Genomic DNA, 57,671 nt, shown 5'->3' on the forward strand with positions numbered 1-57,671 from the left:
CTTGGGGTCGTAATCCAGCACACTGTCGATCAATGCGCATTGCCGGTTTTCACGGTCCATGACCAGGTAGCTGATGGTCGAGGTCGCCTCGTCGTAAAAGGCGTCCACGTGAAGGTTGTTGCCGATGATCATCACGTTCTCCAATTTATCCGCCCCCCTTGCAAGGCGTAGGCAGTGACAGGAGGTTTATCAAGATGCATGCCAGCCTTTTCAGCGCGCTTGGGCCAAGGAAACCGGCCGGTTGCAGACAACTGGCAGCAGCAGTGGCAGAGCAGGTGGCAGTCGACTGTCAGCCAATGGCAGTGTTTGGCAGTCCTTGTTACGCTGCTCAGTCATCCAAACGGTGCCGTCATGCCTGAAGCCCATCCCCTCATCCTAGCTCTGGTTTCCTACCTTGAGCACGATGCCCTGCCGGCCATCGTGCTGGACACCGACTACAACATCCTGGCCGCCAACGCCGCCTATCGCCGCCAGTTCGGCCACCATGACCAGGCCCCGCTGGGGGAGAAGTGCCACAAGGTCTCGCACCATTACGCCGTACCGTGCGACCAGGCCGGCGAGCATTGCCCCATGCGCAAGGCCTGGGACAGCAAGGTGCCCGAGCGAGTGCTGCATGTGCATCACACACCACGCGGCCCCGAGCATGTGGATGTCGAGCTGCGCCCGATTCTGGATGAGCAGGGCAGGGTGGTGGCTTTTGTCGAACGCCTGACCACCATCACCCTCGCATCAGCGCAACCTCAAGAGCAGGGCCTGGTCGGCCGTGCGCCAGCCTTCAAGGCCGCCTTGGCCAGCCTGCAACGTGCAGCGCCAGCGCAGATCCCGGTGCTGCTGCAGGGTGAGTCCGGTAGCGGTAAAGAACTGTTCGCCCGTGCGGTGCACATAGGCAGCCCCAGAGCAAACGGCCCGCTGGTGGTGGTGGACTGCACTGGCCTGACGGAGCCGTTGTTCGAAAGCGAGTTGTTCGGTTATGAGAAAGGCGCGTTCACCGGTGCCAACCAACGCAAGATCGGCTTGGCTGAGGCGGCCCATGGCGGCACCCTGTTCCTCGACGAAATTGGCGAAGTACCGCTGGCGATGCAGGTGAAGCTGCTGCGTCTGATCGAGTCCGGCAGCTTCCGCCCGGTGGGCAGCCTGCGCACGGTGCATTCGGATTTCCGCCTGGTATCGGCCACCCACAAGCCGCTCAAACAGATGGTGGCGCAGGGCGCCTTCCGTGAAGACCTTTACTACCGCATCAGCGGCTTTCCGATTCGCCTGCCGGCATTGCGCGAGCGGGTGGAAGACCTGCCGCTGCTCGCGCAGAGCCTGCTGCAGCGCATGGCCACGGCCGGCAAGCCAACGCCCAGGTTGAGTGAGGATGCCTTGCAGCAACTTGGGTTGCATCCGTTTCCGGGCAATATCCGCGAGCTGCGCAACATACTGGAAAGGGCGCGTCTGTTTGCCGATGACGGGCTGATCCGACCTGAGCACTTGCCGGAAGATATCGGGCCGGTGGGGGCGCTGAAAGGAAGCGGCCGTCGTAATGACTTGGGTGAGCTGGCGCAGGCGCTGGAACAGTTCAAGGGCTCGCGTAGCGAACTGGCCAGCCATCTTGGCATGAGTGAACGCACGCTCTATCGCCGCTTGAAGGCCCTGGGGCTGAACTAACGAATATCCACAAACGCGGACTCTGTGGGAGTCAGAGGGTTGATGCGATACAGCATCCACAGCGGTCTCCCTTCTACACCTTTACCCGACCTTTACCTCTGCCCTTACATTAAACGGCTAGAACCGTGGTCTGATTGGTTAACCGCACCCGGTACCCAGACAGTGACAACCGGGCGTTAATAGGCAGAGGACCGCAACACATGAAGAAAACCCTAACCGTGATCTGCGCCGCGCTCATGTTCAGCGCACCGTTGGCCAGCTTCGCGCAGCCGGGCCCACCCGACCGACATGATGGCGGCCCATCGCACCAAGGCAACTCGCCGCATGGTCAGCCGCAGCAACAGGGCCGACATGACAATGGCCGCGGTCCCGCTTACCGTGACCCGAACTTCCGTCCACAACAAGGCATGCCGGTACCTCATCAGCAATGGCAGCGTGGTCATGCCGTGGACCCGCATTACCGTGGTGACCGTTACTGGGTGACCGACTGGAAAGCGCGCCACCTGTATGCGCCACCGCGTGACCACCGTTGGCTGTATGTGAACGGCGACTATGTGTTGATGTCGATCGCCAGTGGCAGGATCGTGAACATTCTTACCGGCTACTGATTTTTTGCAGACACTAAAAAGCCCGCATCAGCGGGCTTTTTAGTGTCTGTCGATTTACACCTGATCAGAAGTCCAGGTTCGACACCGACAGCGCGTTGCTTTCGATGAACTCACGACGCGGCTCGACTGCATCACCCATCAGGGTGTTGAAGATCTGGTCAGCAGCGATTGCATCCTCGATGGTGACCTTGAGCATACGGCGAACGGTCGGGTCCATGGTGGTTTCCCACAGCTGGTCCGGGTTCATCTCACCCAACCCTTTGTATCGCTGGATGGTATGACGCTTGGTGGTCTCGTTCATCAGCCAGTCCAGGCCTTCCTTGAACTCGACGATTGCCTTGCGACGTTCACCACGTTGTACGTAAGCACCTTCACCCAACAGGCTGGAGAGCTTGGCACCGATGTTGACGACGGTCCGGTAGTCATTGCTGCCAAAGAAGTCACGGTTGAACGTGATGTAGCTGGCCAGGCCGTGGGAAGTGATTTCCACTTCCGGCAGCCACACGTTGCGCTCTTTGTCTTCACGCAGGCTGGCGTTGTAAGCCAGGCCAGACTTCTGGCTGGAGTTCAGACGCTCCTGCAGCTTGGCCAGCCAGGCTTGCATCACTGCGTGGTCACCCAACTGCTCCAGGGTCACCTCAGGCAGGTAGACGAAGTGCTCGGTCAGCTCTTCCGGGTACAAACGCGACAGGCGCTTGAGGGTCTTCATGACGCTACGGAATTCGTTCACCAGGCTTTCCAGCTGCACGCCAGAAACCGCTGGAGCCGACTCGTCCAGGTGCAGGCTTGCGTCCTCCAGGGCCGACTGGGTCATGTATTCTTCCATGGCCTCGTCATCCTTGATGTACTGCTCCTGCTTACCTTTTTTCACCTTGTACAGTGGAGGCTGGGCAATGTAGATATAGCCGCGCTCGACCAGCTCCGGCAACTGACGGAAGAAGAAGGTCAGCAGCAGGGTACGGATGTGCGAACCGTCAACGTCAGCATCGGTCATGATGATGATGTTGTGATAACGCAGCTTGTCGATGTTGTACTCTTCGCGGCCGATACCGCAGCCAAGCGCAGTGATCAGCGTGCCCACTTCCTGGGACGAGATCATCTTGTCGAAGCGTGCTTTCTCGACGTTGAGAATTTTACCCTTCAGCGGCAAGATCGCCTGGGTACGACGGTTACGACCTTGCTTGGCCGAGCCACCTGCGGAGTCACCCTCCACCAGGTACAATTCGGAAAGGGCAGGGTCCTTCTCCTGGCAGTCTGCCAACTTGCCTGGCAGGCCGGCGATATCCAGCGCACCTTTGCGGCGAGTCATCTCACGGGCTTTACGTGCCGCTTCACGCGCACGAGCTGCGTCGATCATCTTGCCAACGACGGCCTTGGCCTCGTTCGGGTTCTCCAGCAGGAAGTCGGAGAAGTACTTGTTCATCTCTTGTTCCACGGCGGTTTTCACCTCCGAGGAGACCAGCTTGTCTTTGGTCTGCGAACTGAACTTGGGGTCCGGAACCTTTACCGAAATGATCGCGGTCAGGCCTTCACGAGCGTCGTCACCCGTGGTCGCCACCTTGTTCTTCTTGGCCAGGCCTTCCTGTTCGATGTAGCTGTTCAGGCTGCGGGTCAGCGAAGAACGGAAGCCCACCAAGTGGGTACCACCGTCGCGCTGTGGAATGTTGTTGGTGAAGCACAGCAGGTTTTCGTTGAAGCTGTCGTTCCACTGCAGAGCGACTTCCACACCCACGCCATCTTCACGCTGAACGTTGAAGTGGAACACCTGGGAGTTGACCGGCGTCTTGTTGGTGTTCAGGTACTCGACGAATGCACGCAGGCCGCCTTCGTACTTGAAGAACTCTTCCTTACCGCTGCGCTCATCCTTCAGCAGAATGCCAACGCCCGAGTTGAGGAACGACAACTCGCGGATACGCTTGGCCAGGATGTCCCAGCTGAAGTGGATATTCTTGAAGGTTTCAGCCGACGGCTTGAAGTGGATGTGGGTACCGGTGGTTTCGCTTTCACCGACAACCGCCATCGGCGCTTGTGGTACCCCGTGAACGTAGGTCTGTTCCCAGATCTTGCCGCTACGGCGAACGGTCAGTACGAGTTTCTCGGACAAGGCGTTCACAACAGAAACACCCACGCCGTGCAGGCCGCCGGATACCTTGTAGGAGTTATCGTCGAACTTACCGCCGGCGTGCAGTACGGTCATGATGACCTCAGCTGCGGAAACGCCTTCTTCTTTATGCACGTCGACCGGAATGCCGCGACCGTTGTCGCGCACACTGATGGATTCGTCCGTGTGGATGATGACGGTGATGTCATCGCAGTGACCGGCGAGGGCTTCGTCGATCGAGTTGTCGACCACCTCGAAGACCATGTGGTGCAGGCCGCTACCATCATCGGTGTCGCCAATGTACATGCCGGGACGCTTGCGTACGGCATCCAAACCTTTCAGCACCTTGATGCTGGAGGAGTCGTACGTTTGATTTTCGCTCATGCCTTCACTCCCGATGGTCGTGGGTCTGGGTGATACGGCCTTGTTCCACGTGGAACAAAGCAACTGGCGTTTCCGTCTGCCAGCCTTCCCTCAGTAATTCGTGATCTACACAGGTGATGAACACCTGGCAGCGTAATTCTTCAAGCAAGCGGCACAGCGCGCGGCGATGCTTGTCGTCCAGTTCGGACGGCAAGTCATCCACGAGATAAATACAGTTGCCGCGACGAGCCTGGCTGACGAGGTGGCCTTGGGCAATGCGCAATGCGCACACCACCAGCTTTTGCTGACCACGCGACAGGATGTCGGCCGCGTTATTGGCAGCCAGACGAAGACGCAGATCAGCACGCTGCGGACCGGCCTGTGTATGGCCCATCTGCTGATCGCGAAGGAGAGAGGATGCGAGTACTTCTTGCAGTTCCCGGTCCTTGTCCCAGCCTCGGTAGTAGCTAAGGGTCAACCCGTCCAGCTCGACCAGTTCGCTCAGGGTTCGCTCGAAGACGGGCTTCAAGGCCTTGATGTAGTTGCGACGGTATTCATCTATTTCCGCGCTGGCCAGGCACAATTCCCGGTCCCAGGCGGCTTGCGAAGCTGCGTCAAGTGTACCATGACGCAACCATGAGTTCCGCTGCCGCAGCGCCTTCTGCAGCCTTTGCCAGGCTGGCAAAAAGCGAGGTTCCACGTGGAACACACCCCAATCCAGAAACTGGCGGCGTATCTTCGGGGCACCTTCCAACAGCCGGAAACTGTCTGGGTTGATGAGCTGCAGCGGTAACAACTCCGCCAGCTGGGCGGCGCTCCGTGCGTTCTGCCCATCGATGCGTATGGTGAATTCTCCCTGCCGCTCTCGGGAGACACCCAGGTTGCTGGTGCCACCTTCAGCCAACTGCACTTCGCCAAACACGGTACAGGCAGGCTGTTCGTACTGGATGACCGGGTTCAGGCGGGTGCTGCGAAATGAGCGTGCCAGCCCAAGCAAGTGCACGGCCTCGAGCACGCTGGTCTTGCCACTGCCGTTGGCGCCGTAAAGGATATTGATGCGGGGGGAGGGCGAGAGGGTCACCGGGTGCAAGTTGCGCACCGCGGTGACCATGATCCGTCGAAGGGACATTGCGCCTGCTACAGGTTACAGACGCATCGGCATGACAACGTAGGAAGAATCGTCGTTGCCAGCTTCCTGCAGCAGCGCACTGCTGTTGGAGTCGGACAGGATCAGACGAACTTGCTCGGTAGTCATCACGCCCAGCACGTCCAGCAGGTAGCTGACGTTAAAGCCGATTTCCAGCGAGCTACCTTCGTAGTCCACGCTGATCTCTTCTTCAGCTTCTTCCTGCTCGGGGTTGTTGGCCTGGATCTTCAGTTGGCCAGCCGCCAGTTGCAGGCGAATACCGCGGTACTTTTCGTTGGAAAGAATCGCCGTACGGCTGAAGGCTTCACGCAGCGCCTGACGGTCGCCGACCACCAGCTTGTCGCCGCCCTTGGGCAGTACACGCTCGTAGTCCGGGAACTTGCCGTCCACCAGCTTGGAGGTGAAGGTGAATTCACCGGTCGTGGCGCGAATGTGGTGTTGGCCCAGCACGATGCTGACCATGCCTTCGGGGTCGGTCAGGAGACGCGCCAGCTCCAGGATACCTTTGCGCGGCACGATGACCTGATGGCGGTCCTCCTGCTCGATTGGCGCTGTCATGGAGCACAGCGCCAGGCGGTGGCCGTCGGTGGAAACTGCGCGCAGGGTGTTACGGGAAACCTCCAGCAGCATGCCGTTGAGGTAGTAACGCACATCCTGCTGGGCCATGGCGAAGCTGGTGCGCTCGATCAGACGGCGCAGCTTGCTCTGTTCCAGGTTGCAGGTCAGCGAGCCCGGGCCTTCTTCCACAGTCGGGAAGTCATTGGCTGGCAGGGTCGACAGAGTGAAGCGGCTACGGCCGGCCTTCACCAACAGTTTCTGCTCGTCGACCTTGATATCGATCAGGGCGTCGTTCGGCAGACTTTTACAAATGTCCATCAACTTGCGCGCCGGCACAGTGATTTCGCCAGGCTCGGCCGGCTCTTCCAGTTGTACGCGGCCCACCAGTTCGACTTCCAGGTCGGTACCGGTCAACGACAGCTGCTGGCCTTGCACGACCAGCAATACATTGGACAGGACCGGCAAGGTCTGACGGCGCTCTACGACACCGGCGACCAGTTGCAGGGGTTTCAACAGGGCTTCGCGTTGAATGGTGAAATGCATGGTCTAGTCCCTTGCCTTCAATTAGCTGCGCAGACGGCCATCAGGTCGTCAGCGTCCGCAGCAGGTTCTTGTAGTCCTCGCGGATGTCCGCGTCGGATTCCTTCAATTCGTTGATCTTGCGGCAGGCGTGCAGCACGGTCGTATGGTCACGACCACCGAACATGTCGCCGATTTCCGGCAGGCTGTGGTTGGTCAGCTCCTTGGACAGGGCCATGGCCACCTGACGTGGACGCGCGACAGAACGCGAACGACGCTTGGACAACAGATCAGAGATCTTGATCTTGTAGTACTCGGCAACGGTGCGCTGAATGTTATCCACACTGACCAGTTTATCTTGCAGCGCCAGCAGGTCTTTCAGCGACTCACGGATCAGCTCGATGGTGATATCGCGGCCCATGAAGTGCGAGTGGGCAATCACCCGCTTCAGCGCACCTTCCAGCTCACGTACGTTGGAGCGAATGCGCTGGGCGATGAAGAAGGCCGCATCATGTGGCAGCTCGACCTTGGCCTGGTCGGCCTTCTTCATCAGGATTGCTACGCGGGTTTCCAGCTCTGGCGGCTCAACAGCCACCGTCAGCCCCCAACCAAAGCGCGACTTCAGGCGCTCCTCCAGGCCTTCGATTTCCTTGGGGTAACGGTCAGAGGTAAGAATTACCTGCTGGCCGCCCTCAAGCAGGGCATTGAAGGTGTGGAAAAACTCTTCCTGCGAGCGCTCTTTGCGTGCAAAGAACTGGATATCGTCGATCAGCAACGCATCCACCGAACGGTAGAAGCGCTTGAATTCGTTGATGGCGTTGAGCTGCAGCGCCTTGACCATGTCTGCTACGAAGCGCTCGGAGTGCAGGTACACGACTTTGGCGTTCGGGTTCTTCCTCAGCAGGTGGTTACCCACAGCATGCATAAGGTGGGTTTTACCCAGGCCAACGCCGCCGTACAGGAACAGCGGGTTATAGCCATGCTTGGGGTTATCAGCCACCTGCCAGGCAGCCGCGCGCGCCAGCTGGTTCGACTTACCTTCGACGAAGGTGTCGAAGGTGAAAGTGCGATTCAGGTAGCTGGTGTGCTTGAGCGCACCTTCCACCTGGACGGTGCGCTGTTCGGTCCGGGCATTGCTGGCTGGCGCCGACACAGGCTCGGCCATGGCATCAAAGCTGTCACGCGAGGACGGCTCTGCCAATTCATTGACCAGTACAGGCTCGGTGGCCGTGACAGCAACGGGTTCGACCGCTGCCGCTACCGGCACAGGCTTTTGTGCCTGGCTCTGCGACCGGGTCTGCGCCAGCGAAGCGGCTACCGCGGCGCTGACAGGCGCGTTGGGCGCTGCACGTGGGGCTGAGCTGCGGCGGCTGCCTATTAATAAGGAAAGGGCAGGCGCAATGCCGCTGCCGTTCTCACCCAACAGCTCGAGCAAGCGGCTCAGGTACTTTTCATTGACCCAATCGAGAACGAAACGGTTAGGCGCATAGACGCGCAACTCGTCGCCTTCGGCTTCGACCTGTAGCGGACGGATCCAGGTGTTGAATTGCTGGGCAGGCAGTTCATCGCGCAGAAGCTCCACGCACTGCTGCCAAAGTTCCACTGACACGGATATCCCCTGAGTTTGAAAGCCGGATGAGGCAAAAGCAAACCGCCATTGTACCGGTCGAGCGTTCAGTTATCCACATGTGGACACGTTAGGAACCATGACAAAACAGCCATTTATCGACCAAAAAGGCTTTGCCTCACTGTGAATAAGCCCTGTGGATAAACGACCATGAGGGCTATGCACAACCCTGGGTCCAGATCTGTTGATAACTCAGCTGTGGATAAGCGGCATTTTAATCCACAGGTTTCGACCACGATGGAAACAAGCGCAGCACCGGTTGAGAACAAGGTTTTAAAACTCTGTACAGCTCGTATTTATTGGCCTACAGAAGGTTATCCACAGAAGGTTATCCACCTAAGATTTATAAGTTATTCAGAAAAGCTTTTTATATGTCTCTTCTTTTTTTTCATGTTGTCCCCGATTCGTGTGTCCGATCAAGCACCCCCTTGAGGATGACCGAGCAGGCACCGTCCATCACACGGCCTATAGGGAATAGCTGGTTGGAAATTGACCTACGGGCTTGCTTTCTCTAGAATCGCCGGTCTCTTAAAAAGGGGGCCATCCCGGCCCGTCGTCGACAAACCAGGTAACACGCCATGAAACGTACTTTCCAACCAAGCACCATCAAGCGCGCCCGCACCCACGGTTTCCGTGCCCGTATGGCTACCAAGAACGGCCGTGCTGTTCTGTCGCGTCGTCGTGCCAAAGGCCGTAAGCGTCTGGCCATTTGATTTTTCGGCACAGGTGGTGAGTCAGGACTTCAGTCGGGAAAAGCGACTGCTTACACCCCGACACTTCAAAGCGGTCTTCGACTCCCCAACCGGCAAGGTTCCAGGGAAAAACCTGCTGATCCTTGCTCGCGAGAACGGTCTCGATCACCCACGTCTCGGCCTGGTGATTGGCAAGAAGAGCGTCAAGCTCGCCGTTCAACGCAACCGCCTCAAGCGCTTGATGCGCGATTCCTTTCGTCTGAACCAGCAATCGCTTGCCGGGTTGGACATCGTGATCGTCGCGCGCAAGGGATTGGGTGAGATAGAAAACCCGGAATTGCACCAACACTTTGGCAAGCTCTGGAAACGCCTGGCACGCAGCCGGCCAACACCAGCAGTCACCGCCAATTCCGCAGGGGTAGACAGCCAAGATGCGTAAACTGGCACTCGTTCCGATCCAGTTTTACCGTTACGCCATTAGTCCTCTGATGGCCAGTCACTGTCGTTTTTTCCCCAGTTGCTCCTGTTACGCTTATGAAGCCATCGAAAACCATGGCCTCTGGCGTGGTGGGTGGCTGGCCGTTCGTCGCCTGGGGCGTTGTCATCCGTGGAATGACGGCGGTTTCGACCCCGTTCCACCCGCTCCTTCCTCCCGAACTTCTTCGATAGCCGAGTAATCATGGATATTAAACGCACGATCCTGATCGCCGCGCTGGCAGTCGTGTCCTACGTCATGGTCCTGAAGTGGAACGATGACTACGGCCAAGCTGCCCTGCCGACTCAGAATACTGCTGCCAGCACTGTTGCTCCGGGTTTGCCTGATGGCGTGCCGGCCGGTAACAACGGCGCCAGCGCCGATGTACCAAGCGCCAACGCCGAATCGAGTGCTGCCGAACTGGCACCGGTCGCACTCAGCAAGGACCTGATCCGCGTCAAGACCGACGTCCTGGAACTGGCTATCGATCCGGTCGGTGGTGACATCGTCCAGTTGAACCTGCCGAAGTACCCACGCCGTCAAGACCACCCGAACATTCCATTCCAGTTGTTCGACAATGGTGGTGAGCGTGTCTACCTGGCACAAAGCGGCCTGACCGGTGCCAACGGCCCGGATGCCCGCGCCAGCGGCCGTCCGCTGTATGCCGCCGAACAGAAGAGCTACCAGCTGGCCGACGGCCAGGAACAACTGGTGGTCGACCTGAAGTTCAGCGACAACGGTGTCAACTACATCAAGCGCTTCAGCTTCAAGCGCGGTGAGTACGACCTGAATGTCAGCTACCTGATCGACAACCAGAGCGACCAGGCCTGGAGCGGCAACATGTTTGCCCAGCTCAAGCGTGACGCCAGCGGCGATCCGTCCTCGAGCACTGCCACTGGCACCGCCACCTACCTGGGCGCAGCCCTGTGGACAGCTTCCGAGCCTTACAAAAAGGTCTCGATGAAGGACATCGACAAGGGTAGTTTGAAAGAAAATGTGTCCGGCGGCTGGGTTGCGTGGCTGCAGCACTACTTCGTGACCGCCTGGATTCCGGCCAAGTCGGACAACAACGTTGTCCAGACCCGTAAGGACAGCCAGGGCAACTACATCATCGGCTACACCGGCCCAGCCCTCAGCGTTCCTGCGGGTGGCAAGGTCGAAACCAGCGCCATGCTGTACGCCGGCCCGAAGATCCAGTCCAAGCTCAAAGAGTTGTCCCCAGGCCTGGAACTGACCGTCGACTACGGCTTCCTGTGGTTCATCGCCCAGCCGATCTTCTGGCTGCTGCAACATATCCACAGCCTGCTGGGTAACTGGGGCTGGTCGATCATCGTGCTGACCATGCTGATCAAAGGCCTGTTCTTCCCGCTGTCGGCTGCCAGCTACCGCTCCATGGCGCGCATGCGAGCTGTTGCGCCCAAGCTTGCCGCGCTGAAGGAACGCTTCGGTGACGATCGCCAGAAGATGTCCCAGGCGATGATGGAGCTGTACAAGAAAGAGAAGATCAACCCGCTGGGCGGCTGCCTGCCGATCCTGGTGCAGATGCCGGTATTCCTGGCCCTGTACTGGGTACTGCTGGAAAGCGTGGAAATGCGCCAGGCCCCATGGATGCTGTGGATTACCGACCTGTCGATCAAGGATCCGTTCTTCATCCTGCCGATCATCATGGGCGCCACCATGTTCATCCAGCAGCGCCTGAACCCGACGCCGCCGGATCCGATGCAGGCCAAGGTGATGAAAATGATGCCGATCATCTTCACCTTCTTCTTCCTGTGGTTCCCGGCTGGTCTGGTGCTGTACTGGGTTGTGAACAACTGCCTGTCGATTTCGCAGCAGTGGTACATCACTCGCCGTATCGAAGCAGCCACCAAAAAAGCTGCTGCTTGACGGGCTAGTACGCTAGCCTGTGAATAAAAAACGCCCCCTAGTGGGGCGTTTTTGCTATCTGTCGTTTTTGTCGTAGAGGCTTTCGAGCATGAACACTGTGCGTGAAACCATCGCCGCCATCGCTACCGCCCAAGGCCGCGGTGGTGTGGGTATTGTCAGGTTGTCCGGCCCTTTGGCCAGCAAGGCCGGGCAGTTGATCACCGGTCGTACGCTGACCCCTCGCCATGCCCATTACGGACCGTTCCGCGACGATGAAGGGCGGGTGCTGGACGAGGGGATTGCGTTGTTCTTCCCTGGGCCGAACTCGTTCACCGGCGAAGATGTGCTCGAACTCCAGGGCCACGGTGGCCCGGTGGTGCTGGACATGCTGCTGCAGCGCTGTGTACAAGTTGGCTGTCGCCTGGCCCGCCCGGGTGAATTCAGCGAACGTGCGTTCCTCAACGACAAGCTCGACCTGGCCCAGGCCGAAGCCATTGCCGACCTGATCGAGGCCAGCTCCAGCCAGGCGGCACGTAACGCCCTGCGCTCGCTGCAAGGGGAATTCTCCAAGCGTGTGCACAGCCTGACCGAGGCGCTGATTGCCCTGCGCATCTACGTCGAGGCAGCAATCGACTTCCCTGAAGAGGAGATCGATTTCCTCGCCGATGGCCACGTCCTGTCGATGCTCGATGCAGTGCGCGGCGAGTTATCCACCGTGCAACGTGAGGCCGGGCAGGGTGCCTTGCTGCGTGACGGCATGACGGTGGTCATCGCCGGGCGGCCGAACGCCGGCAAGTCGAGCCTGCTGAATCAGCTGGCTGGTCGGGAAGCCGCCATTGTCACCGATATCGCCGGCACCACCCGGGACATCCTGCGCGAACATATCCACATCGACGGTATGCCGCTGCACGTGGTCGATACCGCCGGTTTGCGTGATACCGATGACCATGTGGAAAAGATCGGCGTAGAACGCGCCCTGAAGGCCATTGGCGAGGCCGACCGTGTGTTGCTGGTGGTCGACTCCACCGCGCCGGAGGCCAGCGACCCGTTTGCCCTATGGCCCGAGTTTCTCGCTCAGCGGCCGGACCCGGCCAAGGTCACGCTGATTCGCAACAAGGCCGACCTGAGTGGTGAGCGGGTAGCGCTGGAACAGTGCGATGACGGCCATGTGACCATCACCCTCAGTGCCAAGGGCGACGACACAGGGCTGCAACTGCTGCGCGACCATCTCAAGGCCTGCATGGGTTACGAACAGACGTCAGAGAGCGGCTTCAGTGCCCGCCGGCGCCACCTGGATGCCTTGCGCCAGGCCAGCGAGCACCTGGAGCACGGCCGTGCACAGTTGACCTTGGCGGGCGCAGGAGAGCTGCTGGCAGAGGACTTGCGCCAGGCACAGCATGCCCTGGGGGAAATTACCGGGGCGTTCAGCTCGGATGACCTGCTGGGGCGGATTTTCTCCAGCTTCTGCATCGGCAAGTAATCCACAGCCAGACAAGGCCAAGCGCCGCTCCTTAGGGAGCGGCTTTTTTTTGCCTGAAATTCGTTGCAGGAAGAGACCACAGTGAAGTCAACAGCGCACCTGTGGGAGCGGGCATGCCCGCGAAGACGCCCGTACAACCGCTAGATCTCTATGGCTGGGCCGACGCTTTTGCGGAAAACCGGCTGTCGCCTTGTCCGCATCTGTCGCGAACTTGAGTATTTTTTCATCCACAACCTGAAAACTGCGCTCAGGAGCCCTGTGGAAAACCCATCTTCAGCTCAGTTGATAAGCAGGCTTTTTTTCTGAGGAAAAATCCCCCTGTGGGTAAATAGCCATTTCATCCACAGGCTAAATGACGTTATCCATAGCCCTCATGGCACTCCAGACACAGGGTTTAATTTCTCTCTACACAGCGCAAATCATGGCCTACAAAGCTTTATCCACAGATATCGTTGTGCATAAGAATAAACATAAAAACAAAGCTTTTATAAATTTCTTCTTGTTGATTTCTGTTGTCTGCCACTCATCCACAGACTGGTCAAAATTTGCTCAGACGGTTTCTTTAAAGGGGGTGAAGTCCCTATACTTGTCGGCTTACCTTCTCTATTCGCAAAAACAGGCACGAGGTGCGTGGTGGATTTCCCTTCCCGTTTTGAAGTGATCGTCATCGGCGGCGGCCATGCCGGTACCGAGGCTGCGCTTGCGTCTGCACGCATGGGTGTGAAAACCCTGCTGTTGACCCATAACGTGGAAACCCTCGGTCACATGAGCTGCAACCCCGCCATCGGCGGTATTGGCAAAAGCCATCTGGTCAAAGAGATCGATGCCCTCGGCGGCGCCATGGCGCTGGCCACCGACAAGAGCGGCATCCAGTTCCGCGTTCTGAACAACCGCAAGGGCCCGGCGGTACGCGCCACCCGTGCACAGGCCGACCGCGCCATCTACAAGGCGGTGGTGCGTGAAATCCTGGAAAACCAGCCGAACCTGTGGATATTCCAGCAGTCCTGCGACGACCTGATCGTCGAGCAGGACCAGGTCAAGGGCGTAGTTACCCAGATGGGTTTGCGTTTCTTCGCAGAATCCGTAGTACTGACTACCGGTACCTTCCTGGGCGGGCTTATCCACATTGGCCTGCAAAACCATTCCGGTGGTCGCGCCGGTGATCCACCCTCGATCGCCCTGGCCCACCGCATGCGTGAACTGCCGCTGCGCGTCGGCCGCCTGAAAACCGGCACTCCGCCACGCATCGATGGGCGCTCTGTGGATTTCTCGGTGATGACCGAGCAGCCAGGTGATACGCCGATCCCGGTCATGTCCTTCATGGGCAATGCCGAAATGCACCCACGGCAGGTGAGCTGCTGGATTACCCATACCAATGCGCGTACCCACGAAATCATCGCCTCGAACCTCGATCGTTCGCCGATGTACTCGGGTGTGATCGAAGGTGTCGGCCCGCGCTACTGCCCATCGATCGAAGACAAGATCCACCGCTTCGCCGACAAGGAAAGCCACCAGGTGTTCATCGAGCCGGAAGGCCTGAACACCCACGAGCTGTACCCCAACGGTATCTCCACTTCGCTGCCGTTCGACGTGCAGCTGGAGCTGGTGCGTTCGATCCGCGGCATGGAAAACGCCCACATCGTCCGCCCGGGCTACGCCATCGAGTACGACTACTTCGACCCGCGTGACCTCAAGTACAGCCTCGAGACCAAAGTCATCGGTGGCCTGTTCTTCGCCGGGCAGATCAACGGCACCACCGGTTACGAAGAAGCCGGTGCCCAGGGCCTGCTGGCCGGGACCAACGCCGCATTGCGCGCACAGGGCCGCGACAGCTGGTGCCCGCGCCGCGACGAGGCGTACATCGGCGTGCTGGTCGACGACCTGATTACCCTGGGTACCCAGGAGCCGTACCGCATGTTCACCTCGCGTGCCGAGTACCGCCTGATCCTGCGCGAAGACAACGCCGACCTGCGTCTGACCGAGAAAGGCCGTGAACTGGGCCTGATCGACGACCAGCGCTGGGCCGCCTTCTGCGCCAAGCGTGACGGCATCGAGCGTGAGGAACAGCGCCTGAAGTCGACCTGGGTTCGGCCGAACACCGAGCAAGGCCAGGCGATTGTGGATAAGTTCGGCACGCCGCTCAGCCACGAGTACAGCCTGCTCAACCTGCTGGCGCGCCCGGAAATCGACTACGCCGGGCTGATCGAGGCGACTGGCGGTGAAGCGATCGATCCACAGGTCGCCGAGCAGGTCGAGATCCGCACCAAGTACGCGGGCTACATCGACCGCCAGCAGGATGAAATCGCTCGCTTGCGCGCCAGTGAAGACACCCGCCTGCCTGTGGATATCGATTACTCGACGATTTCTGGCTTGTCCAAGGAGATTCAGGGCAAGCTGGGTCAGACCCGGCCGGAAACCCTGGGCCAGGCTTCGCGCATTCCCGGCGTGACCCCGGCGGCGATTTCCCTGTTGCTGATTTACTTGAAAAAACGCGGCGCTGGCCGCGAATTGGAGCAAAGCGCTTGAGTTCCCTGGTCACCCCGCAACACGCTGAAGAGTTGTCCACAGGCGCGCGCCAGCTCGGTGTCGAGCTGAGCGCCGAGCATCACGAGAAACTGCTTGGCTACCTGGCCCTGTTGATCAAATGGAACAAAGCCTACAACCTTACGGCGGTGCGCGACCCGGACGAGATGGTGTCGCGCCATCTGCTCGACAGCCTGAGCGTCATGTCGTTTATCCACAGCGAGCGTGACAACTGGCTGGATGTGGGCAGCGGCGGTGGCATGCCGGGTATTCCTTTGGCTATCCTGCATCCGCACAAGCGCGTGACGGTGCTGGACGCCAACGGCAAGAAGACCCGCTTCCTGACCCAGGTGAAAATGGAGCTCAAACTGGACAACCTCACGGTTATCCACAGCAGGGTCGAAGCCTTCCAGCCGGCTCAGCCGTTCGACGGAATCATCTCCCGCGCCTTCAGCAGCATGGAGAACTTCACCAACTGGACCCGCCATCTGGGCGACACCGGGACGCAATGGCTTGCAATGAAGGGGCTGCATCCTGCCGATGAACTGGTAGCATTGCCCGCAGACTTCACAGTAGAAAGCGAACAGGCCCTGACCGTTCCGGGTTGCCAGGGCCAGCGCCATCTGCTGATACTGCGCCGCAAGGCATGACTGGGAACACGCGCATCAATGGCTAAGGTATTCGCAATCGCGAACCAGAAAGGTGGTGTAGGCAAGACCACCACCTGTATCAATCTCGCCGCCTCGCTGGCCGCGACCAAGCGTCGTGTGCTGCTGATCGACCTCGATCCGCAGGGCAACGCCACCATGGGCAGCGGTGTGGACAAGCACGAGCTCGAGCACTCGGTCTACGACCTGCTGATCGGGGAATGCGACCTGGCCCAGGCCATGCATTACTCCGAGCATGGTGGGTTCCAGTTGCTGCCGGCCAACCGCGACCTGACCGCCGCCGAGGTGGTGCTGCTGGAAATGCAGGTCAAGGAGAGCCGTCTGCGCAACGCCCTGGCGCCAATCCGCGAGAACTACGACTTCATCCTCATCGACTGCCCGCCGTCGCTGTCGATGCTCACGCTCAACGCCCTGGTCGCTTCCGATGGCGTGATCATCCCCATGCAGTGCGAGTACTACGCACTCGAAGGTCTCAGCGACCTTGTGGATAACATCAAGCGCATCGCCGCCCGGTTGAATCCGGAGCTGAAGATCGAGGGCCTGCTGCGGACCATGTACGATCCTCGCCTGAGCCTGAACAACGATGTTTCGGCGCAGCTGAAGGAGCACTTTGGCCCGCAGCTGTACGACACGGTCATTCCGCGCAATATTCGCCTGGCCGAGGCCCCTAGCTTCGGCATGCCGGCCCTGGCTTACGACAAGCAATCGCGCGGCGCGCTGGCCTATCTGGCCCTGGCTGGGGAACTGGTTCGCCGTCAACGCCGTCAATCACGCACTGCACAAACAACTTAAGGAATCCGTATGGCCGTCAAGAAACGGGGTCTCGGACGTGGGTTGGATGCACTGCTCAGTGGTCCTTCCGTCAGCGCGCTCGAAGAGCAGGCTGTGAAGATCGACCAGAAAGAACTGCAACACCTGCCGGTCGAGCTGATCCAGCGTGGCAAGTACCAGCCGCGCCGGGACATGGACCCGGAGGCGCTGGAAGAGCTCGCGCACTCGATTCGCAGCCATGGCGTGATGCAACCGATCGTGGTCCGCCCGATTGGCGAAAACCGCTACGAGATCATCGCCGGTGAGCGCCGCTGGCGCGCGACCCAGCAGGCCGGCCTGGACACGATCCCGGCCATGGTCCGCGAAGTGCCCGATGAAGCCGCCATTGCCATGGCGCTGATCGAGAACATCCAGCGCGAAGACCTCAACCCGCTGGAAGAGGCCATGGCCCTGCAGCGTCTGCAGCAGGAGTTCGAGCTCACCCAGCAACAGGTGGCTGATGCCGTGGGCAAGTCGCGGGTAACCGTGGCCAACCTGCTGCGCCTGATCACCTTGCCTGAGGCGATCAAGACCATGCTCGCCCACGGTGACCTGGAGATGGGTCACGCACGCGCATTGCTCGGTCTGGACGAGAACCGTCAGGAGGAGGGGGCGCGTCATGTTGTCGCACGTGGTCTCACCGTGCGCCAGACCGAGGCACTGGTTCGCCAGTGGCTCAGTGACAAGCCTGATCCGGTCGAACCGAGCAAACCTGATCCGGATATCGCACGCCTTGAACAGCGGCTCGCAGAGCGCCTGGGCTCGGCCGTTCAGATCCGTCATGGCAACAAGGGCAAAGGTCAGTTGGTTATTCGTTACAACTCGCTTGACGAGTTGCAAGGCGTGCTTGCTCACATCCGCTGAAACAATTCCTGTTGTAGCGCGCAGTCGGAAATCACTACGAAGAGTTGAATAGGGGTTAATCCACCCCTATACTCTGCGCGCATTTTGTCGGCACAAATTATGCCAAGTCATAGCTGACTTGTTGGTCGACTTCCGAGGAGCAGTTGTGATGGAAATCCGCACGCCAAACCGCCTGCCTTTCCATCGCTGGGCGGTTTTTCCGGTACTGCTGGCTCAATTCGTCGTACTGCTGCTGGCAACCCTGGTGTTGTGGCAGTGGAAAGGGGCGGTCAGTGGATATTCAGGCCTTTGCGGAGGTTTGATTGCGTGGCTGCCCAATGTGTATTTCGCCTGGAAGGCTTTTCGCTTCAGCGGAGCTCGGGCAGCACAAGCCATCGTCAAGTCGTTTTACGCTGGCGAGGCAGGCAAGATGATTTTGACGGCAGTGCTTTTTGCACTGACCTTCGCAGGAGTGAAGCCACTGGCGCCGTTAGCAGTATTCGGCGTCTTCGTGTTGACCCTTTTGGTCAGCTGGTTCGCGCCCCTGCTGATGAATAAAAGACTTTCGAGACCTTAGGGCGTTTGAGGCAACCATGGCAGCAGAAACCGCTTCGGGCTATATCCAGCACCACTTGCAGAACCTGACCTACGGTCAACTACCAGACGGCAGCTGGGGCTTTGCCCATTCGGCTGCAGAAGCCAAGGCAATGGGCTTCTGGGCGTTCCACCTGGACACCCTGGGTTGGTCCGTCGCGCTGGGTCTGATCTTCCTGTTCATTTTCCGCATGGCGGCAAAGAAGGCGACTTCCGGCCAGCCTGGCGGTCTGCAGAACTTCGTGGAAGTGATGGTCGATTTCGTCAACGGCAGCGTGAAGGACTCCTTCCACGGCCGTAGCCCGGTAATCGCACCGCTGGCGCTGACCATCTTCGTCTGGGTATTCCTGATGAACGCCGTCGACCTTGTACCGGTCGACTGGATTCCTCAGCTGGCCATCCTGATCTCCGGTGATCCGCACATTCCGTTCCGCGCCGTGTCGACCACCGACCCGAACGCGACCCTGGCCATGGCCTTCAGCGTGTTCGCCCTGATCATCTTCTACAGCATCAAGGTCAAGGGCCTGGGTGGCTTCATCGGTGAGCTGACCCTGCACCCGTTCGGCAGCAAGAACATCTTCGTGCAGATCCTGCTGATTCCGGTCAACTTCCTGCTGGAATTCGTCACCCTGATCGCCAAGCCGATCTCGCTGGCACTGCGTCTGTTCGGCAACATGTATGCCGGCGAACTGGTGTTCATCCTGATCGCTGTCATGTTCGGCTCCGGCCTGCTGTGGCTCAGCGGCCTGGGTGTGGTGCTGCAATGGGCGTGGGCTGTGTTCCACATCCTGATCATCACCCTGCAAGCTTTCATCTTCATGATGCTGACCATCGTCTACCTGTCGATGGCGCACGAAGATAACCATTAAGACCGCCTGGCGTGTCTGATAGCCTTCCCCGCCCGTTCGGGGGGAGGGCTTAAAAAGTCCGCAAGGGCATGCTGTACCAAACGATTTGTTTTACCGCTTCAAACTAAAAACCTAACCAATACGACGTAAAAGTCGGGAGGAAAGATGGAAACTGTAGTTGGTCTGACCGCTATCGCTGTTGCTCTGCTGATCGGCCTGGGTGCTCTGGGTACCGCCATTGGTTTCGGCCTGCTGGGCGGCAAATTCCTGGAAGGCGCTGCTCGTCAACCAGAAATGGTTCCGATGCTGCAGGTTAAAATGTTCATCGTTGCCGGTCTGCTCGACGCCGTAACCATGATCGGTGTTGGTATCGCTCTGTTCTTCACCTTCGCGAATCCGTTCGTTGGTCAGATCGCCGGCTAATCACTCGTCACCACGAGTTGATGGCTGTATGAATTAAGACCGAGCGAGGTGTTGGCGTGAACATTAATGCAACCCTGATTGGCCAATCCGTTGCTTTCCTGATTTTTGTACTCTTCTGCATGAAGTATGTATGGCCTCCGGTCATCACTGCCCTGCAAGAGCGCCAAAAGAAGATTGCCGACGGCTTGGACGCTGCCAACCGCGCAGCTCGCGACCTGGAGCTGGCCCAAGAGAAAGCGGGTCAGCAACTGCGTGAAGCTAAAGCACAGGCAGCCGAAATCATTGAGCAAAGCAAGAAACGCGCTGCTCAGCTTGTCGAGGAAGCCCGTGAACAGGCCCGCGTCGAAGCTGACCGTGTGAAGGCTCAGGCTCTGGCCGAGATCGAACAGGAACTGAACAGCGCTAAAGACGCCCTGCGTGCCCAAGTGGGTGCTCTGGCTGTTGGCGGTGCTGAAAAGATCCTTGGCGCCACAATCGATCAAAACGCGCATGCGGAGCTGGTTAACAAACTGGCCGCTGAAATTTAAGCGAGGGCGATCATGGCAGAACTGACCACGTTGGCCCGACCTTACGCTAAGGCTGCCTTTGAGCATGCCCAGGCCCATCAGCAACTGGCCAATTGGTCAGCCATGCTCGGCCTGGCTGCTGCGGTGTCGCAAGACGACACCATGCAGCGCCTGCTCAAGGCCCCGCGACTGACGAGCGCAGAAAAGGCCGCCACGTTCATTGACGTGTGCGGTGACAAGTTCAATGCACAGGCACAGAATTTCATTCATGTTGCCGCGGAAAACGACCGTCTCCTGCTTCTGCCGGAGATTGCCGCTCTGTTCGACCTGTACAAGGCCGAGCAAGAGAAATCCGTGGACGTGGAAGTCACCAGTGCCTTCGCGTTGAACCAAGAACAGCAAGACAAACTCGCCAAGGTTCTCAGTGCACGGTTAGGCCAGGAAGTGCGCCTGCACGCGTCGGAGGATGCCAGCCTGATTGGCGGCGTCGTCATCCGCGCTGGTGACCTGGTAATCGATGGCTCTGTTCGCGGCAAAATCGCGAAACTGGCCGAAGCATTGAAATCTTGAGTTTGAAGGGGCAGCAGAGCAATGCAGCAACTCAATCCTTCCGAAATTAGTGAAATCATCAAGGGCCGCATCGACAACCTCGATGTGAGCTCCCAAGCCCGTAACGAAGGTACCGTCGTTTCGGTTTCCGACGGTATCGTGCGGATCCACGGTCTGGCCGACGTCATGTACGGCGAAATGATCGAGTTCCCGGGCGGCGTCTACGGCATGGCACTGAACCTGGAGCAAGACTCCGTAGGTGCAGTGATCCTGGGTGCCTACGACACCCTCGCCGAAGGCATGAGCGCCAAGTGCACCGGCCGCATCCTGGAAGTTCCGGTTGGTAAGGAACTGCTGGGTCGCGTCGTCGACGCACTGGGCAACCCGATCGACGGCAAAGGTCCTCTGGGCAACACCCAGACCGACGCGGTCGAAAAAGTTGCTCCAGGCGTGATCTGGCGTAAGTCGGTAGACCAGCCTGTACAGACTGGCTACAAATCCGTCGACGCCATGATCCCTGTCGGCCGTGGCCAGCGTGAGCTGATCATTGGCGACCGTCAGATCGGCAAGACCGCCATGGCCATCGACGCCATCATCAACCAGAAAGACTCCGGTATTTTCTGTGTTTATGTAGCTGTCGGCCAGAAGCGTTCCACCGTTGCCAACATCGTTCGCAAGCTGGAAGAAAACGGCGCCCTGGCCAACACCATCGTGGTGGTTGCCAGTGCATCGGAATCCGCCGCACTGCAATTCCTGGCGCCATACGCCGGTTGCACCATGGGCGAGTTCTTCCGTGACCGCGGTGAAGACGCTCTGATCGTTTACGATGACCTGTCCAAGCAGGCCGTTGCCTACCGTCAGATCTCCCTGCTGCTGCGCCGTCCACCAGGACGTGAAGCGTACCCAGGCGACGTGTTCTATCTCCACTCCCGTCTGCTGGAGCGTGCATCGCGCGTTTCGGAAGAGTACGTCGAGAAGTTCACCAACGGTGCTGTCACTGGCAAAACCGGTTCCCTGACCGCTCTGCCGATCATCGAAACCCAGGCTGGCGACGTTTCCGCGTTCGTTCCGACCAACGTGATTTCCATCACCGACGGTCAGATCTTCCTGGAATCGGCCATGTTCAACTCGGGCATCCGCCCTGCAGTGAACGCCGGTGTTTCGGTATCCCGCGTAGGTGGTGCCGCTCAGACCAAGATCATCAAGAAGCTGTCCGGTGGTATTCGTACCGCGCTGGCTCAGTACCGTGAACTGGCTGCATTCGCGCAGTTCGCGTCCGATCTGGACGAAGCGACCCGCAAGCAGCTGGAGCATGGTCAGCGCGTTACCGAGCTGATGAAGCAGAAGCAGTACGCGCCGATGTCCATCGCGGACATGGCTCTGTCGCTGTACGCCGCTGAGCGTGGCTTCCTGACCGACGTAGAAGTCTCCAAGATCGGCAGCTTCGAGCAAGCACTGATCGCCTTCTTCAACCGTGATCACGCTGAACTGATGGCGAAGATCAACGTGAAGGGTGACTTCAACGACGAAATCGACGCAGGCCTGAAAGCCGGTATCGAGAAGTTCAAGGCCACCCAGACCTGGTAAGCCGCAGCGGGGGCCCTGGCCCCCGCTTGCTAACCTGATAGGTGATACATGGCAGGCGCAAAAGAGATTCGCAGTAAGATTGCGAGCATCAAAAGCACGCAAAAAATTACCAGCGCCATGGAGAAAGTGGCGGTCAGCAAGATGCGCAGGGCACAAATGCGCATGGCTGCTAGCCGTCCTTACGCGGAGCGTATCCGCCAGGTGATCGGTCATCTGGCCAACGCCAACCCGGAATACCGCCACCCGTTCATGATCGAGCGCCCTGTAAAGCGCGCCGGTTATATCGTGGTGAGCAGTGACCGTGGTCTGTGCGGTGGCTTGAATACCAACCTGTTCAAGGCCCTGGTCAAGGACATGAGCGCAAACCGCGAACAGGGCGTGGAAATCGACCTGTGCGTGATCGGCAGCAAGGGTGCGACTTTCTTCCGCATCTTTGGCGGCAACGTCGTAGCAGCGATCAGCCACTTGGGCGAAGAGCCATCGATCAACGATCTGATCGGCTCCGTCAAAGTGATGCTGGACGCCTACCTGGACGGCCGTATCGATCGCCTCTCCGTGGTTTCGAACAAGTTCATCAACACCATGACCCAGAAGCCAACGGTCGAGCAATTGGTACCGTTGGTGGCAACCCCGGATCAGGATCTCAAGCATCACTGGGATTACCTGTACGAACCCGACGCAAAAGAGCTGCTGGACGGCTTGATGGTGCGTTACGTGGAGTCGCAGGTATACCAGGCGGTGGTCGAGAACAACGCTGCTGAACAAGCGGCCCGGATGATCGCCATGAAGAACGCCACAGACAACGCCGGTGATTTGATCAAAGAGCTTCAGTTGATCTACAACAAGGCGCGTCAGGCTGCGATCACCCAGGAGATCTCGGAAATCGTCGGCGGCGCTGCCGCGGTTTAACGGTTCAAAAATTCAGAGGATCCAGCTATGAGTAGCGGACGTATCGTTCAAATCATCGGCGCCGTCATCGACGTGGAATTCCCACGTGATGTCGTGCCGAGTGTATACAACGCGCTGAAAGTACAAGGCGCGGAAACCACCCTGGAAGTTCAGCAGCAGCTGGGCGACGGCGTGGTTCGTACCATTGCGATGGGCTCCACCGAAGGCCTGAAGCGCGGTCTGGAAGTCGTTGACTCCGGCGCTGCCATTTCCGTTCCTGTTGGTAAGGCCACCCTGGGCCGTATCATGGACGTACTGGGCAACCCGATCGACGAAGCCGGCCCGATCGGTGAAGAAGAGCGTCGCGGTATCCACCAGCCAGCGCCTTCGTTCGCTGACCAGGCAGGCGGCAACGACCTGCTGGAAACCGGCATCAAGGTTATCGACCTGGTTTGCCCGTTCGCCAAGGGTGGTAAAGTTGGTCTGTTCGGTGGTGCCGGTGTCGGCAAGACCGTAAACATGATGGAACTGATCCGTAACATCGCCATGGAACACAGCGGTTACTCCGTGTTCGCTGGTGTGGGTGAGCGTACTCGTGAGGGTAACGACTTCTACCACGAGATGAAGGACTCCAACGTTCTCGACAAAGTAGCGCTGGTCTACGGTCAGATGAACGAGCCACCAGGAAACCGTCTGCGCGTAGCGCTGACCGGCCTGACCATGGCTGAGAAATTCCGTGACGAAGGTAACGACGTTCTGCTGTTCGTCGACAACATCTATCGTTACACCCTGGCCGGTACCGAAGTATCCGCACTGCTGGGCCGTATGCCTTCGGCAGTAGGTTACCAGCCGACCCTGGCTGAAGAGATGGGCGTTCTGCAAGAGCGCATCACCTCCACCAAGGAAGGTTCGATCACCTCCGTCCAGGCCGTATACGTACCTGCGGACGACTTGACCGACCCGTCGCCAGCGACCACCTTCGCCCACTTGGACGCCACCGTCGTTCTGTCCCGTGACATCGCCTCCCTGGGTATCTACCCAGCGGTCGATCCACTGGACTCGACTTCGCGCCAGCTGGACCCGAACGTGATCGGCAACGAGCACTACGACACCGCTCGTGGCGTTCAGTATGTTCTGCAGCGCTACAAAGAGCTGAAGGACATCATTGCGATCCTGGGTATGGACGAACTGTCCGAGACCGACAAGCAACTGGTAGCCCGCGCTCGTAAGATCCAGCGCTTCCTGTCGCAGCCGTTCTTCGTGGCCGAAGTCTTCACCGGTTCGCCAGGCAAGTACGTTTCCCTGAAAGACACCATCGCTGGCTTCAGCGGCATCCTCAAAGGTGACTACGACCACCTGCCAGAACAAGCGTTCTACATGGTCGGCAGCATCGACGAAGCGATCGAGAAAGCCAAGAAACTGTAATTCCTGCGCCCCGCAAGGGGCGCTATCAGGTTGAGGCAAGCAGATGGCTATGACAGTCCATTGCGATATCGTCAGCGCGGAAGGAGAAATTTTCTCCGGTCTGGTCGAGATGGTGGTTGCGCACGGTAACCTGGGTGATCTTGGTATCGCTCCAGGCCACGCGCCGCTGATCACCAATCTGAAGCCAGGTCCGATTACGCTGACCAAGCAGGGTGGCGCCCAAGAGGTGTTCTACATCTCTGGTGGTTTCCTCGAGGTTCAGCCGAACATGGTCAAGGTGCTTGCCGATACCGTGCAACGTGCTGCAGACCTGGATGAAGCTCAGGCTCAGGAAGCCCTCAAGGCTGCCGAGAACGCCCTGAATCTGAAAGGCGCGGACTTCGACTACGGTGCCGCCGCCGCACGTCTGGCAGAGGCCGCAGCCCAGCTGCGTACCGTCCAGCAAATGCGCAAAGGCAAGTAATCGGCCCCGGCTGATGACTTCTGTTGCGATTGAGTAAAAGGGTAGCCTCGGCTACCCTTTTTCTTTTTCTGATTTCTCCCCCGGTCATTTCACTGACCGCCCAGGATTGGTAGCCAGTAATGTCACTCGATATCGTTATCCTCGCCGCCGGCCAAGGCACCCGCATGCGCTCGGCGCTGCCCAAGGTGCTGCACCCGGTAGCCGGCAACTCCATGCTCGGCCATGTTATCCACAGCGCGCGGCAACTACAGCCACAAGGTATTCACGTGGTCATTGGCCATGGTGCCGAGCTGGTACGCGAGCGCCTGGCCGCTGACGACCTGAATTTCGTCATGCAGGAAAAACAGTTGGGTACCGGCCATGCGGTTGCCCAGGCACTGCCAGCCGTCACCGCCGACACCGTGCTGGTGCTGTACGGCGATGTACCGTTGATCGAAGTGGAGACCCTGCAACGTCTGTTGGCCAAGGCCAATGACCAGCAGCTGGGCCTGCTTACGGTTACGCTCGACGACCCGACCGGCTATGGCCGCATCGTGCGTGACGAGCAAGGCCAGGTGACTGCCATCGTTGAGCACAAGGACGCCAACGACGCGCAGAAAGCGATCAAGGAAGGCAACACCGGTATTCTGGCCCTGCCAGCTGCGCGCCTGGCTGACTGGATGGGCCGCCTGTCGAACAACAACGCCCAGGGCGAGTACTACCTGACCGACGTCATCGCCATGGCGGTGGCTGACGGCCTGGTGGTGGCCACTGAACAGCCACACGACCCGATGGAAGTTCAGGGCGCCAACGATCGTCGTCAGCTGTCCGAGCTTGAGCGTCACTACCAGCTGCGTGAAGGCCGCCGCCTGATGGCCCAGGGTGTGACGCTGCGCGACCCGGCGCGCTTCGATGTACGGGGTGAAGTGACCGTTGGTCGTGATGTGCTGATCGACATCAACGTGATTCTCGAAGGCAAAGTGGTCATCGAGGACGATGTGCAGATCGGCCCAAACTGCGTCATCAAGAACACCACCCTGCGCAAAGGCGCGGTGGTCAAGGCCAACAGCCACCTCGAAGGCGCCGTGATGGGCGAGGGCAGCGATGCCGGCCCGTTCGCTCGCCTGCGCCCGGGCAGCGTGCTGGACGCCAAGGCCCATGTGGGTAACTTCGTCGAACTTAAAAACGCCCACCTGGGTGAAGGCGCCAAGGCCGGTCACCTCACCTACCTGGGCGATGCTGAAATCGGTGCACGCACCAATATCGGCGCCGGTACCATCACCTGCAACTACGATGGTGCCAACAAGTTCAAGACGGTGATGGGCGAGGACGTGTTCATCGGTTCGAACAACTCGCTGGTGGCGCCTGTGGAAATCAAGGCCGGCGCGACCACGGCTGCGGGTTCGACCATCACCCAGGCCGTCGAAGCCGGCGACCTGGCTGTGGGCCGTGCGCGCCAGCGCAACATCTCGGGCTGGAAGCGGCCGGAGAAGATCAAGAAGAGCTGAGTTATCCACAGGTGTTTCAATCGAAAGCCGACTATGCGAATAGGTCGGCTTTTTTATTGGCCGATCGGTAATCCCGTGGGACCGTGCCAAATCTGACAAAACTATCCACAGGGCAGCAACTGCTTGACGAAACGGGCGACTTAGGTTTTGATTGCAACCATTATCTTTCGAAACGAAACTTAAGCGCTCATGTCGAAACGAAACACACCGCAGCGGCGGCACAATATCCTGGCTTTGCTCAGCGAGCAGGGCGAGGTAAGCGTGGACGCCTTGGCCAAGCGTTTCGAGACGTCGGAAGTGACCATTCGCAAAGACCTCGCCGCCCTTGAAACCAACGGCCTGTTGCTACGCCGCTACGGTGGTGCGGTGCCGGTGCCGCAAGAGCTGCTCGGTGAACCCGCCCAGCCTGTGTCTTCCTATAAAAAGGCCATTGCGCGTGCCGCCGTGGGGCGTATCCGCGAACATGCGCGCATCATCATCGACAGCGGCAGCACCACCGCCGCGATGATCCCCGAACTGGGGCGCCAGCCAGGCTTGGTGGTGATGACCAATTCGCTGAACGTGGCCCGTGCCATTTGCGACCTGGAACACGAGCCAGTGCTGCTGATGACCGGTGGCACCTGGGACCCCCATTCCGAATCGTTCCAGGGGCAGGTTGCCGAGCAGGTACTGCGGTCCTACGACTTCGACCAGCTGTTCATCGGTGCCGACGGTATCGACCTTGGCCGCGGTACCACCACCTTCAATGAGCTGCTCGGGTTGAGCCGCGTCATGGCCGAAGTTGCCCGTGAAGTGATCGTGATGGTCGAGTCGGACAAGGTGGGGCGCAAGATCCCCAACCTTGAGCTGCCCTGGGGCAGCGTGCACACCCTTATTACAGATGAACGCCTGCCCGCAGCGGCACGCGAACAAATTCAAGCCCGCGGCATCAACCTGATCTGCGCCGCGATCAGCCAGGAGCAATAAAACATGTGTGGAATCGTTGGTGCCGTCGCCGAGCGTAATATCACAGCCATCCTGATCGAAGGCCTCAAGCGTCTTGAGTACCGCGGGTACGACAGCGCCGGCCTGGCCGTGCTCACCCAAGGCGGTGAACTGCAGCGCCGCCGCCGCATTGGCAAGGTCAGCGAGCTGGACGCTGCTGTCGTAGCCGACCCTCTGGCGGGCCAACTGGGCATCGCCCACACCCGTTGGGCCACCCACGGTGCGCCAACCGAAGGCAATGCCCACCCGCACTTCTCGGGCAATGAAGTGGCTGTGGTGCACAACGGCATCATCGAGAACCACGAAGAGCTGCGTGAAGAGCTCAAAGGCCTGGGCTACGTCTTCAATTCGCAGACCGACACCGAAGTTATTGTCCACCTGATCGACCACACCCTGAAGAGCATTCCGGACCTGGCTGATGCCTTGAAAGCCGCTGTGAAGCGCCTGCATGGCGCCTATGGCCTGGCACTGATCAGCGCCAAGCAGCCTGACCGCCTGGTAGCTGCACGCAGCGGCAGCCCGCTGGTCATCGGTTTGGGCCTGGGTGAAAACTTCCTGGCGTCCGACCAGTTGGCCCTGCGCCAGGTCACCGATCGCTTCATGTACCTGGAAGAGGGCGACATTGCCGAAATTCGCCGTGACCAGGTCACCATCTGGGACCAGGCCGGCCACAAGGTCCAGCGCGAAACCGTGCAGTACCATGAAGGCGCTGAAGCTGCCGACAAGGGTAACTATCGCCACTTCATGCTCAAGGAAATCCACGAGCAGCCAAGCGTGGTGCAGCGCACCCTGGAAGGCCGCCTGGGCAAGGACAACGTACTGGTCCAGGCCTTCGGCCCGCAGGCTGCCGAACTGTTTGCCAAGGTGCGCAACGTGCAGATCGTTGCCTGTGGCACCAGCTACCACGCCGGTATGGTCGCCCGTTACTGGCTGGAAAGCCTGGCTGGCATCCCGTGCCAGGTAGAAGTCGCCAGCGAATTCCGTTACCGCAAAGTTGTGGTGCAGCCGGATACCCTGTTCGTCTCTATCTCGCAGTCTGGCGAAACCGCCGACACCCTGGCCGCGCTGCGTAACGCCAAGGAGCTGGGCTTCCTCGGCAGCCTGGCAATCTGCAACGTGGGCATCAGCTCGCTGGTGCGTGAGTCGGACCTGACCCTGCTGACCTTGGCCGGCCCGGAAATCGGTGTGGCCTCGACCAAAGCCTTCACCACCCAGTTGGTCTCGCTGATGCTGCTGACCTTGGCCCTCGGCCAGGTGCGCGGTACCTTGGAAGCAGGTGTCGAAGCCGAGCTGGTTGAAGAGCTGCGTCGCCTGCCGACCCGCCTGGGCGAAGCCTTGGCCATGGACGCTACGGTCGAGAAGATCGCCGAGCTGTTCGCCGACAAGCACCACACCCTGTTCCTCGGCCGTGGTGCACAGTACCCGGTGGCGATGGAAGGTGCGCTCAAGCTCAAGGAAATCTCCTACATCCACGCCGAAGCCTACCCGGCAGGCGAGCTGAAGCACGGCCCGCTGGCACTGGTGGATAACGATATGCCGGTGGTTACCGTTGCTCCGAACAACGAACTGCTGGAGAAGCTGAAATCCAACCTGCAGGAAGTGCGTGCCCGTGGTGGCGAGTTGGTAGTGTTTGCCGACGAGCACGCTGGCATGACCAATGGTGAAGGCACTCACGTGATCAAGGTTCCGCACATCGTCGATGCGCTGGCGCCGATCCTGTACACCATTCCACTGCAGCTGCTGTCGTATTACGTGGCCGTGCTGAAGGGCACCGACGTGGACCAGCCGCGTAACCTGGCCAAGTCGGTAACGGTTGAGTAAGAGGCCGTCGTTTGCCGGTAAAAGTGATTCTGTGGAATTAAAGCAGTCGCCCAACAATTAAAACTGTCGCCGGTAGAGGGGAAGCGCTCGCTCCCCTTCATCGGGCGGTACACCAGCCTCCCCGCGTGACCCCTCCCTACCTTGTACTGGCGTTTTCACATGCCCCTCTCGATTCTGCCTGATGAAACTCTTCCGTCATACGTGAGAAGGAACCTGCTGCTCTATTGGGCCGAGCCCAAGGCAGAGATCTTCGAAGCCCTGCGTACCCGTCATGTGATAAAGACGGCCGAAGTGAGAAGGCTCGCAGAAGCCATCGGCTGGCCTGGGTGCTATGGGTTCAATCGGCTTGTTCACAATCACACGCTGAACGCAGCGTTCCACGTCATCAAAAGTGACTGGGATGTTGCCTACTCAGGCACTCAGTACCTTTCTGAGGGGGAGCACTTCAGTGAATGGGATGCTTCCTTCTGCCCTGAATGCGTTAGGGAAGACCTCAAGATCCACGGGTTTTCATACTGGAGGCGCTATGGCGCGTCAAAGGTGTCGGTGTGCCCCAAGCACAACGCTGTCTTGATTAGGGATTGTCCTTTTTGCGGTAAGTTGTTCACTCGCATGGATCATGACCTTGATGTGATGTGGCGCACTTGCGGCGGCCGGCATCTCGCCGAAGCTGAGGTTGTTGCTAACCACGACCCATTGGCGCTCAAGCGTGCTGAGGTCTACCAGCGATTGTGCAGGTCGCCCCATATCATCTCTGGTTTGCATGCCGCCAAGGTGCTGCTGGATAAGGCTACCGCTTTGAGCCCGCAGCTCACTGGCGAGGACAGGTCAAAGATGCGGGCGATAGCCTCGACCATGAGCGATCTTGTAGAGAGGTTCGCCGATGTGCCATCACCGAGCCTTGAAAGTCGAGCTGGGACCATCACAGCAGTATTCGTTCATGCTGTCGTGGCGCTCTATGACAGCTATGACGATTTCGAACGTGAATTAATGACCCTAGCGGGGAGCGCTCGATGCACTGATTCGCTCTGGAGCAGCTATCGGATAGAGGACACAAAGTATGTCCACTTCGTAGAAGAAGACTACGTGCAGGGTTTGGGGGTTTGGTCCACCCCGCGCATTGTGTTGGATGACGTGGTAGTCCAGGTAGGTTGGCCTTGGCCTACATCCAAGCACTATCCCTGCTGCAACACCCCGCTGTCCATTCATGAAGGACCATCACAGCGCAATACTAACGTCGCCGCTTCGCCCAGCATTCCCAAGATCGGTTTAGCAAACGCGCGAGCTATCGGGATCATAAAACAGGCGTCGCAAGCCTCCACCCGCTGCGACGCCTGATGCAGGCAGCTAGTGTTCTACACCCGAATCGGTACCCGAACAGGTAGAGGGGTATGAACCCAGTTGCGCAAGCTCAGAGCTTTCAGCCCTGCGGCCCGTACCTGTGGGTCTCTATCGAGGGATCGCAAAGTCACAATTATGTTGACCGGCAAGGCTTCTGTCAGCTCGGGCTCGTATGCACGTAGGCGGGCTTTGGCTTGGAGCCCCCATTGTTTGACCGCTGTCCCGTTGGGGAAGGTCGCTCGATGGACCTTCACAGGGGACCACTTACCTCCAGCGGAAATTTGAGCGATCTCATATCCGCTCTGGCCTTCATCGCTGTCCATTGGAACCATGCCTTGGATGGTATCTCCCGTTATCGCACCGAAGCTCAACTCAACGTTTGCGCGTACATATTCGCTGCCCGAGTTGGGGTCCAGTGGGGGGGCATATGCCGCCGTGATGATCACTTCGCCCCGAAATTTGCCGTCCACAATCAAAACATCGGGGATCGGATAAGGGGTTTTCCGCCAGCGCATGTTGCCCGGTACCAAATTCGCCTGGAAAACGAGGGTGAAACTGTCGTCTGAATCGTAAAGGGCTTTAAGTACGTCCTCAGGCCGGCCTGCACCTAGATATCGGCGATGGTAAGAATCGTAATCAGGCGAAGAGAGCTGCGCTGCATGGATCATTAATGCCTTGACCAACGAAGGCGACGGATTCAGCGATGGACGCCCAGCCACAGCTTGCCATGCGTGGGCTGCCATGCACGATGCGAGGGGGGCCGCGTAACTCGTCCCAAAACCCAAGCGCAGCTGATTGTCGGGCCACAAGACTTTGAGGCTAGCGGAGCCGGCGTTCCACGGAGCGTGTACACCTCCGCCCACATGCGTGATGTCTGGTTTCGGAGTGAAGACTGGGCCAGGACCACAACGCGAGTAAGGTGCCGGGTGGCCAACAGCGCTGAGCGCGCCTGCAGCATCAATGTGGGATATCGAGCCCACAGTCAAAGCACGAACCGACTCCCCTGGACTCGAAATACGGTCAGCGAGCGTCGAGAGTTTTTGCCATTCGCGACGTGGGAGGTCGGTGTAGTTGCCTGCGGCCACGACGAAGAGCACCTGGTACTTATCACTAAGTTGATCCAGGGTCATCGCAAAGTCGCTGAATAGGCTATCGTCGCAAGGCTCACCCCCAAGGGAGATGTTCCATATTTTCACATCTGGCCGATTCTTTACCGCAGATTGAAGACGTAGCTCCAGATCAGACATGTACGAGCCAGAAGCTTCCAGTGCACACACGTCATGCACGAGGGCGGGCGTTGTTGGAATCCAGGCGTGCTTGTCGTTGAAGTGAGCTCCTCCTGCAACAAGCGAGGCTACCGCTGTGCCGTGCTCATAGTTGGTATCTGGGAAAAGCACATAGGGGTCCTGAGTTTGGACGTAGTGCTTAATGAGCGTGGCGTTCGGGCTTACGCCTGAGTCGAAGACTGCCACTGTCGGAAGCGTGACGGGCTGCTGGGCTGGCTGTACATGACTGGCTGTTGGTCCACCCATAGGCACTTGGACCGTGGTTCTGGGGTGGAAAAACTTTTCTGCGTAGATGGACCGGATGCCGGGGAAGTCTAGAATCCGATCAAGGGCATCATCTTGGATTTTGTCCAAGTCCCGAATGCCAATTATTGGCAGGCCACGCCCTTGGTCGATTTGGACGAACGGCAGCGATAGGGATTTCAGAATCTGCAGTATCGAATCGTAATTGAACGTATTGAATGTGCCCTGCTGGTACTGGAAGAGTCGCAAAACGGCACGACCATTTTCCAGGAGCCGGTGGCTTCCTTCCGGGTTTCGTCGTTGGCGACCCCAAGGCTCAATGGATTCGATCACACTCAGTTGGGATCGAATTTTCTTGGTGTCGCGGTGCAGGATCACACGATCAAACACGTCCAGACTGTTGGCAGAGGCCCCAACGAGCATCTCGTCAATCTGACCATGGCCAGCCGCCTGTAGCTGCGCTTCCTCTGCGACCAAGATGGGGCGGTGGGTTTTTGCGATTCCCTTTTCCCGCAGCTTGAGTACCAGGTGCGTCAAAGCCTGGGGATGAAGCACCTGCTCGCTGGAGAGCGCCGATGAAGCATCTGCGAGTGTTCTTGAGAGTGCCTGACGGTAAGCGGCGTTGACCTCTACGAGCTCTTTGCCACCACCGCCACCGCCACCCTCAATTGACGAGAGATCCACAGGCTGAAACGGGACATGTATGAACGGATTCTCAACCCTCGCATTCAACAGCGGTTGCGCGGGCGTGTTCTTGCGGGCCACTACTGGTCTCCTCCTTGAGGATCTTCGTGATTTGCCTAGTCGACAGGTCGTACAGCCTTCCCAATGTTCTCAGGGAAAAGTACTTTGGTGCCCATCCATTAAGCCACCGAACTTCTGACTCGACAGTAGATAGCACTCGGCCACCAGTAAGTGCAAGATTTAAACCTAGGCGTCGGATGAGCTGGTTTTCATCGACGCTGGATGCGTTCGACAAAACAGCCCCGCGCTTGGTATCTAGGCAGACCTGTTCAATGTTTGCCCCGGTGATTCCGTCAGACAACTGAGCTAGGACATCCAGATCCAACTGCTCGGCGCTGAACGGCTCCAGGTATTGTTTCCACAGCATTCGGCGCAATGCCAGGTCAGGCTCAGCCATAGGAATTCGGAAACTGAACCGGCGCCAGATGGCTGGGTCGAGCAACTGATCGTGATTGGTTGCAGCGACCAGAATGGTGCTCTCTGGGATGGCGTCTATGTTCTGCAGCAGTGCAATCACCACTCGCTGGAGCTCCCCGACATCACGCTCGTTCCCCCGAGCCCCCGCTAAGGCATCGAACTCATCTAGGAACAGTACACAGGGGCGCTGTTGGGAGTATTCGAACACCCTACGGAGGTTCCGGCTGGTCTGTCCCAGCAGACTGCTCACAAGCGTGTCGCACCGGACCGTTAGCAGTGGCAATTCAAGGTGCCCGGCAATATACCGGGCAAGCTTAGTTTTTCCTGTACCGGGCGGGCCGTATGCCAGCAAGCGGCTCGGCATGGCAGCGCCCACGCGTGCAAGGTCGTCGTATCGGCGGATATTTGCCAGAAACTCCTGGATTCGATTCTCGACTGCACTGGGCAGCAGCAACGAGCCTTTATCAAGCGAAGGGGTGCTTACGTCCACCGTATGCAGATGGCTTTCACCATCTGTAGGCAGGTTCGAGAAGCTAAAACCATGGGCAGCATCCTGGGCACTGGCTAGCGCTGCAGGAGCCCTTGCAAGGCGCTCTCTGATCATTCGGGCTTGTCGTTTGTCGCCGTCACTCTCCAGTTTGTCTGCCAGGAGGCCGGCATAATTCGAGGCCATGCTGGCATTCGCCTTGAGAGCTCCGTCCAGGATCTTCAAGATTTCTGAGAGGTATTCCACGGGATGATTCGCTCAAAGGGTTATCTGTTTCGGATTTCGGCGTTAGTGTAGCGTATCTGGTCAAAATCGTTTCGTATTACTGTCCTTCTGATTCACTATAGTGACCTGTGGAAATTTGCATTTCTGTCGTAAGGTGGCGGCGCCCTAGGGCTATGGCCCGGCGAGCGATGCCAATGGGATTGGCTTTTTTGAGGCAGGTATGGAGCAGAACGACCAAATCGAGCCGCTACTGGCGACCGTGCATACTCTCTTGCGAGCAGATGGTGCGGATGATGCTGCCGAGATCGTGCAGAAATACCCCGCCGCAGCGGAGCAGACGGGGTATGACAATTGGAATGGAGGCACCAACTACTGGCACATCCAGTTCAAGATGCCTGCTTCTGACTATGCTCGCCTTGGCGCGAAACGCAGCCAGCTGGAAGAGCAGATCACAGCCAAGCTACGCACCGTTACCGAGCATCAGGAGAATGATTGCTACTCTGCAGTGATCGTCCCAGACAGGGAGTTCCGCGCTGATTGGCGGTCGTCGAGTCAGTCAGAACTGCCTAAAAAGGTGCGACAAAACATCTTGGATGGTCTGCGCCTGGATGATGTCGACTGGAGCGGGCGGCTCAACGATGTGGAATTTTTGAGCCGGTTGTACGATCTGGAAGAAATGCCATCCACGGATAGCCGTTACAAGGATGCTGTTGGCGATATCTGGCAGCATCGCTGTAACAACGACGATTGGGAAAATGACTGGCTCTATAGCGACAGCCGCTTCCGCTTGGCTGAAGGGAGTGCCGATCACTTCCTGCGTTTTCTGTGTGAAATGGTCCATCCCTTGGTGCGACCCGATCGAGATGACGCGCTCAAGCTTGCGGAGCAGTTCAATGATCAACTGAAGGGCGCCGGATGGGAGCTGTATCAGGCTGAACTCATTGCTGGCCGACCGAGATTTGCGTTTCGGTCTCTAGAGCATAATGGTGGCCGCTCGGTACTCCGTGCTAAAGCTGTTGCAGATGCACTGAATGCAGGCTGGATGGCCAAGCAAATCGAACGTCTAGAGCTCGCCGTGGATACCGACCCGGAGTTGGCGATCGGCACCGCTAAAGAGCTTGTGGAGACCTGTTGCAAGTCGATTCTCACCAAGCGTGGTATCGCCTTCACCAAGTCAGATGACATGGGTGACTTGACGAAGAAGCTCACCAAAGCTCTTCAACTTGTGCCGGAGGGCGTAAGTGATGCTGCAAAAGGGGCTGAGAACGTTCGACTGATCCTGCGAAACCTCACGCAGATCACGAGCAATCTGACACAGCTAAGGGGCCTTTACGGGACAGGACACGGAAAGGACGGCCAGTATCGTGGTCTTCAACCGAGGCACGCTCGGTTAGCTGTTGCAGCGGCCGTCGCGTTTATCGACTTTGTGTCCGAGACGCACCGGCACCGGGAACACACGGAAAACGCCGAGAAAGCATGAGCTGAGTAGGTGGTCCAAGGGGCTGACCGGCTAGGTTCAGCTCGACTGTTGCAGATGTTCAATTCGTCTGTAGGTCTCATAAAGCGAGATCATGTCCCCTTGGGCCATCACCTCCAGGGGAGAACGTCCTTCGAAGAAATCATTGGCATTCTGCAGGTTTGGGAACCCTTGAACGTTTTCTTGATTTTCAAAGACCGTTCGCAACGCGGCATGAATGTTGAGCACCAAGCTGATTCGCTGCTGCTGATCCAGATCAAGGCGTACGCTGGCGCTGGAATCCCGTGAGATCTTCTGGCGGGTCGCGGTGGATATGCGAAGAATGCTTCCGACCTGCTCGGTGGTCGCGTTCCATCCATCAAGAATTCGCAGGGCTGCCCTTAACCCTACGGCCAACTGATTTTGAGTGAGCTCAGCATTGGCGTCCGTCATTTGAAATCTCTCCGTTACCGCGTATCTACAGTCCAAACCGCCGTTTGACTAGCTGATCATGAGGTCCGGTTTCCTCACCACAAGCTTCTTGACCATCTTCTCACCAGTCCAGGCCATCTGGAAATGAATGCGGAGGATCATGAGGGCTGGACGGCTTCAGTGCTGCAACCAGCCGAAGCACTCCCACTGCCTTTTCGAGCTGACGCGGTGATCTCTTGGAGAAAAGACCGGGTCAGCCCGTAGGCTTGTCTTTTTTGCAGAGCGCTGGCCAGCCTTGGAAGCGCCAAATAAATTTGCTGTTTTTTCAATGGAAGCTCATGAGACTTCAACAAGTAGTCAGCAGTCGATTTTAGAGCTTCTAGCAAATGCTGATCACGTTTGCTCCAATCAACGGCAGAGTGATTGCCGATTCGCCCGTTTGGTAGCTCTCCAAGTCTACTGGTCAGCCATTCCCTGTCGTTTCGATAAAGCCAGGCATAGACTGTCGGGTGGCGGCATCTAATTTGCTTCGCGCTCTCCTTTGAGAATCTCTTTACGGTATTTTCCCAGATCGACCTTCGTTTCAACTTTTCGTTAGATGTGGTTTTTTCTTTCCACGCATTGGCTACTGATGGCTCTGATCGCATCAATTTATTTAGAGTCGAAATAGTTATAACGAAATCCTCACATAGGCTATGTTTTGATTGACCCTGAGAAAGTCTGAGTAAGATAGCAGCTCTGATATCTTTTTTTAGAGTTTTTGGTCGCCTAGCCGCTATCAATATTTTATCGGAGGTGGAATTTATCTTTTTGACACATTTAACTGAATTAACAAAGCCTGACGTAATATTCTTGGATGGCGTGTAAGAATTGACTATCTGATCGTGTAACTTGATGAAAGCAGCGAGAGACCCAAACAGCCAAGTGATTAGCGTGAGGTGCTTCAAGGGGTGGACGTGCCCCCGTGGGACTCGCACAAGCCCACTCAAAAATATGACGGCCTCCTCGGGGCTTCTGGGCATGCAACTGAATGGTTGGTAGGCCTGAAGCCCATTGATGTGGCGCCAGAGCGCACTGGCGGCTGCCTTCTGTCCAGAACTGCGTTCACCGTACTGAGCCAACGCTGTCCTATACACAGCGTTGACAGCGCTTGGATCAAAAACCCTCTGACATCCGAAACTTGCTAAGCCGATGATGGCCTCGACAAGATCTTCCAGCACTTTCCGGGTCGCGGCTGTCGTTTCAATTCGAGGGGCAGGCAAGAGATCTTCTTCTTCGGGCAGTAACCACTCAAATTGGCCTGACCACTGTCTGTTCTTTGTGCTTTCTCGGAGATACAAACCGTGCACAGGGCAAATTGTTACCCCCGGATACTGATGAGATAGATGCCAGTAGGCCACGCCGACACGTATACGGTCGCAGAGCATACATGCAATGCACGCTTTTAAGGGGTGTTCTGCACCGAAGCGGTTTGTTAGCAAACCCAGGCGGTACTTCAGTGATCCCAATCTCGGGCTTAATAGTGCTTCCTTTGCAGCAAGCACATTTTCTTGAGATTGAAAGGGAAAGAAAAAAGGAGCAATGGTATGCTCGTTTATGATGGATTCAGGCGTACCCCAATTAGTGGTAATTTCATTCAAAGCGCCTAAATTATAATTAAAATCGTGAATATATCTTTTATGAGTGCCGAATAGCCACTCACAAGTAGCGGCTGAGTCAATGCTGCAGAGGTATACATGCTGCCTGCTGCAGATGCTGAAGAAAGTTTCGTCTACGAGCCAGTTTAATGAAAATCGCACCATGGCTTTCACCATCGCTCAATACATTAATTTTGCCGATTATCATAGTAGGCGGTGTTGCGTTCAGCAAGGCGTAATTGGGATTGATAATCATTTGTGCATTATATAATTTTCAGAATTATATATTAAGACCTGCTTCGAGCTTGCCTCTAGGCAAGGTCAAAAAGACGGTGAGTCTGCACTAAGTAATTAATCCAGCTACCAACTTTTTATTGTCAGGCGGGAAAATGCAGCGGTACTATTGCCAGTTGTACAGAAGCGGCACAGTGGCCAGCATCAGGGCTGGCGATCTACGAAACCGCCACTTTTAGAATGATAGGAGATCACATGACATCTAGAAGCTAGCCAAGAGTGCTAATAGAAGTCAGGTAGACAAAGACCCCAGTGCGACCTGGGGTCTCTGTGGATAAGTCAGTTTTCGAAGCCTGACCCTTCCATTGTCTATCCCTTGCATGTGGGACGTCAAGTCCCGCACGACTTCGTTCATCCACAAGAAAGTTGGCGTTATCCACAGCGCAAGGTGCTGTCGGATGCCCGACTGGCAAGGGTTTGCTGCAGTCCTGACAAATTATCCCCAGTCAGCGCTGCGGCTGCTTTCCCCATGACAACGGGAAGAAAAACATGAACAGGCAGCAGCAATTTGACCTCATCATGAGTCGACAAAGAGACTTTCAGTGGGGCGATTCGTACGTTCCTTCGACGTTGGCGGTTCCTAGAGAAGCCCCTAAGAGGTCTCGTATCTCGCGTCTGAACAGCCGAAAGCTCAATCGTGCTATCCATGCAATGTCCAACCCTGAGCGTGTTTTCATTCAGCTCGCTCTGCACTCTCCATGCTTACTTGATATGCATGAGCAACGAATGCTCTCGCCATACGAAGCTCGCCACCCGCTGAGTGGCCATCCGCTTATGAAGGGTAGGTTCCCGCCGCCTGTTCGTGGGACTTTAGAAATCGCCAAGGAAATCGGGTTCAAGCATTTCGAAGTAACAGTGCGGGTTGGAGGTGTCTGGCGCAGGATGCCGTTCCCTTATCAAGGGGACCTACTCCTCTATTTGCTGGGTGCCAATGGCGTCCCTTACGCCGTGAATTGGACGATCAAGGATCAAGGCGCGGCTTTCGGTGAGCGGCGTCTGTCCAGCCTGAAGACCCCGGCACAGCAGCGGAAAGATCGAGATTACGCCGAGGGCCGAGCTGAACTGGAGGCGGCTTACTATGCAAGTGCTGGCATCAGGACGGTGAAAGCGTCTTTGGACAGCATTGCTCCTACCGTACAGGCCAATCTTGGCCTGATTTTTCCGATGCATGGCTTGTCTCTGTCCCACCCCATAGAGCTGCTGTCCGATTTCAGTGCAGAGGTCAAAGAATTCATCGCCAAGGGTGAGCCCGCCTTTTTGGTGATTTCTAAATTCAGTAAACGTTGGGGCGCTCCTAGCCAGTTTACGGCGCGGTTTTACCAAGACATTTGGGAAGGAAGGTTGAAGGTCAATTTCTTCCAGCCAATCCTCATTGATCACCCCCTGGAAACAGAGGGAGGTGATCTGCTGCAGGTGTACGACTCGCTTTTTACGGAGCAAGTCTCATGATTACCGGCGCTCAGTTGATCGCACCCGAAGGGTTTGGGGAACTCTGCAAAGGTGTTACCTACTATTTTCTTGTAAACGATCCAAGCCATAACCGAGCTCGGCTAATAGAGTTCATCATTGGAAAAAATCCTGTTCCGATTCTAATAACTTTAACCTCAACTCAATTCGAAGAGGCGCTAGAGACCGGAGTACTTCTGGAGACCGGAGTGGTAGAAAAGTATCCGCCCTGGCTAAAACGTATCGAGGGTGTAGCCATATCCCACCTAGAGGAGTGTCGCGTTTCTGCCAAGGAATCCTATGACGAAAAGGTTAACCGTCGTTTCCTTGCGATATCTGACCTGGTGCGCGACACCCAAAAGATACTCATCAGCAAGAATCCAAACGCTGTGATCAATGCTCGCGCCAATGCCTCTATCCCTAGACAGAATGCTGCGCGGCTACGTCTGTGGTTCTACGCCTACATCACGTTTGGACGTAACAAGTGGGCGTTGATGCCACGAACTCACTGTATAGGTGGGTGGGATAGGATGGGACCCAATCGCACGGTAAAACTTGGACGGCCTTCGCCGTTGGGTAAAAAGGCAGGATATCCCTGCGATTTGGAAATGCAGAAGAAAATATGCTCGGGATATGTAGAATTTACATCACCATCCCATACTTGGGATAGAATTCGTCGTGAAATACTTATCAACGAGTTTGGGTGTCGTGCGATTGAAAAATCAGGGGACTATATGTTTAGTCATCCCGAGGGGCTTCCTTTTCCGTCTTTAGCACAGATTCAATATTGGATCAGAAAAAATTTCAGCTTGCGAAAGCGTGAAGTCGCGCAGAGAGGTGCGAACAAGGCGCGCGCCAGGGCAGGTGATAAAGGAAGTTTCTCAGAAAAATTGATTAATGTTAATCAGCTTTCTGAGTTCGATGGATACTATATCAGTGAAAAACTAAGCGGCCTGACAGAGGGAAGTGTAGTTGACTCCTTTTGTGTCGTTCGTGCAGTGTGCGGTGTATCAGGAGCCATCGTCGGAATTGGATTTTCCGAAGGTAGGGAAAACATGGAGTCCTATCGGATGTGTTTATTCTCCATGGCTTTGAGTAAGGTCAAATTCTGTGAGCTTTTTGGCGTTGAGATCGCGCCCGAACACTGGCCCTGCGAGGGCTTATCCGGTAGCGTCGTATTTGATAGAGGCCCCGGTGCAAATTATGATGTCGAGCCACAGATTAACTGGCTCGGTGAGCTTGAGCTAACTCCGGTATTTTCGGGTCAATCTAAATCTACAGTCGAGTCATCGCACCCACGCGATAAAAATGATCTGGAGCAGCCGGTAGTTGTCCAAAGCAAACTGAATTTCGTCACCATGGCCAGGCGGGAGATCAGGCAGGTGCTGGAGGACAACCTAGGGTCTGATGCTACCGGTAGAATGGAGGAGGCTCTAATTCTCGCAGGAGTAAAGGCCACACCTATCGGGGTTTGGAATTATTGGAGTGGACGTGGGCGTGATTCATCTATCGGAATGCAGTTCGAAACTGCCGTTAGATCCTTCCTTGCTCAGCATCCTGCAACTATCAAGCAAGACGCCGTATATTTTTATGGCCGAAAATATAGGTCGCCCGAACTAGAAGCTACAGGCGTTTTTGACCGAGTATCAAAAGACTCAGTGATTCAAACAAGTGTCTACGTGCTTACCATGTGTGTTCGCCATATTTGGCTTGATCTAAACGGTGTTTTGTACGAACTTGATATGGTGCGCACTATTAGGACCCTTGAGGGGGAAAGAGATATCTCTTTGCGTAAGCTACAAGAGATTGACGGTCTCAGGCGCGCTGAGGTAGCTAAAATAATGGAGCAGAGAGCGGCGTTGCAGCAGGTCCAGCGGGACGCTTTCAAGCATGAAACGGGAGAGGATTGGCAAGCTGTTAAGCGCATTAAGGGACGGCCGTCCAAAAGCGCAGCTTCAAGGCGTGATAAATCGGATTTCGATAGAAGCCGAGGAAAGTAAAGATGACCGGCACACTGCAAGAACGCTTCACTCTCGCTATGGATAATGAATTTGTCCGGAAAGCAATTACTGTGAAGCCTGATCCCGTTTCTTCGCTAGCTGACGCGGAGCCATTTATGGCGGCAACAATAATAGCCGATGCATTGAAGCAATCGTTCATACCTAATCAATTTTCGCTGGATTTTATACATGAAATGGTTGGCCGAGCTTTTACGCATCATTGCTATGTTTTTCCAAACGAGGCCGAGCACCAGGCGAAGATTTATAATCCTCCTATAACGGAGCTTGTACCAATATGCCTAACGGGTTTGGCTGGATTGGGTAAGAGTCGAACAATTGATGCTTTGAAAAAAGTAATGCCGGTGCCATCAGAGTATCATTCGCCATACTTTGGCGGAGCTCTCACTCTAGAATCCTACTGGTACGCGAGTGCGGAAGGCAAGGAGAGCGGCAAGAGCTTGCTCTTGTGGTTTTTGTTTGGAGGCTCAGGTCGCAAAAGTGGTAATTTTGATAGGCTACTGCTTGAGTGTCGGCGCCGTGCATACAGGGATATAGTTTCATTGCTATTACTTGATGAAACTCAGCATATCAGCTTAGGTTTAGGTACAGCGAGGATAGTTACTATTCTGCTGACATTGATGCGCATAGGCCCACCAGCAGTTTTCGTATCTAACTTCAGTCTTGGGCATAAGCTCTTCAAACGGAACAATGAGGACAAGCAGCGTTTACTCCCCGAACCTCGGATCATGCTGCCTGATGAGGTTGGCAGTGAGGACTGGAAGGCATATGCAAATGAGTGCGTCAGGGTCTGCGGCGGTCATATCCGCACCCGAGGAAGAGATTTTGCCGCAGAGCTCCATCGATACACATTCGGGATTAAGCGGATTGCGGTGCATCTTTTGAAGCAGGCATACATCGAAAGTCGAAAATCTGGTCGGGCCTGGATTGAGATGGATGACCTCGGTAGCGCCTTTCGTTCTGCGGAGTTTTCCGCCAATGCGGGCGATGTCCAAGCTCTCCATAATCTGGCATTAGGTGAACGACGATTGCAGAAGGCTCGCCCCGATTTGTGGTGTCCGTTTGATCTGCCGACGGCTTATACGAGTAGCGTTGCACAGTCGGCCATTGCCGAGCGAGATAGACAGGTGGCCGAAACGATCTTCGATTCTGCCCTCAACGCGGCAGAGCGCGCGGCGAAGGCGCAAATTGTTCAGCCTAGTGACAAAAAGCCTAGCAAGAGCTCTCGGAGGCCGCCTGCAGCAAAGCTGAGTGAGGAGGAACAGAAGAAACTGTACTTCGAATATGAATGCAGGGGTCAGAAGCCTGCTAAGCAGCAAACGCGCTGAGAAAAAATCCATTAGGTATAGGGGTAGCTATCCATTTGCCGTCTTCAGGTGGTCAAGCCCAGAGGTGTTGTTTGATCACTTGGCCCCCCATGAGGACCTTTGAGGCAAAGCAGGTTCTATCCCGCTCGAACGATTGTGGAATCTTAGGCTACCGGATAGCTTGTAGATCACTGACGATAGCTCTCACAGAGACGCCGACATGTCCCTTGCAGCTCAAGAGCGTAGTGCTCTCTCAGCGTTACTTGCACGCACAGCTGACAACTCTGCTTTCTACACGCTGCTCACAGCGGCTGACGGGGTGCGCGAGATCAATGAGCTGGCAGGTCTTAAGGCTGACCCTCGGTATCGTTTGGTTCGTGTTGACCGTCGACTGGGACCGGCAAAGAGTGAATTTGAAATCGCCCTGGTCGACGATATCGAGATGTCAGTGGCCTTTTATGACAAGGTCACGCTCGTGCGTGCCCCAGGAGTCAGTAGCCGACTCCTTGCGCGCAACTCAATCTGGCGATCGGCGAGTAGCCGTCATTCCCTAGCTCTCCGCGATATTTCACAGATGGTGCTTTTCAACTACATCGTTCAGTACTACGACATCTTTCTGGCAGCGGACACGATGACAGATGGCGGCAATTTTAATTGGCACCGCCATGTCTCCAGGGCGATTGAGAAAGGTCTCTACGCCTTCGTGTACCACCCGACGACGCAAGCTCTTCAGTCAATTCCAACGCAGGGCGCGCTCAACGATTTACAGGATCTGGCATGGTCTGATGCCGATCATGAGGGCTTGCGAGCCGTTATCTCGCTTTCTCCTATGGTCAGTCGTCTGGAAATAGAAGATAAGCCCGTGTAGCGATCCCTGTAGGTTTAGAAAGCTGGTGACCGTTGCAGCACCCGTGTGGTGGCGGTCGTACAGAAGGATAATGCATTTTAGGTTCGCACCGCCAACGGAGCGACTTTCACTGCGCGTGCTGTGATGGTGGCATCAGCGGGCTTCAGCCGTCCTTTCATGCCTGATATTCCTAGGCTGGAGAACTTTTCAATACGCTGTCTGCATAGCTCAGCTTATCGAACACCTGAGGCCTTTGCCGGTCAGCGTGTTGTCGTTGTGGGAGCTGCGAACTCGGCTGTTCAGATTGCCTATGAGCTTGCCGGTGTTGCACAGGTAGAGCTGGCAACCCGCGAGAAGATCCGCTTTTTCCCTGGGACTGGATTTTCCTGCCTGGCTGAAATTCACCGGGTTCGGGGTCACGACGGGCGACAGACTCTCCATCGAGCTTCTCAACAGCGATATCGTACTCAAGCCAGTCCGCGAGCGCCGTGAATCTGATTAGCTACGCTTTGCAGGCCCTCTGTGTCGTCGTGTTGAGCTGTTGAAGCTTTCTAGCGAGGATATATGGGACGGCAGTCAGCCTACTGCCGTCTTTCTAGTCGGTGCGTTATTTGGCTGGATAGTTGGCGACTACTAGGTCCTCTCCGCTTTTGGTTAACCCAATGACTTGGTAGGCATGGCTTACGCCATCAACCTCCATGCCTGGGGATCCAGCTGGCATTCCTGGGACGGCTATCCCGACCAGATCGGTCCGCCCCCTGAGTTCTCGAACCTGCTCAGCTGGCACGTGGCCTTCAACAAACTTTCCGTCGATCACAGCTGTGTGGCAGGACGCTAACCGTGGCGCTACGCCCAGCTTCTGTTTCACTGCGCTCATGTCCGTCTCAACATGGTCGGTCACTTTGAAACCATTGGCTTCCAGGTGCGCGATCCACTTCTTGCAGCAACCGCAGTTCGCATCTCGGTGAACGTCGATGGACAATGGCTCTGCGGCGTAGGCCGCCGAGGCCACCAGCAGCCCAGCGATTGCGGCTAGCCGAACGAGTATCCGGTTAGTTGGCATGAGTGTGCTCCTTACCGTCTTTGTGAACATGCGTCTTTGTCGACGATTTCGGGTGGGCGTCCGAATGGGCTTCGGCCGCATTGTGGTCACCGTGATGATCTGCGGCTTGGGCGGCGCCTGCGGGTGCAGCTCCATGGTCGTGAGCTGTCTGAGCATGGTCGTCATCTGCCGCTTCGTCGTGATCGCCACGCTCGGCATGACCGCTCCCGCCGTGCTGGCCCTCATGATTATGCATATCGCTTTCACCGCCGCCGTGCTGATGGCCGCCGCTCGTGGCCACTAAGGACTTGTACTGCTCAGGATTCATTTGGGGCAGTTGGTCAAGGAACGCGACGATTCCCCAGATGTACTCATCACCCATGCTCTTGCCCCAAGCGGGCATGCCGGTGGCTTTGATGCCGTGCTTGATCGTCCAGAACGCGGCAGCCGGATCGCCTCCGACACCCACCTTGGTGAGGTCAGGTGGCGACGGGTATAGCGCTTGGCTAAGTTCTGTCTTCCCAACGCCAGGGGCGAGGTGGCACCCAATGCACATGGCGTTGTAGTTGCCTGCGCCTGCCTTGATCAACGCAGCGTCCTTCAGGTCAGGCACTTCAATGTCTCGCGCTCGAACCTCAATCGACCGGTCGCGAGCCATGGCGAGAAACGAATGGACAGCCGGGAAGTGAGGATCATCGGCGCCGACATTCACCAAGCCGAAATACGCCGTGCCCAGTACCGCAGCACTTCCGACAGCACCGGCCACAAGCAGCGTTGTAATTGTTCTTTTCATGTTGGAATTCTCAGAACCACATCCTGATGCCGGCAACGAAGCGTGCCTCATTAACATCTCCACCCTCGTCTCGGATGAAGTCAGCGGTGTTGCCGTAGGAGCGGCTCCAGGTAACGCCTATGTACGGGGCAAACTGGCGGACAATTTCATACCGTAGACGCAGCCCGACTTCGGTATTGGCCAGACCCGAGCCAACACCGCGCTCAGGATCGTTCTTGCCATAGAAGTTTGCCTCGGCCGTGGGCTGCAAAATCAAGCGATTGGTCAGCAGGATGTCGTATTCGCCTTCAAGACGCGCAGCAGTCTGGCCGTTCTCGCCGATGAACGCCGTAGCTTCGGCCTCGAAGTCATACAAGGCCATGCCCTGAATACCAAAGGCTGCCCAGGTCTGCGGTGATTCCGGTTTGAAATCCTGACGGACTCCGGCGACCACGTCCCACCAAGGACTGACCGAGCGCCCGTATAGCAGTTGCAGCTCAGCGTCTTCGGTTACCCCATTGGTGCGCTCGCCTTCCGAGCGAACCCAGAGTCGATTGATGTCGCCGCCTACCCAGCCTGATGCGTCCCAGGCCAGGGTGCTGCCCTCATCGGCGTCTTGGTATTCGAGCTGGTCCAATAGGAAGAAGCTGTTGATTCCGCTGTCGTGCACCTGGTGGCCACCCAAAGGCGGAAAGGCTGCCTCGCGGTCGGCATCAGTGAGCACTGGAATCGGCGTGCGGCTCGTTGTGGTCGGAGAAATCGCTGAACCATGATTCATCTGGGAATGGTCCATGCCCTTCATCGAACCGTGATCCATGCCCTTCATGTTTCCATGGCCCATTTTGCTGTGGTCCATCTTGCTATGGTCCACCGGGCTGGATTTGCTCTGGCTTTGAGCATGCCCCATCTGGCTGTGATCAACAGGGGCAGGCTGTTTCTGCTGTTTGCTCACCCCCATCTTGCTGTGATCCATCGCCGGCATCGATTCGGACGGAACAGCATCCATTTGCATGGAACCGTGCCCCATTTTCGAATGATCCATGCCCGAGTGATCCATTTCTTCAGCGGCGAAGCTGGGCGTTACGCCCAGCATGCCGATTGAAACAGTCAGGGCCAGCAGTGAAGGCCGCCCAAGGCTATTGACCATCTTTCCCTGCCTTAGCTTTGTCGCTGCCATGCGATTCCATCATTTTGTCGTGGTCCATGCCTTCCATCGAGCCATGGTCCATCCCCTTCATCGAGCCGTGGTCCATACTTTCCATGGACCCATGGTCCATGCCTTCATGGTTCATCCCCTGACCCTGCTTGTCCTGCGAACCTTTGGCTTTACCGGCCTCGGTGGATTTCTGGGAATGCTGATCATGGTTGTCGCTGGACCACGACGACGGGGCATAAACAGCCAACATGCCGACCATCGCAGCAGAGAGGAAAAAGGCGCTTCGTTTCATTGGTTTGCTCATCTCAAATCTCCAGCTCATTCGTCCACACGGACTTCTCGGAACATGCCCATTTCCATGTGGAACAGTAGGTGACAGTGATAGGCCCAACGTCCCAAGGCATCTGCGGTGACGCGATAGCTTCGTTTTGAGCCAGGTGGCATGTCGATGGTGTGCTTGCGAACCATGAAGTTGCCGTTCTCGTCCTCCAGATCACTCCACATACCGTGGAGATGGATGGGGTGAGTCATCATGGTGTCGTTGACCAAGGTGATGCGAAGACGCTCGCCATATTTCAACCGCAGCGGTTCAGCATCGGAGAATTTGATACCGTCGAACGACCACGCGAACTTCTCCATGTGGCCGGTAAGGTGCAGTTCGATTGTGCGTCCAGGCTCTCGACCATCGGGATCGATGAAGGTGCTCCGCAAATCGGCGTAGGTCAGCACTCGGCGCCCGTTGTTGCGCAGGCCAATTCCCGGATCGTTCAGCTTCGGGGTCGGCGACATGGTCTGCATATCGACCAACGGGTTGTTTGTCTCGGAAGCCGGATGGCTCTGCATTGCACCGCTCATGCCGGCCATGCCCTCATGACTCAACCCAGCCATCGTGCTGTGATCCATGCCGGCCATGTTGCTATGGTCCATTCCAGCCATCTTGCTGTGGTCCATGCCGGCCATGCTGCTATGGTCCATTCCAGCCATCTTGCTGTGGTCCATGCCGGCCATGTTGCCGTGATCCATTCCAGCCATCTTGCTGTGGTCCATGCCGGCCATGTTCCCCTGGTCCATGCCAGCCATGCCGCTGTGATCCATTCCGCCCATGCTGCCGTGGTCCATGCCCATATCGCTCATGGCGATGATCGGGCGCGGATCTACCTCCGGCACGGGCGCTTGCAAGCCTTCACGAACTGCCAAGGTGCCTCGGGAGTACCCGGTACGGTCCATGGATTGCGCGAAGATCGTATAGGCCTGCTCGTTTTCGGGTTCGACGATGACATCGTAGGTTTCGGCAACGGCAATCCGGAACTCATCGACCGATACGGGTTTGACGTACTGGCCGTCAGCAGCCACAACAGTCATCTTGAGCCCAGGAATCCGGACATCGAAATAGGTCATGGCCGAGCCGTTGATAAAGCGCAAGCGGATCTTCTCGCCGGGCTTGAAGATACCCGTCCAGTTGCCGTTCGGAGCCTGGCCGTTCATGAGGTAGGTGTAGGTATACCCGCTCACATCAGCGAGGTCGGTGGGGCTCATCTTCATTTCAGCCCACATCTTCCGATCCGCTACAGCGGCCGACCAGCCTTTCTCGCTCACATCGTCAACGAAGTCGCTAACTGTGCGCTTGTGGAAGTTGTAGTAGTCAGATTGCTTCTTGAGTTTGGAGAGCACCCGCGCCGGATCTTCATCCGTCCAATCGCTGAGCATGACGACGTAATCACGGTCGTACACAAACGGCTCCGGATCCTTGGCATCGATCACCAACGCCCCATAGACCCCGGACTGTTCCTGGAGGCCTGAGTGGCTGTGATACCAGTAAGTGCCGTTCTGGTGGACCTTGAACTTGTATTCGTACATGCCATCGGGAGCGATGCCGTGGAAGCTCAAGCCCGGCACACCGTCCATGTTGGCGGGCAGGATGATGCCGTGCCAGTGAATGGAGGTGTCCTGTTTCAGCCGGTTGCGTACGCGCAGCGTCACGGTGTCGCCTTCGCGCCATCGCAGGATCGGCCCTGGCACGGAGCCGTTGATGGCCATGGCCGTACGAGCTGCACCCGTGATGTTGACGGGCAGTTCGCCGATATACAGATCGAAGTCCGTGCCGCTGAGCACGTTCGGTTGGCCAGGGCTGGTCACGGCCCAGACCGGCGCGCGCCACATGCCGAGCCCACCCAGAAGTCCGGTAGCGGCCAGGCCTTTGACGAAAGATCGTCTCGTGGTTTTGCTTTGCATGCCGTTGCGTCCAGTCAGGTAGATCGCTGATATCCAGGCTGCTAGATGGTGCAGCCCTTGGGTTCATTGGAGCTCTCACCAGTCTCGTAGACTTTCGCCACTGCGCAAGACTGATGAGAGGCCGTAGTCTGAAACTGCCATAGTTCAGATTCCGGGGTGATTACATTTCTGTAAGCTCGGATCAGCAGCTTTCGTGGCCGGCATGCTTGCTCGACTGGGCGGCGACTGGCGCCTGCTCTTTCTTCTCCTGCGCAACCTGGTAGGCCTGCATGGAGCTTTGGCGAGCCGCTTCCATCCGCGCAAAGGTCCGGTCCGCGCCGCCCTCTGCCAGGGCGATGCCTGCCATACCGAAGGTAACGACCATCACAATTGCTTTGACCATGTTCATCTGGAGATCCTCAGTGGGTTCTGCGCCTCATGGCGTCAGGTACAGGGTCAAGTTAGCCTCGCGGTGCTGTCAGAAAACTGATCTCGACATTACTTTTCCGTCAGCTTCTGGTTGGGCGTCTTTTTTCCTGCAAACTGGAGATGCACCCCGCGTGGATGAGAGCAGATGAAATTACTCGTAGCCGAAGATGAGCCGAAAACCGGCGTCTACCTCCAGCAAGGCCTAACAGAAGCTGGCTTCACCGTTGACCGGGTGATGACAGGCACTGACGCCCTGCAACAGGCGCAGAGCGAAGCGTATGACTTGCTGATCCTCGACGTGATGATGCCGGGGCTCGATGGCTGGGAGGTCCTGCGGAAGATCCGTGCAGCGGGTAAGGATGTACCGGTCCTTTTCTTGACTGCCCGTGATGGCGTAGACGATCGCGTGAAAGGTTTGGAGCTGGGCGCTGATGATTACCTGGTGAAGCCCTTTGCGTTCTCGGAGCTGCTGGCTCGGGTTCGCACGTTGCTGCGCAGAGGCAACGGTGGTTCTGCTCAAACCACCATGAAGATGGCAGACCTTGAGGTAGACCTGCTCAAGCGTCGAGCTACGCGAAACGGCAAGCGGATCGACCTTACTGCCAAGGAGTTTTCCCTGTTGGAGCTACTCATGCGCCGACGCGGCGAGGTCCTCCCCAAGTCGCTGATCGCGTCTCAGGTCTGGGACATGAATTTCGACAGTGACACCAACGTGATCGAGGTCGCGATTCGCCGATTGCGGGCCAAAATCGATGACGACTTCGCGCCAAAGCTCATCCATACCGCCCGAGGCATGGGCTACATGATGGATGTGCCCGAGTGATGCGCCCGCAATCATCGCTCGTCAAGCGACTGACCCTGATGTTCATGTTCGCGGTGACTGCTGTCCTGGTCGTTGCCGGCGTGGCTTTCTACGGGCTCAGTCAGCACCATTTCCGGATGCTGGATGAGCAGGCGCTTTCCGAAAAGCTGGAGTCAACGCGTCATATCCTGTCCATCTCAGCAGCGCGAGGCGGGCTCGACGATCAGGAGCAGCAGCTGCGGGCATTGCTCGGCGCACATCAGGATCTGTCGGCGAAAATCACCAAGGTTGACGGAACGGTCCTTTTTTCAGACTCCAAAGCCTCTCAAATTCCTCAACAGTTCGAGCAGGCGCACAGGGGCGCCGTTTGGGAATGGCAAGATGAAGCGCAGAACTTCCGCGGTATCACCGCCCAGTTGACCATCGCGGGCGAGCCTGAGCCGGTGACGGCCGTGCTGATGCTCGATGTCACCACTCACGCCCATTTCTTTGTCACCCTGCAATGGTGGTTCGGCATCGGCTTGGTGATCAGCGCGATTGTGAGCGCCGGCTTGGGTTGGGTCGTGGCCAAGAGTGGGCTTCGGCCTGTTGGGCAAATCACCAAAGTAGCCACCGGGATGTCGGCAAGATCGCTCCGCGAGCGCATACCCCTGGAGCCCGTGCCGCTAGAGCTTCAGGAGCTCATCCTGTCTTTCAACGGGATGCTGGGACGGTTGGAGGATGCATTCGTTCGGTTGTCCAACTTCTCTGCCGATATCGCTCACGAGTTGAGAACGCCGGTCAGTAACCTACTGACCCATACCGAAGTGGTGCTCACCAAGAAGCGTGACCTGGATGCCTATGAGGAAAACCTCTATTCGAACCTGGAAGACCTCAAGCGCATGTCGCGCATGATCGACGACATGCTGTTCCTCGCCAAGGCGGATAACGGTCTGATCGTGCCCGAGCAGATCGATGTGGAACTCTCCGAGCTCGTATCCAAGCTGTTCGAGTACTACCAGTTCCTGGCTGAGGACCGGGGTGTTCAGCTGACCCTCCAAGGTCATGGCAAGGTTCGTGGCGATCGCTTGATGATTGACCGAGCGCTTTCCAACCTTTTATCGAACGCGTTGCGCTACACCCCGGAAGCCAACGAGATATCGGTGCAGATCGAGCAGACACATGAAAGCGTGATGCTTACCGTGCGTAACACCGGGGTAACCATCGATCCCCAGCACATTGGCAAGATCTTCGACCGGTTCTTTCGAGCCGATCCAGCCAGGCGGGAGGGAAGCCCTGCCAATGCTGGGCTGGGCCTTGCGATAACACGCTCTATCGTTGAAGCCCATAAGGGCCGGGTATGGTGTAGCTCCGTCAATGGCGTAACTGAATTCCACGTCTGTTTCCCACGTAATTAGGAAGCTTCTCAGCCACCATTGCTTACTCGCAGCTACTCGGGTGAGCTAAGTGCGCCGTTGCTTTTGAGTAGCCGGAGCGTCACTATCACGTTCCACATAGGTTAGGGGGGTATAGTATGGCGCACACTAAGGCGGCGAAGGATGAACTGCTCAAGCGCGTGAAGCGTATCGCTGGTCAGGTCCAAGCAATCGAACGTGCGTTGGATGGCGAAGCCGATTGCGCAAAGACACTGCATTTGGTTGCCGCAACCCGTGGGGCGATAAACGGGCTGCTTGACGAAATCATTGAGGACCATGCTCGGGAACATGTAGCGAAGCCCGGCCTGACTGACCAGGAACGAGCACAGGGTCTTGAAGAGCTTCTTGAAGCAATACGCCGATATTCGAAGTGAGAAACGCATGAGCACCACATACGTACACAGCCATAACTTTCTTGGTGTTGCTCACGACGACAATGCCAAGCGCACCTTGTGGGTAGTCCTGCTTACTGTCGTCATGATGGTAGCTGAGATCGCCGCTGGACATATCACAGGCTCAATGGCGCTGTTGGCAGATGGTTTCCATATGGCAACGCACGCAGGAGCATTAGGAATTGCAGCAGCGGCGTACGCCTATGCCCGAAAGCATTCTGAGAGTTCCTTCTACAGTTTTGGTACAGGCAAAGTAGGTGATCTTGGAGGCTTCGCATCGGCATTGATTCTTGGTTTGATCTCGTTAGGCATCGGTATCGAATCGGTACTGCGTCTTTTTGAGCCGACCCAGGTGCAGTTTGGAACGGCGACTATGATCGCTATCAGCGGTCTGATTGTGAATGTCGTCAGTGCTTTGCTTCTGGCTGGTGGGAGTCATCATCACGATCATGGACACGGCCACTCGCATAGTCATTCGCATGGGCCTCACGGCCACAGGCATGGCGAAGACAACAATCTGCGTTCAGCGTACGTTCACGTCCTTGCTGACGCAGTGACATCAGTCCTTGCAATCGTCGCGCTGCTCGCAGGCAAGTTTCTTGGCTGGGTGTGGCTTGATCCGGTTATGGGGCTCGTGGGCGCTGTCGTGATAGCACGATGGGCGTGGTCCCTCATGAAAGACACGGCCTCTGTACTGCTTGATAAAACGGACGACCACGTTGCTGAGGAAATTCGGGAATTACTTAATCATTCCGGCAAGCTACAGATCACAGACCTTCATGTGTGGAGGGTGGGGCCTGACGCCCGAGCGGCAATTGTCAGCGTGACTGGCTCGTTAGATTTCACAGCCGACGATATTCGTGCCGCACTGACGCCGATACATGAAGTGGTCCACCTCACGGTGGAATATAGGGCTGCGGCGAGTTAGGGCGTTTGTTGTTGGCGAAGCTGTACGGCGTCATCGCTCATCCAACACAAGCATAAGCGCCGCCACTAGCTCAAAACGACTGGTTAGTGCAGCCCCGACCCCTTAATGCTGAATTCATCCCGGTAACCTATACTCGCCCATCATGAAACGGTTCATTCGACTGCTAACCATCCTGATGCTTATCGTAGCGCTTCCGCTTAACGGGATGGCGGGCATCGATTCGGCGACTGAACCTTGCCCAATGCAGGCCATGGGCATGGAAATGATGGCGGGTATGGACCATGACTGCTGCCAGGACCAAGACCTGGGTAAGACTGGCGATCATGCCAAATCCTGCAAGGTCGGCCAGGAGTGCAGGACTGCCAGTACCGTACAGCTCAGCTTCCTGACGCCTGGGCTGACTTTCGCCAAGCCACGACCTGCCGATACCTACGCGGTAGGCATAGCGACAGGCTCTCCCCCCGATCCATGGCGGCCTCCCCGCGTCTGATTCCCTCTTAATTTCACACCGTCGTTCCGCCTAGCAGCGGGGCGATGGCACGCGCCTGGGCGCTGATCTTTCGAGGAATCATTTGATGACTCCCCAACGTTTTCAGGGACGGATAAGCACGGCCGTCCTGTTCATACTGCTGCCGGCTGTCTCGGCTCAGGCTGCAACGCTGTCGCTGGATGAAGCGCTGCAACTGGCTGAACGCAACGCTCCCTCTCTACAGGCCCGCCAGGAGCAGGCATCAGCTGCGCGCAGCGCGGTCATTCCAGCGGGCGAGCTACCCGATCCGCGCCTGAATCTTGGGGTACAAAACCTGCCGGTTGAAGGCGCCGATCGCTGGAGCATGAACAGAGACTTCATGACCATGCAGGTGGTTGGCCTGTCCCAAGAAGTACCGAACCGGGACAAACGCAAAGCACGTGTAGAGACAGCGCAGGCCATGGTCGATCGAGCCGATGCCGAGGCGATCTTCGAACGCTTGAAGGTTAGGGCGGCAACCGCACAGGCTTGGGTTACTGCGTACACCGTGCAGCGAAAGCTTGAACAGTTCGACGCCTTCTACAAAGAAAACCAGCTGCTGGCTTCCACGGTGCGGGCCCGCCTGGCCGGAGGCGCAGGCTCCACCGCCGATACGCTGGCTCCCAAGCAAGAAGCCGCGCAGCTGGACGAGCAGAAAGACGTTTTGTTGAGTCAGGCAGCCCAAGCGCGAGCCGCGCTGAAGCGCTGGATTGGGCAGGACGCCGAAGTAGGCGCGCCGACCTTCCCTGTCTGGCCTGTAGACGCAGCTGAATATTTGCACTCCGTCCATGCCCATCCGGAGCTCAATACCTACAACGCCATGACACGCGAGGCTCAGGCCCAGGTACACCAGGCTCAGGCGGAAAAGAAATCGGATTGGTCCTGGGGAGTGGATTATCAGCGCCGTGGCCCGGACTTCAGCAACATGGTCAGTCTGCAAGTCAGCTTCCAGTTGCCGTTGTTCACCAGCTCACGGCAAGACCCGATGATTGCGGCACGACGCGCACAAGTTCGCCAATTGGAAGATGAGCAGGACGCTGCCCTGCGCGAGCATCAAGCCCAGCTTGAAACAGACCTTGCCGAGTACCAACGCTTGCAACGGGCAGTGCGGCGCAGTCGCGAAACACTTTTGCCCCTGGCCGAGGACCGGGTACGCCTCGCTCTGGCGGACTACCGCGCCGGTAAGTCGCCGTTGAGTGAAGTGCTGTCGGCACGCCGGCAGCGTGTGGAGGCACTGCTACAGGATGTGGACCTGCAAGGACAGTTGGCGGCAACAGCAGCGCGTCTGCATTTCGTTTATGGAGAGGTGCTGGCATGAGGAATAGGTCGATTGGTTTGCTCGTGGCTCCTGCCCTTGCTATTGGGATAGGCGCTGGCTTCTGGCTAGGTGGGAGAGGTGCGTATTCGCCATCGCAGCCAGTAGGTGAGGAAAAAAAAACGCTGTACTGGTACGACCCGATGTATCCCCAGCAGCACTTCCCGGCGCCCGGAAAATCGCCGTTCATGGACATGCCGCTCGTGCCCAAGTATTCGGATGACACGGCTGGCGAGGAGCAGCCTGCGGTTCAGGTCTCGACTGGGCTCCAGCAAAACCTTGGGATTCGATTGGCAACGGTGACGGCTGGGCGACTAGAACGGACCCTGAGTGTGAGCGGCGTTCTGACGTTCGACGAACGCGACTTCAGCGTGTTGCAGGCCAGAACTGGCGGTTACGTCGAACGCGTCTATGGCCGAGCGACGGGGGACATCGTTGCCAAAGGCGCTCCACTAGCCGATGTGCTGACCCCGGAGTGGGCTGGTTTGCAGGAGGAATACCTGGCGTTGAGGCATGCCGGCGACGCGCAACTGACGGCGGCGGCACGACAGCGGCTCGTGCTCGCCGGCATGCCGGCCGACCTGATCAACCGGGTCGCGAGCACTGGGAAGGTGCAGCTCTCGGTCACCCTCTCCGCACCCACTGCCGGTGTAATTCAGGCTCTCGATTTGCGACCCGGCATGACGCTGACGCCGGGGCTTACCTTGGCAAGGATCAATGGAGTGGCCAACGTCTGGCTGGAAGCGGCTGTGCCGGAAGCCCAGGCTCAAGGCCTTCGCGAAGGCCAGCCTGTGCAGGCGCAATTGCCAGCGTTCCCAGGCGATCCCGTACCGGGCAAGTTGACCGCGTTGCTCGCCGATGCCGATTTGCAGAGCCGCACGTTGCGCCTGCGTATTGAGTTGCCCAACCGAGATAGGCGGCTTCGTCCTGGGATGACCGCTCAAGTGGCTCTCCATCCCGGCGAGTCTGCCGAGCAAAGCCTCTTGGTGCCTGCCGAGGCGGTCATCCGCACCGGCAAGCGAGACCTGGTGATGCTGGCTGAAGACGGTGGTCGCTTCCGGCCGGTGGAAGTCGTGTTGGGCCAGGAGAGCAAAGGCCAAGTTGCGGTGTTGCAGGGTCTTCAGGCAGGACAGCGCATCGTCGCGTCCGGGCAATTCCTGTTGGACTCCGACGCTAATTTGAAAGGCATCGAGGCGGCGACGGTGCAGGATAGTCAGCCTAATGCGGGGCCAGCCCTGCATGAAGCGGATGGCCGTGTCGTGCAGATAGACGGCACCCAGCTCACCGTTGCCCACGGTCCTTTCATCACCCTGGGCATGCCAGGGATGACCATGACCTTCCCTGTGGCTGAGCAGTCTCTCCTTGATGGCCTCAAGATCGGTGCGCAGATTCGCTTTGGCATACGCGAACGCGACGAGGGCATGGTCGTTGAGCAGATCAAAGTGTTGGAGGGCCAACCATGATTGCCAAACTGATCCGCTGGTCGGTAGGCAACCGTGTGCTGGTGCTCCTCGCCACGCTGTTTCTGGTGGCATGGGGCTTCGTCTCGGTGCGTAGCCTGCCAATCGACGCCTTGCCCGACCTGTCGGACGTGCAGGTGATCATCCGCACGTCCTACCCAGGCCAGGCTCCCCAGATCGTTGAGAATCAGGTGACCTATCCGCTGACCACAACCATGCTCTCGGTTCCGGGGGCCAAAACGGTACGCGGTTTCTCCGCCTTCGGTGACAGCTTCGTCTACGTGCTGTTCGAGGACGGCACCGATCTGTATTGGGCGCGCTCACGGGTGCTTGAGTACCTGAGCCAGGCGCAATCGCGATTACCTGCGGCAGCCAAGCCGGTACTGGGCCCGGACGCCACCGGAGTGGGCTGGATTTATCAGTATGCGTTGGTCGATCGCAACGGCGGCCATGACCTGTCGCAACTGCGCAGCCTGCAGGACTGGTTCCTGCGCTATGAGCTCAAGACGCTGCCGGATGTCGCTGAGGTGGCCACCATCGGCGGTATGGTCAAGCAGTATCAGGTCGTGCTCGATCCGCTGCGCATGGCCAGCCTCGGTATCACCCAGGCTGAGGTGGTGGAGGCTATAGGCAAGGCCAACCAGGAGACCGGTGGCGGTGTACTGGAGCAAGGCGAAGCGGAATTCATGGTACGTGCGGCCGGCTACCTGCGATCGCTGGATGATTTCAGAGCGATACCCCTGCGACTGGCTACCAAGGGCGTGCCGGTGACATTAGGCGACGTCGCTACGGTGCAGATAGGTCCGGAAGCCCGCAGAGGCATAGGCGAACTGGACGGCCTCGGCGAAGCCGTAGGAGGTGTGGTGATCCTGCGCAGCGGGAAGAATGCTCGGGAGGCCATCGCGCACGTCAAGGCTAAGCTCGAAACCCTGAAGAAAGCCCTGCCAGCCGGGGTGGAACTTGTCACCGTCTACGACCGCAGCCAGTTGATCGACCGTGCCGTGGAGAACCTCAGTCACAAGCTGATCGAGGAGTTCGTGGTAGTGGCGTTGGTATGCGCAGCCTTTCTCTGGCACCTGCGCTCGTCATTGGTGGCTATCGTTTCGCTGCCCGTGGGAATCCTGATAGCGCTGATCGTCATGCGTCATCAGGGCATCAACGCCAACATCATGTCCCTTGGCGGAATCGCTATTGCCATCGGTGCAATGGTGGACGCTGCCGTGGTCATGATCGAGAACGCCCACAAACGTGTTGAGGCCTGGCATATCCGGCATCCTGGTCAACCTTTGCGGGGAGAAGCGCATTGGAGGGTAATGACGGAGGCGGCCGTCGAGGTAGGGCCGGCACTGTTCTTCAGCCTCATGATCATCACGCTTTCGTTCATCCCGGTGTTCACGCTGCAAGCCCAGGAAGGGCGCCTCTTTGCACCCCTGGCCTTTACCAAGACCTACGCAATGGCAGCGGCGGCTGCGCTATCGGTGACCCTGATTCCGGTGCTGATGGGGTACTGGATCAGAGGGCCACTGCCTGCGGAACAGCGCAACCCGCTCAACCGG

Annotated in this window: 52 protein-coding genes (2 of these 52 only partly in view); 37 read left to right on the forward strand and 15 right to left on the reverse strand. The window is 57.4% G+C overall.

Going from position 1 to position 57,671, the window contains the following annotated elements:
* Nucleotides 1–132, reverse strand: partial view of an MBL fold metallo-hydrolase gene (locus N805_RS22260; RefSeq protein ID WP_019470313.1) — the 5' portion only. Its footprint begins 753 nt before the window's first position; 132 of the gene's 885 nt are visible here — the first part of the coding sequence; it begins with the start codon at nucleotides 130–132; the stop codon falls past the left edge of the window.
* A 219-nt stretch (nucleotides 133–351) separates the two neighbouring features.
* Between N805_RS22260 and N805_RS22265 the strand changes: the two genes are divergently transcribed.
* Together N805_RS22265 and N805_RS22270 are read left to right on the forward strand one after the other, a co-directional pair.
* On the forward strand, nucleotides 352–1,650 hold the full coding sequence (locus N805_RS22265; protein ID WP_019470312.1) for a sigma-54 interaction domain-containing protein: 1,299 nt from the start codon (nucleotides 352–354) through the stop codon (nucleotides 1,648–1,650).
* A 200-nt stretch (nucleotides 1,651–1,850) separates the two neighbouring features.
* On the forward strand, nucleotides 1,851–2,258 hold the full coding sequence (locus N805_RS22270; RefSeq protein ID WP_019470311.1) for an RcnB family protein: 408 nt from the start codon (nucleotides 1,851–1,853) through the stop codon (nucleotides 2,256–2,258).
* A gap of 64 nt (nucleotides 2,259–2,322) precedes the next feature.
* Here N805_RS22270 and gyrB read toward each other — a convergent pair whose 3' ends face one another.
* The 4 genes from gyrB to dnaA are packed head-to-tail and all read right to left on the reverse strand — an operon-like array spanning nucleotide 2,323 to nucleotide 8,555.
* Complete coding sequence (gene gyrB / locus N805_RS22275) at nucleotides 2,323–4,743, reverse strand: DNA topoisomerase (ATP-hydrolyzing) subunit B (RefSeq protein WP_019470310.1); 2,421 nt, start codon at nucleotides 4,741–4,743, stop codon at nucleotides 2,323–2,325.
* 4 nt (nucleotides 4,744–4,747) lie between these two features.
* Nucleotides 4,748–5,851 carry a DNA replication/repair protein RecF gene (gene recF / locus N805_RS22280; protein ID WP_019470309.1) on the reverse strand — a complete coding sequence of 368 codons (1,104 nt, stop codon included), beginning with the start codon at nucleotides 5,849–5,851 and terminating at the stop codon, nucleotides 4,748–4,750.
* Between the two features lie 15 nt (nucleotides 5,852–5,866).
* The gene (dnaN, locus tag N805_RS22285) at nucleotides 5,867–6,970 is read right to left on the reverse strand and encodes a DNA polymerase III subunit beta (protein WP_016497344.1); all 1,104 of its coding nucleotides are present in this window, start codon (nucleotides 6,968–6,970) and stop codon (nucleotides 5,867–5,869) included.
* 40 nt (nucleotides 6,971–7,010) lie between these two features.
* Nucleotides 7,011–8,555, reverse strand: coding sequence for a chromosomal replication initiator protein DnaA (dnaA, locus tag N805_RS22290; protein WP_019470308.1), 1,545 nt, complete (start codon nucleotides 8,553–8,555; stop codon nucleotides 7,011–7,013).
* Nucleotides 8,556–9,151: 596 nt separating this feature from the next.
* Here dnaA and rpmH point away from each other — a divergent pair.
* The 22 genes from rpmH (at nucleotide 9,152) to N805_RS22390 (ending at nucleotide 30,843) form a co-directional block, all read left to right on the forward strand.
* The gene (gene rpmH / locus N805_RS30210; protein ID WP_003253163.1) at nucleotides 9,152–9,286 is read left to right on the forward strand and encodes a 50S ribosomal protein L34; all 135 of its coding nucleotides are present in this window, start codon (nucleotides 9,152–9,154) and stop codon (nucleotides 9,284–9,286) included.
* A 13-nt stretch (nucleotides 9,287–9,299) separates the two neighbouring features.
* Nucleotides 9,300–9,704, forward strand: a complete 405-nt coding sequence (gene rnpA / locus N805_RS22295; RefSeq protein ID WP_019470307.1) for a ribonuclease P protein component — start codon at nucleotides 9,300–9,302, stop codon at nucleotides 9,702–9,704.
* Nucleotides 9,697–9,942, forward strand: coding sequence for a membrane protein insertion efficiency factor YidD (gene yidD / locus N805_RS30215; protein ID WP_075046823.1), 246 nt, complete (start codon nucleotides 9,697–9,699; stop codon nucleotides 9,940–9,942). Before rnpA ends, yidD begins: the two co-directional genes overlap by 8 nt.
* A gap of 2 nt (nucleotides 9,943–9,944) precedes the next feature.
* Complete coding sequence (yidC, locus tag N805_RS22300; protein ID WP_019470306.1) at nucleotides 9,945–11,627, forward strand: membrane protein insertase YidC; 1,683 nt, start codon at nucleotides 9,945–9,947, stop codon at nucleotides 11,625–11,627.
* A gap of 88 nt (nucleotides 11,628–11,715) precedes the next feature.
* Nucleotides 11,716–13,086: a tRNA uridine-5-carboxymethylaminomethyl(34) synthesis GTPase MnmE gene (gene mnmE, locus N805_RS22305; RefSeq protein ID WP_019470305.1), complete on the forward strand. Its 1,371-nt coding sequence runs from the start codon at nucleotides 11,716–11,718 to the stop codon at nucleotides 13,084–13,086.
* A 633-nt stretch (nucleotides 13,087–13,719) separates the two neighbouring features.
* A complete protein-coding gene (gene mnmG, locus N805_RS22310; protein WP_026034341.1) occupies nucleotides 13,720–15,612 on the forward strand; it encodes a tRNA uridine-5-carboxymethylaminomethyl(34) synthesis enzyme MnmG in 1,893 nt (630 codons plus the stop codon).
* Nucleotides 15,609–16,259 (forward strand): 16S rRNA (guanine(527)-N(7))-methyltransferase RsmG, encoded by a 651-nt coding sequence (gene rsmG, locus N805_RS22315; RefSeq protein ID WP_019470303.1) that lies wholly within the window; start codon nucleotides 15,609–15,611, stop codon nucleotides 16,257–16,259. Before mnmG ends, rsmG begins: the two co-directional genes overlap by 4 nt.
* An 18-nt stretch (nucleotides 16,260–16,277) precedes the next feature.
* Nucleotides 16,278–17,069, forward strand: a complete 792-nt coding sequence (locus tag N805_RS22320) for a ParA family protein (protein WP_016489914.1) — start codon at nucleotides 16,278–16,280, stop codon at nucleotides 17,067–17,069.
* A 9-nt stretch (nucleotides 17,070–17,078) separates the two neighbouring features.
* Nucleotides 17,079–17,951, forward strand: a complete 873-nt coding sequence (locus tag N805_RS22325) for a ParB/RepB/Spo0J family partition protein (protein ID WP_019470302.1) — start codon at nucleotides 17,079–17,081, stop codon at nucleotides 17,949–17,951.
* A gap of 148 nt (nucleotides 17,952–18,099) precedes the next feature.
* Nucleotides 18,100–18,507: a F0F1 ATP synthase subunit I gene (locus tag N805_RS22330; protein WP_008092225.1), complete on the forward strand. Its 408-nt coding sequence runs from the start codon at nucleotides 18,100–18,102 to the stop codon at nucleotides 18,505–18,507.
* Nucleotides 18,508–18,523: 16 nt separating this feature from the next.
* On the forward strand, nucleotides 18,524–19,393 hold the full coding sequence (gene atpB / locus N805_RS22335) for a F0F1 ATP synthase subunit A (RefSeq protein WP_016489912.1): 870 nt from the start codon (nucleotides 18,524–18,526) through the stop codon (nucleotides 19,391–19,393).
* A 144-nt stretch (nucleotides 19,394–19,537) separates the two neighbouring features.
* Nucleotides 19,538–19,795 (forward strand): F0F1 ATP synthase subunit C, encoded by a 258-nt coding sequence (atpE, locus tag N805_RS22340; protein ID WP_003097235.1) that lies wholly within the window; start codon nucleotides 19,538–19,540, stop codon nucleotides 19,793–19,795.
* 56 nt (nucleotides 19,796–19,851) lie between these two features.
* On the forward strand, nucleotides 19,852–20,322 hold the full coding sequence (locus tag N805_RS22345) for a F0F1 ATP synthase subunit B (RefSeq protein WP_003253189.1): 471 nt from the start codon (nucleotides 19,852–19,854) through the stop codon (nucleotides 20,320–20,322).
* Nucleotides 20,323–20,334: 12 nt separating this feature from the next.
* Nucleotides 20,335–20,871: a F0F1 ATP synthase subunit delta gene (locus N805_RS22350; RefSeq protein ID WP_003253191.1), complete on the forward strand. Its 537-nt coding sequence runs from the start codon at nucleotides 20,335–20,337 to the stop codon at nucleotides 20,869–20,871.
* 21 nt (nucleotides 20,872–20,892) lie between these two features.
* Complete coding sequence (atpA, locus tag N805_RS22355) at nucleotides 20,893–22,437, forward strand: F0F1 ATP synthase subunit alpha (RefSeq protein WP_012274911.1); 1,545 nt, start codon at nucleotides 20,893–20,895, stop codon at nucleotides 22,435–22,437.
* A 48-nt stretch (nucleotides 22,438–22,485) separates the two neighbouring features.
* Nucleotides 22,486–23,346 (forward strand): F0F1 ATP synthase subunit gamma, encoded by an 861-nt coding sequence (gene atpG / locus N805_RS22360; protein ID WP_016502295.1) that lies wholly within the window; start codon nucleotides 22,486–22,488, stop codon nucleotides 23,344–23,346.
* A gap of 27 nt (nucleotides 23,347–23,373) precedes the next feature.
* Nucleotides 23,374–24,750, forward strand: a complete 1,377-nt coding sequence (atpD, locus tag N805_RS22365) for a F0F1 ATP synthase subunit beta (RefSeq protein WP_016502294.1) — start codon at nucleotides 23,374–23,376, stop codon at nucleotides 24,748–24,750.
* Between the two features lie 43 nt (nucleotides 24,751–24,793).
* Nucleotides 24,794–25,213 (forward strand): F0F1 ATP synthase subunit epsilon, encoded by a 420-nt coding sequence (locus N805_RS22370; protein WP_016489909.1) that lies wholly within the window; start codon nucleotides 24,794–24,796, stop codon nucleotides 25,211–25,213.
* Nucleotides 25,214–25,332: 119 nt separating this feature from the next.
* Nucleotides 25,333–26,700: a bifunctional UDP-N-acetylglucosamine diphosphorylase/glucosamine-1-phosphate N-acetyltransferase GlmU gene (gene glmU / locus N805_RS22375; protein ID WP_019470301.1), complete on the forward strand. Its 1,368-nt coding sequence runs from the start codon at nucleotides 25,333–25,335 to the stop codon at nucleotides 26,698–26,700.
* A 189-nt stretch (nucleotides 26,701–26,889) separates the two neighbouring features.
* A complete protein-coding gene (locus N805_RS22380; protein ID WP_012274906.1) occupies nucleotides 26,890–27,666 on the forward strand; it encodes a DeoR/GlpR family DNA-binding transcription regulator in 777 nt (258 codons plus the stop codon).
* A gap of 3 nt (nucleotides 27,667–27,669) precedes the next feature.
* A complete protein-coding gene (gene glmS, locus N805_RS22385; protein WP_019470300.1) occupies nucleotides 27,670–29,505 on the forward strand; it encodes a glutamine--fructose-6-phosphate transaminase (isomerizing) in 1,836 nt (611 codons plus the stop codon).
* A 159-nt stretch (nucleotides 29,506–29,664) separates the two neighbouring features.
* A complete protein-coding gene (locus N805_RS22390; protein ID WP_019470299.1) occupies nucleotides 29,665–30,843 on the forward strand; it encodes a TniQ family protein in 1,179 nt (392 codons plus the stop codon).
* Between the two features lie 17 nt (nucleotides 30,844–30,860).
* Here N805_RS22390 and iteS read toward each other — a convergent pair whose 3' ends face one another.
* Together iteS and iteA are read right to left on the reverse strand one after the other, a co-directional pair.
* Nucleotides 30,861–33,140, reverse strand: coding sequence for a S8 family anti-phage peptidase IteS (gene iteS / locus N805_RS22395; RefSeq protein WP_019470298.1), 2,280 nt, complete (start codon nucleotides 33,138–33,140; stop codon nucleotides 30,861–30,863).
* Nucleotides 33,091–34,269 carry an anti-phage ATPase IteA gene (gene iteA / locus N805_RS22400; RefSeq protein WP_019470297.1) on the reverse strand — a complete coding sequence of 393 codons (1,179 nt, stop codon included), beginning with the start codon at nucleotides 34,267–34,269 and terminating at the stop codon, nucleotides 33,091–33,093. The genes iteS and iteA overlap by 50 nt, the downstream gene beginning before the upstream one ends.
* Before the next feature lie 199 nt (nucleotides 34,270–34,468).
* On the opposite strand from iteA, the gene N805_RS22405 reads away from it, so the two are divergent.
* Nucleotides 34,469–35,728: an abortive infection family protein gene (locus N805_RS22405; RefSeq protein WP_019470296.1), complete on the forward strand. Its 1,260-nt coding sequence runs from the start codon at nucleotides 34,469–34,471 to the stop codon at nucleotides 35,726–35,728.
* A gap of 36 nt (nucleotides 35,729–35,764) precedes the next feature.
* Here N805_RS22405 and N805_RS22410 read toward each other — a convergent pair whose 3' ends face one another.
* The gene (locus N805_RS22410) at nucleotides 35,765–36,157 is read right to left on the reverse strand and encodes an antitoxin Xre-like helix-turn-helix domain-containing protein (protein ID WP_019470295.1); all 393 of its coding nucleotides are present in this window, start codon (nucleotides 36,155–36,157) and stop codon (nucleotides 35,765–35,767) included.
* A 137-nt stretch (nucleotides 36,158–36,294) separates the two neighbouring features.
* Nucleotides 36,295–37,938: a TnsD family transposase gene (locus N805_RS30220; RefSeq protein WP_230685737.1), complete on the reverse strand. Its 1,644-nt coding sequence runs from the start codon at nucleotides 37,936–37,938 to the stop codon at nucleotides 36,295–36,297.
* Between the two features lie 618 nt (nucleotides 37,939–38,556).
* On the opposite strand from N805_RS30220, the gene N805_RS22415 reads away from it, so the two are divergent.
* The 5 genes from N805_RS22415 (at nucleotide 38,557) to N805_RS30225 (ending at nucleotide 44,177) form a co-directional block, all read left to right on the forward strand.
* Nucleotides 38,557–39,516 carry a hypothetical protein gene (locus N805_RS22415; protein ID WP_028614091.1) on the forward strand — a complete coding sequence of 320 codons (960 nt, stop codon included), beginning with the start codon at nucleotides 38,557–38,559 and terminating at the stop codon, nucleotides 39,514–39,516.
* A complete protein-coding gene (locus tag N805_RS31070; RefSeq protein WP_026034340.1) occupies nucleotides 39,513–41,513 on the forward strand; it encodes a hypothetical protein in 2,001 nt (666 codons plus the stop codon). The genes N805_RS22415 and N805_RS31070 overlap by 4 nt, the downstream gene beginning before the upstream one ends.
* Before the next feature lie 2 nt (nucleotides 41,514–41,515).
* Nucleotides 41,516–42,859 (forward strand): hypothetical protein, encoded by a 1,344-nt coding sequence (locus tag N805_RS29430; protein WP_019470291.1) that lies wholly within the window; start codon nucleotides 41,516–41,518, stop codon nucleotides 42,857–42,859.
* A 199-nt stretch (nucleotides 42,860–43,058) separates the two neighbouring features.
* Nucleotides 43,059–43,706 carry a hypothetical protein gene (locus N805_RS22430; protein WP_019470290.1) on the forward strand — a complete coding sequence of 216 codons (648 nt, stop codon included), beginning with the start codon at nucleotides 43,059–43,061 and terminating at the stop codon, nucleotides 43,704–43,706.
* A 123-nt stretch (nucleotides 43,707–43,829) separates the two neighbouring features.
* Nucleotides 43,830–44,177: an NAD(P)-binding domain-containing protein gene (locus N805_RS30225; RefSeq protein ID WP_230676096.1), complete on the forward strand. Its 348-nt coding sequence runs from the start codon at nucleotides 43,830–43,832 to the stop codon at nucleotides 44,175–44,177.
* Between the two features lie 115 nt (nucleotides 44,178–44,292).
* On the opposite strand, the gene N805_RS22435 is transcribed toward N805_RS30225, so the two are convergent.
* The 6 genes from N805_RS22435 to N805_RS22460 form a co-directional block, all read right to left on the reverse strand.
* The gene (locus N805_RS22435) at nucleotides 44,293–44,748 is read right to left on the reverse strand and encodes a DUF411 domain-containing protein (RefSeq protein ID WP_019470289.1); all 456 of its coding nucleotides are present in this window, start codon (nucleotides 44,746–44,748) and stop codon (nucleotides 44,293–44,295) included.
* Complete coding sequence (locus tag N805_RS22440; RefSeq protein ID WP_019470288.1) at nucleotides 44,738–45,520, reverse strand: c-type cytochrome; 783 nt, start codon at nucleotides 45,518–45,520, stop codon at nucleotides 44,738–44,740. Before N805_RS22440 ends, N805_RS22435 begins: the two co-directional genes overlap by 11 nt.
* Before the next feature lie 10 nt (nucleotides 45,521–45,530).
* The gene (locus N805_RS22445; protein WP_019470287.1) at nucleotides 45,531–46,646 is read right to left on the reverse strand and encodes a copper resistance protein B; all 1,116 of its coding nucleotides are present in this window, start codon (nucleotides 46,644–46,646) and stop codon (nucleotides 45,531–45,533) included.
* Complete coding sequence (locus tag N805_RS22450) at nucleotides 46,636–46,959, reverse strand: hypothetical protein (protein ID WP_019470286.1); 324 nt, start codon at nucleotides 46,957–46,959, stop codon at nucleotides 46,636–46,638. The genes N805_RS22445 and N805_RS22450 overlap by 11 nt, the downstream gene beginning before the upstream one ends.
* Nucleotides 46,960–46,973: 14 nt before the next feature.
* Nucleotides 46,974–48,887 carry a copper resistance system multicopper oxidase gene (locus N805_RS22455; protein WP_019470285.1) on the reverse strand — a complete coding sequence of 638 codons (1,914 nt, stop codon included), beginning with the start codon at nucleotides 48,885–48,887 and terminating at the stop codon, nucleotides 46,974–46,976.
* Between the two features lie 181 nt (nucleotides 48,888–49,068).
* Nucleotides 49,069–49,275: a co-regulatory protein PtrA N-terminal domain-containing protein gene (locus tag N805_RS22460; protein WP_019470284.1), complete on the reverse strand. Its 207-nt coding sequence runs from the start codon at nucleotides 49,273–49,275 to the stop codon at nucleotides 49,069–49,071.
* Between the two features lie 165 nt (nucleotides 49,276–49,440).
* Between N805_RS22460 and N805_RS22465 the strand changes: the two genes are divergently transcribed.
* The 7 genes from N805_RS22465 to N805_RS22500 form a co-directional block, all read left to right on the forward strand.
* Nucleotides 49,441–50,118, forward strand: coding sequence for a heavy metal response regulator transcription factor (locus N805_RS22465; RefSeq protein ID WP_019470283.1), 678 nt, complete (start codon nucleotides 49,441–49,443; stop codon nucleotides 50,116–50,118).
* On the forward strand, nucleotides 50,118–51,494 hold the full coding sequence (locus N805_RS22470; protein WP_019470282.1) for a heavy metal sensor histidine kinase: 1,377 nt from the start codon (nucleotides 50,118–50,120) through the stop codon (nucleotides 51,492–51,494). Before N805_RS22465 ends, N805_RS22470 begins: the two co-directional genes overlap by 1 nt.
* A gap of 116 nt (nucleotides 51,495–51,610) precedes the next feature.
* Nucleotides 51,611–51,886, forward strand: coding sequence for a metal/formaldehyde-sensitive transcriptional repressor (locus N805_RS30235; protein ID WP_080889158.1), 276 nt, complete (start codon nucleotides 51,611–51,613; stop codon nucleotides 51,884–51,886).
* A gap of 7 nt (nucleotides 51,887–51,893) precedes the next feature.
* Nucleotides 51,894–52,832: a CDF family Co(II)/Ni(II) efflux transporter DmeF gene (gene dmeF, locus N805_RS22480; protein ID WP_019470280.1), complete on the forward strand. Its 939-nt coding sequence runs from the start codon at nucleotides 51,894–51,896 to the stop codon at nucleotides 52,830–52,832.
* A gap of 575 nt (nucleotides 52,833–53,407) precedes the next feature.
* Nucleotides 53,408–54,658, forward strand: coding sequence for a TolC family protein (locus tag N805_RS22490; protein ID WP_019470278.1), 1,251 nt, complete (start codon nucleotides 53,408–53,410; stop codon nucleotides 54,656–54,658).
* A complete protein-coding gene (locus tag N805_RS22495) occupies nucleotides 54,655–56,118 on the forward strand; it encodes an efflux RND transporter periplasmic adaptor subunit (protein WP_019470277.1) in 1,464 nt (487 codons plus the stop codon). The genes N805_RS22490 and N805_RS22495 overlap by 4 nt, the downstream gene beginning before the upstream one ends.
* A protein-coding gene (locus tag N805_RS22500) for an efflux RND transporter permease subunit (RefSeq protein WP_019470276.1) crosses the window boundary here: on the forward strand, nucleotides 56,115–57,671 show its beginning. Its footprint extends 1,602 nt past the window's final position; only the first 1,557 of its 3,159 coding nucleotides appear in the window; the start codon lies at nucleotides 56,115–56,117; the stop codon falls past the right edge of the window. The genes N805_RS22495 and N805_RS22500 overlap by 4 nt, the downstream gene beginning before the upstream one ends.

Origin of the sequence: Pseudomonas putida S13.1.2 (genome assembly GCF_000498395.2) — a bacterium.
Taxonomy (GTDB): Bacteria; Pseudomonadota; Gammaproteobacteria; order Pseudomonadales; family Pseudomonadaceae; genus Aquipseudomonas; species Aquipseudomonas putida_Q.

Bases quoted from the DNA above. Each gene is read 5' to 3' on its own strand.
- N805_RS22490 (WP_019470278.1), top strand. From the start codon at position 53,408: ATGACTCCCCAACGTTTTCAGGGACGGATAAGCACGGCCGTCCTGTTC.
- N805_RS30225 (WP_230676096.1), top strand. From the start codon at position 43,830: ATGGTGGCATCAGCGGGCTTCAGCCGTCCTTTCATGCCTGATATTCCT.
- N805_RS22320 (WP_016489914.1), top strand. From the start codon at position 16,278: ATGGCTAAGGTATTCGCAATCGCGAACCAGAAAGGTGGTGTAGGCAAG.
- atpD (WP_016502294.1), top strand. From the start codon at position 23,374: ATGAGTAGCGGACGTATCGTTCAAATCATCGGCGCCGTCATCGACGTG.
- N805_RS22380 (WP_012274906.1), top strand. From the start codon at position 26,890: ATGTCGAAACGAAACACACCGCAGCGGCGGCACAATATCCTGGCTTTG.
- N805_RS22460 (WP_019470284.1), bottom strand. From the start codon at position 49,275: ATGAACATGGTCAAAGCAATTGTGATGGTCGTTACCTTCGGTATGGCA.
- N805_RS22410 (WP_019470295.1), bottom strand. From the start codon at position 36,157: ATGACGGACGCCAATGCTGAGCTCACTCAAAATCAGTTGGCCGTAGGG.
- N805_RS30220 (WP_230685737.1), bottom strand. From the start codon at position 37,938: ATGGTGCGATTTTCATTAAACTGGCTCGTAGACGAAACTTTCTTCAGC.
- N805_RS22440 (WP_019470288.1), bottom strand. From the start codon at position 45,520: ATGAAAAGAACAATTACAACGCTGCTTGTGGCCGGTGCTGTCGGAAGT.
- N805_RS22430 (WP_019470290.1), top strand. From the start codon at position 43,059: ATGTCCCTTGCAGCTCAAGAGCGTAGTGCTCTCTCAGCGTTACTTGCA.
- N805_RS22325 (WP_019470302.1), top strand. From the start codon at position 17,079: ATGGCCGTCAAGAAACGGGGTCTCGGACGTGGGTTGGATGCACTGCTC.
- dmeF (WP_019470280.1), top strand. From the start codon at position 51,894: ATGAGCACCACATACGTACACAGCCATAACTTTCTTGGTGTTGCTCAC.
- glmS (WP_019470300.1), top strand. From the start codon at position 27,670: ATGTGTGGAATCGTTGGTGCCGTCGCCGAGCGTAATATCACAGCCATC.
- gyrB (WP_019470310.1), bottom strand. From the start codon at position 4,743: ATGAGCGAAAATCAAACGTACGACTCCTCCAGCATCAAGGTGCTGAAA.
- mnmE (WP_019470305.1), top strand. From the start codon at position 11,716: ATGAACACTGTGCGTGAAACCATCGCCGCCATCGCTACCGCCCAAGGC.
- N805_RS22390 (WP_019470299.1), top strand. From the start codon at position 29,665: ATGCCCCTCTCGATTCTGCCTGATGAAACTCTTCCGTCATACGTGAGA.
- N805_RS22350 (WP_003253191.1), top strand. From the start codon at position 20,335: ATGGCAGAACTGACCACGTTGGCCCGACCTTACGCTAAGGCTGCCTTT.
- dnaN (WP_016497344.1), bottom strand. From the start codon at position 6,970: ATGCATTTCACCATTCAACGCGAAGCCCTGTTGAAACCCCTGCAACTG.
- yidD (WP_075046823.1), top strand. From the start codon at position 9,697: ATGCGTAAACTGGCACTCGTTCCGATCCAGTTTTACCGTTACGCCATT.
- N805_RS22435 (WP_019470289.1), bottom strand. From the start codon at position 44,748: ATGCCAACTAACCGGATACTCGTTCGGCTAGCCGCAATCGCTGGGCTG.
- atpG (WP_016502295.1), top strand. From the start codon at position 22,486: ATGGCAGGCGCAAAAGAGATTCGCAGTAAGATTGCGAGCATCAAAAGC.
- N805_RS22265 (WP_019470312.1), top strand. From the start codon at position 352: ATGCCTGAAGCCCATCCCCTCATCCTAGCTCTGGTTTCCTACCTTGAG.
- yidC (WP_019470306.1), top strand. From the start codon at position 9,945: ATGGATATTAAACGCACGATCCTGATCGCCGCGCTGGCAGTCGTGTCC.
- glmU (WP_019470301.1), top strand. From the start codon at position 25,333: ATGTCACTCGATATCGTTATCCTCGCCGCCGGCCAAGGCACCCGCATG.
- recF (WP_019470309.1), bottom strand. From the start codon at position 5,851: ATGTCCCTTCGACGGATCATGGTCACCGCGGTGCGCAACTTGCACCCG.
- N805_RS31070 (WP_026034340.1), top strand. From the start codon at position 39,513: ATGATTACCGGCGCTCAGTTGATCGCACCCGAAGGGTTTGGGGAACTC.
- N805_RS22470 (WP_019470282.1), top strand. From the start codon at position 50,118: ATGCGCCCGCAATCATCGCTCGTCAAGCGACTGACCCTGATGTTCATG.
- N805_RS29430 (WP_019470291.1), top strand. From the start codon at position 41,516: ATGACCGGCACACTGCAAGAACGCTTCACTCTCGCTATGGATAATGAA.
- N805_RS22465 (WP_019470283.1), top strand. From the start codon at position 49,441: ATGAAATTACTCGTAGCCGAAGATGAGCCGAAAACCGGCGTCTACCTC.
- atpA (WP_012274911.1), top strand. From the start codon at position 20,893: ATGCAGCAACTCAATCCTTCCGAAATTAGTGAAATCATCAAGGGCCGC.
- rpmH (WP_003253163.1), top strand. From the start codon at position 9,152: ATGAAACGTACTTTCCAACCAAGCACCATCAAGCGCGCCCGCACCCAC.
- atpB (WP_016489912.1), top strand. From the start codon at position 18,524: ATGGCAGCAGAAACCGCTTCGGGCTATATCCAGCACCACTTGCAGAAC.
- N805_RS22450 (WP_019470286.1), bottom strand. From the start codon at position 46,959: ATGAGCAAACCAATGAAACGAAGCGCCTTTTTCCTCTCTGCTGCGATG.
- N805_RS22415 (WP_028614091.1), top strand. From the start codon at position 38,557: ATGAACAGGCAGCAGCAATTTGACCTCATCATGAGTCGACAAAGAGAC.
- N805_RS22445 (WP_019470287.1), bottom strand. From the start codon at position 46,646: ATGGTCAATAGCCTTGGGCGGCCTTCACTGCTGGCCCTGACTGTTTCA.
- N805_RS22455 (WP_019470285.1), bottom strand. From the start codon at position 48,887: ATGCAAAGCAAAACCACGAGACGATCTTTCGTCAAAGGCCTGGCCGCT.
- N805_RS22270 (WP_019470311.1), top strand. From the start codon at position 1,851: ATGAAGAAAACCCTAACCGTGATCTGCGCCGCGCTCATGTTCAGCGCA.
- atpE (WP_003097235.1), top strand. From the start codon at position 19,538: ATGGAAACTGTAGTTGGTCTGACCGCTATCGCTGTTGCTCTGCTGATC.
- N805_RS22495 (WP_019470277.1), top strand. From the start codon at position 54,655: ATGAGGAATAGGTCGATTGGTTTGCTCGTGGCTCCTGCCCTTGCTATT.
- N805_RS30235 (WP_080889158.1), top strand. From the start codon at position 51,611: ATGGCGCACACTAAGGCGGCGAAGGATGAACTGCTCAAGCGCGTGAAG.
- N805_RS22370 (WP_016489909.1), top strand. From the start codon at position 24,794: ATGGCTATGACAGTCCATTGCGATATCGTCAGCGCGGAAGGAGAAATT.
- N805_RS22330 (WP_008092225.1), top strand. From the start codon at position 18,100: ATGGAAATCCGCACGCCAAACCGCCTGCCTTTCCATCGCTGGGCGGTT.
- N805_RS22405 (WP_019470296.1), top strand. From the start codon at position 34,469: ATGGAGCAGAACGACCAAATCGAGCCGCTACTGGCGACCGTGCATACT.